General features: G+C 62.7%; 50 protein-coding genes, 6 pseudogenes and 1 riboswitch (1 of these 57 running past the window's edge). Of the genes and pseudogenes, 30 read left to right on the top strand and 26 right to left on the bottom strand.

The genetic code is table 11. The annotated features are described in order from the left end of the window. From CO676_RS15965 to CO676_RS15940, 6 genes and pseudogenes are all read right to left on the bottom strand, one after another. Positions 1-96, bottom strand: the 5' portion of a protein-coding gene (locus CO676_RS15965) for an ABC transporter substrate-binding protein (RefSeq protein WP_014763014.1). Its footprint begins 930 nt before the window's first position; the window shows 96 of its 1026 coding nt (coding positions 1-96); the start codon lies at positions 94-96; the stop codon falls past the left edge of the window. Between the two features lie 275 nt (positions 97-371). Next, complete coding sequence (locus CO676_RS15960) at positions 372-815, bottom strand: pseudoazurin (protein ID WP_097521789.1); 444 nt, start codon at positions 813-815, stop codon at positions 372-374. Further along, entirely contained in the window at positions 812-1615 is an 804-nt protein-coding gene (locus CO676_RS15955) for an ABC transporter ATP-binding protein (protein WP_097521788.1), read from the bottom strand. Before CO676_RS15955 ends, CO676_RS15960 begins: the two co-directional genes overlap by 4 nt. After that, positions 1612-2640, bottom strand: a complete 1029-nt coding sequence (locus CO676_RS15950) for an iron ABC transporter permease (protein WP_179875500.1) — start codon at positions 2638-2640, stop codon at positions 1612-1614. The genes CO676_RS15955 and CO676_RS15950 overlap by 4 nt, the downstream gene beginning before the upstream one ends. Beyond that, positions 2637-3599: an ABC transporter substrate-binding protein gene (locus CO676_RS35235; protein WP_245424332.1), complete on the bottom strand. Its 963-nt coding sequence runs from the start codon at positions 3597-3599 to the stop codon at positions 2637-2639. Before CO676_RS35235 ends, CO676_RS15950 begins: the two co-directional genes overlap by 4 nt. Before the next feature lie 260 nt (positions 3600-3859). Further along, a riboswitch (cobalamin riboswitch) is annotated at positions 3860-4092 on the bottom strand. A 48-nt stretch (positions 4093-4140) separates the two neighbouring features. Next, positions 4141-4439, bottom strand: a pseudogene (locus CO676_RS15940) (ribonucleotide-diphosphate reductase subunit beta); the annotation flags it as partial. A gap of 211 nt (positions 4440-4650) precedes the next feature. Between CO676_RS15940 and CO676_RS15935 the strand changes: the two are divergent. Further along, complete coding sequence (locus CO676_RS15935) at positions 4651-4905, top strand: hypothetical protein (RefSeq protein WP_080605559.1); 255 nt, start codon at positions 4651-4653, stop codon at positions 4903-4905. A gap of 19 nt (positions 4906-4924) precedes the next feature. On the opposite strand, the gene CO676_RS15930 is transcribed toward CO676_RS15935, so the two are convergent. Continuing rightward, a complete protein-coding gene (locus CO676_RS15930; protein WP_097521785.1) occupies positions 4925-5113 on the bottom strand; it encodes a hypothetical protein in 189 nt (62 codons plus the stop codon). 63 nt (positions 5114-5176) lie between these two features. Here CO676_RS15930 and CO676_RS15925 point away from each other — a divergent pair, with 63 nt between their 5' ends. After that, positions 5177-6055, top strand: a complete 879-nt coding sequence (locus tag CO676_RS15925; RefSeq protein ID WP_097521784.1) for an MBL fold metallo-hydrolase — start codon at positions 5177-5179, stop codon at positions 6053-6055. A gap of 112 nt (positions 6056-6167) precedes the next feature. On the opposite strand, the gene CO676_RS15920 is transcribed toward CO676_RS15925, so the two are convergent. Continuing rightward, positions 6168-7277, bottom strand: coding sequence for a flavodoxin family protein (locus tag CO676_RS15920; protein ID WP_097521783.1), 1110 nt, complete (start codon positions 7275-7277; stop codon positions 6168-6170). A 164-nt stretch (positions 7278-7441) separates the two neighbouring features. Then, complete coding sequence (locus tag CO676_RS15915) at positions 7442-8518, bottom strand: methyltransferase domain-containing protein (protein WP_097521782.1); 1077 nt, start codon at positions 8516-8518, stop codon at positions 7442-7444. 155 nt (positions 8519-8673) lie between these two features. Here CO676_RS15915 and CO676_RS15910 point away from each other — a divergent pair, with 155 nt between their 5' ends. The 3 genes from CO676_RS15910 to CO676_RS15895 all read left to right on the top strand — a co-directional run bounded on the left by CO676_RS15910 (position 8674) and on the right by CO676_RS15895 (position 11317). Then, positions 8674-9723, top strand: coding sequence for a helix-turn-helix domain-containing protein (locus CO676_RS15910; protein ID WP_097521889.1), 1050 nt, complete (start codon positions 8674-8676; stop codon positions 9721-9723). 187 nt (positions 9724-9910) lie between these two features. Beyond that, positions 9911-10483, top strand: a complete 573-nt coding sequence (locus CO676_RS15905; RefSeq protein WP_097521781.1) for a DinB family protein — start codon at positions 9911-9913, stop codon at positions 10481-10483. A gap of 255 nt (positions 10484-10738) precedes the next feature. Further along, complete coding sequence (locus CO676_RS15895; RefSeq protein WP_014763002.1) at positions 10739-11317, top strand: isochorismatase family cysteine hydrolase; 579 nt, start codon at positions 10739-10741, stop codon at positions 11315-11317. A gap of 104 nt (positions 11318-11421) precedes the next feature. Here CO676_RS15895 and CO676_RS15890 read toward each other — a convergent pair whose 3' ends face one another. After that, positions 11422-11772 carry a DUF2200 domain-containing protein gene (locus CO676_RS15890; protein ID WP_097521779.1) on the bottom strand — a complete coding sequence of 117 codons (351 nt, stop codon included), beginning with the start codon at positions 11770-11772 and terminating at the stop codon, positions 11422-11424. A gap of 293 nt (positions 11773-12065) precedes the next feature. On the opposite strand from CO676_RS15890, the gene CO676_RS15885 reads away from it, so the two are divergent. The 4 genes from CO676_RS15885 to CO676_RS15870 all read left to right on the top strand — a co-directional run bounded on the left by CO676_RS15885 (position 12066) and on the right by CO676_RS15870 (position 17026). Further along, positions 12066-12950 (top strand): AraC family transcriptional regulator, encoded by an 885-nt coding sequence (locus CO676_RS15885; protein WP_097521778.1) that lies wholly within the window; start codon positions 12066-12068, stop codon positions 12948-12950. 130 nt (positions 12951-13080) lie between these two features. Next, on the top strand, positions 13081-13737 hold the full coding sequence (locus tag CO676_RS15880) for a 2Fe-2S iron-sulfur cluster-binding protein (RefSeq protein ID WP_097521777.1): 657 nt from the start codon (positions 13081-13083) through the stop codon (positions 13735-13737). Between the two features lie 4 nt (positions 13738-13741). Then, positions 13742-14728, top strand: a complete 987-nt coding sequence (locus CO676_RS15875) for a xanthine dehydrogenase family protein subunit M (RefSeq protein ID WP_097521776.1) — start codon at positions 13742-13744, stop codon at positions 14726-14728. A 9-nt stretch (positions 14729-14737) separates the two neighbouring features. Further along, the gene (locus CO676_RS15870; protein WP_097521888.1) at positions 14738-17026 is read left to right on the top strand and encodes a xanthine dehydrogenase family protein molybdopterin-binding subunit; all 2289 of its coding nucleotides are present in this window, start codon (positions 14738-14740) and stop codon (positions 17024-17026) included. A gap of 110 nt (positions 17027-17136) precedes the next feature. Here the strand turns inward: CO676_RS15870 and CO676_RS15865 are convergent, their stop codons facing one another. Beyond that, positions 17137-19050 (bottom strand): adenylate/guanylate cyclase domain-containing protein, encoded by a 1914-nt coding sequence (locus CO676_RS15865; protein WP_097521775.1) that lies wholly within the window; start codon positions 19048-19050, stop codon positions 17137-17139. A gap of 198 nt (positions 19051-19248) precedes the next feature. Here CO676_RS15865 and CO676_RS15860 point away from each other — a divergent pair, with 198 nt between their 5' ends. Continuing rightward, a complete protein-coding gene (locus CO676_RS15860) occupies positions 19249-19650 on the top strand; it encodes a VOC family protein (RefSeq protein WP_097521774.1) in 402 nt (133 codons plus the stop codon). Positions 19651-19792: 142 nt separating this feature from the next. Here the strand turns inward: CO676_RS15860 and CO676_RS15855 are convergent. The 3 pseudogenes from CO676_RS15855 to CO676_RS15845 all read right to left on the bottom strand — a co-directional run bounded on the left by CO676_RS15855 (position 19793) and on the right by CO676_RS15845 (position 24251). Beyond that, positions 19793-20208: pseudogene (locus tag CO676_RS15855) on the bottom strand (type II toxin-antitoxin system VapC family toxin). Beyond that, positions 20205-20434 (bottom strand): annotated as a pseudogene (locus CO676_RS36065) (plasmid stabilization protein). Before CO676_RS36065 ends, CO676_RS15855 begins: the two co-directional pseudogenes overlap by 4 nt. Positions 20435-20635: 201 nt before the next feature. Further along, positions 20636-24251 (bottom strand): annotated as a pseudogene (locus CO676_RS15845) (hydantoinase B/oxoprolinase family protein). Positions 24252-24375: 124 nt separating this feature from the next. Between CO676_RS15845 and CO676_RS15840 the strand changes: the two are divergent. Beyond that, a complete protein-coding gene (locus CO676_RS15840; protein WP_097521773.1) occupies positions 24376-24960 on the top strand; it encodes a winged helix DNA-binding protein in 585 nt (194 codons plus the stop codon). Positions 24961-25008: 48 nt separating this feature from the next. On the opposite strand, the pseudogene CO676_RS15835 reads toward CO676_RS15840, so the two are convergent. Further along, a pseudogene (locus CO676_RS15835) lies at positions 25009-25909 on the bottom strand (DUF3300 domain-containing protein); the annotation flags it as partial. A 229-nt stretch (positions 25910-26138) separates the two neighbouring features. Here CO676_RS15835 and CO676_RS15830 point away from each other — a divergent pair. The 6 genes from CO676_RS15830 (at position 26139) to CO676_RS15805 (ending at position 31124) form a co-directional block, all read left to right on the top strand. Continuing rightward, positions 26139-26930 carry a pseudouridine synthase gene (locus CO676_RS15830; protein ID WP_097521772.1) on the top strand — a complete coding sequence of 264 codons (792 nt, stop codon included), beginning with the start codon at positions 26139-26141 and terminating at the stop codon, positions 26928-26930. A 202-nt stretch (positions 26931-27132) separates the two neighbouring features. Beyond that, positions 27133-28110, top strand: a complete 978-nt coding sequence (locus tag CO676_RS15825) for a tripartite tricarboxylate transporter substrate-binding protein (RefSeq protein WP_041415123.1) — start codon at positions 27133-27135, stop codon at positions 28108-28110. Positions 28111-28350: 240 nt separating this feature from the next. Beyond that, positions 28351-28812, top strand: a complete 462-nt coding sequence (locus CO676_RS15820; RefSeq protein ID WP_097521771.1) for a tripartite tricarboxylate transporter TctB family protein — start codon at positions 28351-28353, stop codon at positions 28810-28812. A gap of 9 nt (positions 28813-28821) precedes the next feature. After that, positions 28822-30327, top strand: a complete 1506-nt coding sequence (locus CO676_RS15815) for a tripartite tricarboxylate transporter permease (protein ID WP_097521770.1) — start codon at positions 28822-28824, stop codon at positions 30325-30327. Between the two features lie 138 nt (positions 30328-30465). Beyond that, positions 30466-30714, top strand: a complete 249-nt coding sequence (locus CO676_RS15810; protein WP_014762985.1) for a type II toxin-antitoxin system VapB family antitoxin — start codon at positions 30466-30468, stop codon at positions 30712-30714. Next, positions 30711-31124, top strand: a complete 414-nt coding sequence (locus CO676_RS15805) for a type II toxin-antitoxin system VapC family toxin (protein WP_097521769.1) — start codon at positions 30711-30713, stop codon at positions 31122-31124. The genes CO676_RS15810 and CO676_RS15805 overlap by 4 nt, the downstream gene beginning before the upstream one ends. Positions 31125-31191: 67 nt before the next feature. On the opposite strand, the gene CO676_RS15800 is transcribed toward CO676_RS15805, so the two are convergent. After that, a complete protein-coding gene (locus CO676_RS15800) occupies positions 31192-31716 on the bottom strand; it encodes an Lrp/AsnC family transcriptional regulator (protein ID WP_097521768.1) in 525 nt (174 codons plus the stop codon). Between the two features lie 48 nt (positions 31717-31764). Here CO676_RS15800 and CO676_RS15795 point away from each other — a divergent pair, with 48 nt between their 5' ends. Continuing rightward, a complete protein-coding gene (locus CO676_RS15795) occupies positions 31765-32964 on the top strand; it encodes an MFS transporter (RefSeq protein ID WP_097521767.1) in 1200 nt (399 codons plus the stop codon). On the opposite strand, the gene CO676_RS15790 is transcribed toward CO676_RS15795, so the two are convergent. After that, positions 32955-33908, bottom strand: a complete 954-nt coding sequence (locus CO676_RS15790) for a C45 family autoproteolytic acyltransferase/hydolase (RefSeq protein WP_097521766.1) — start codon at positions 33906-33908, stop codon at positions 32955-32957. The two genes, CO676_RS15795 and CO676_RS15790, sit on opposite strands and share 10 nt — an antisense overlap. Positions 33909-34189: 281 nt before the next feature. Between CO676_RS15790 and CO676_RS15785 the strand changes: the two genes are divergently transcribed. After that, complete coding sequence (locus CO676_RS15785) at positions 34190-34903, top strand: DNA helicase (protein WP_097521765.1); 714 nt, start codon at positions 34190-34192, stop codon at positions 34901-34903. A gap of 118 nt (positions 34904-35021) precedes the next feature. On the opposite strand, the gene CO676_RS15780 is transcribed toward CO676_RS15785, so the two are convergent. Then, positions 35022-35690: a TetR family transcriptional regulator gene (locus CO676_RS15780; RefSeq protein ID WP_097521764.1), complete on the bottom strand. Its 669-nt coding sequence runs from the start codon at positions 35688-35690 to the stop codon at positions 35022-35024. A 291-nt stretch (positions 35691-35981) separates the two neighbouring features. On the opposite strand from CO676_RS15780, the gene CO676_RS15775 reads away from it, so the two are divergent. From CO676_RS15775 to CO676_RS15755, 5 genes are all read left to right on the top strand, one after another. Then, positions 35982-36545, top strand: coding sequence for a TRAP transporter small permease (locus CO676_RS15775; RefSeq protein WP_097521763.1), 564 nt, complete (start codon positions 35982-35984; stop codon positions 36543-36545). Between the two features lie 10 nt (positions 36546-36555). Next, complete coding sequence (locus tag CO676_RS15770; protein ID WP_097521762.1) at positions 36556-37836, top strand: TRAP transporter large permease subunit; 1281 nt, start codon at positions 36556-36558, stop codon at positions 37834-37836. A 64-nt stretch (positions 37837-37900) separates the two neighbouring features. Beyond that, complete coding sequence (locus tag CO676_RS15765; protein ID WP_097521761.1) at positions 37901-38917, top strand: TRAP transporter substrate-binding protein; 1017 nt, start codon at positions 37901-37903, stop codon at positions 38915-38917. Between the two features lie 80 nt (positions 38918-38997). Then, complete coding sequence (locus tag CO676_RS15760; protein ID WP_097521887.1) at positions 38998-39858, top strand: shikimate dehydrogenase; 861 nt, start codon at positions 38998-39000, stop codon at positions 39856-39858. A 47-nt stretch (positions 39859-39905) separates the two neighbouring features. Continuing rightward, positions 39906-41795: a sugar phosphate isomerase/epimerase and 4-hydroxyphenylpyruvate domain-containing protein gene (locus CO676_RS15755; RefSeq protein ID WP_097521760.1), complete on the top strand. Its 1890-nt coding sequence runs from the start codon at positions 39906-39908 to the stop codon at positions 41793-41795. Positions 41796-41850: 55 nt separating this feature from the next. Here the strand turns inward: CO676_RS15755 and CO676_RS15750 are convergent, their stop codons facing one another. Both CO676_RS15750 and CO676_RS34565 read right to left on the bottom strand, forming a co-directional pair. Beyond that, a complete protein-coding gene (locus CO676_RS15750; RefSeq protein WP_097521886.1) occupies positions 41851-43008 on the bottom strand; it encodes a ceramide glucosyltransferase in 1158 nt (385 codons plus the stop codon). A gap of 361 nt (positions 43009-43369) precedes the next feature. Further along, entirely contained in the window at positions 43370-43510 is a 141-nt protein-coding gene (locus CO676_RS34565) for a hypothetical protein (protein ID WP_245424329.1), read from the bottom strand. Between the two features lie 125 nt (positions 43511-43635). Between CO676_RS34565 and CO676_RS15745 the strand changes: the two genes are divergently transcribed. The 5 genes from CO676_RS15745 to CO676_RS15725 all read left to right on the top strand — a co-directional run bounded on the left by CO676_RS15745 (position 43636) and on the right by CO676_RS15725 (position 48683). Continuing rightward, positions 43636-44166, top strand: coding sequence for a dihydrofolate reductase family protein (locus CO676_RS15745; RefSeq protein ID WP_097521759.1), 531 nt, complete (start codon positions 43636-43638; stop codon positions 44164-44166). A 365-nt stretch (positions 44167-44531) separates the two neighbouring features. Continuing rightward, entirely contained in the window at positions 44532-45830 is a 1299-nt protein-coding gene (ugpB, locus tag CO676_RS15740; protein ID WP_097521758.1) for a sn-glycerol-3-phosphate ABC transporter substrate-binding protein UgpB, read from the top strand. A 65-nt stretch (positions 45831-45895) separates the two neighbouring features. After that, a complete protein-coding gene (gene ugpA, locus CO676_RS15735) occupies positions 45896-46777 on the top strand; it encodes a sn-glycerol-3-phosphate ABC transporter permease UgpA (protein WP_014762970.1) in 882 nt (293 codons plus the stop codon). Positions 46778-46785: 8 nt separating this feature from the next. Beyond that, a complete protein-coding gene (gene ugpE / locus CO676_RS15730) occupies positions 46786-47634 on the top strand; it encodes a sn-glycerol-3-phosphate ABC transporter permease UgpE (protein WP_097521757.1) in 849 nt (282 codons plus the stop codon). Continuing rightward, positions 47634-48683 carry a sn-glycerol-3-phosphate import ATP-binding protein UgpC gene (locus CO676_RS15725; RefSeq protein ID WP_097521756.1) on the top strand — a complete coding sequence of 350 codons (1050 nt, stop codon included), beginning with the start codon at positions 47634-47636 and terminating at the stop codon, positions 48681-48683. Before ugpE ends, CO676_RS15725 begins: the two co-directional genes overlap by 1 nt. Before the next feature lie 75 nt (positions 48684-48758). Here CO676_RS15725 and CO676_RS15720 read toward each other — a convergent pair whose 3' ends face one another. The 5 genes from CO676_RS15720 to CO676_RS15700 form a co-directional block, all read right to left on the bottom strand. Then, entirely contained in the window at positions 48759-49529 is a 771-nt protein-coding gene (locus CO676_RS15720; RefSeq protein ID WP_097521755.1) for a transporter substrate-binding domain-containing protein, read from the bottom strand. Between the two features lie 175 nt (positions 49530-49704). Continuing rightward, complete coding sequence (locus CO676_RS15715; protein ID WP_097521754.1) at positions 49705-50505, bottom strand: inositol monophosphatase family protein; 801 nt, start codon at positions 50503-50505, stop codon at positions 49705-49707. A 66-nt stretch (positions 50506-50571) separates the two neighbouring features. Then, entirely contained in the window at positions 50572-51633 is a 1062-nt protein-coding gene (locus CO676_RS15710; protein ID WP_097521753.1) for an ABC transporter ATP-binding protein, read from the bottom strand. Then, positions 51630-53906: an iron ABC transporter permease gene (locus CO676_RS15705; RefSeq protein ID WP_179875498.1), complete on the bottom strand. Its 2277-nt coding sequence runs from the start codon at positions 53904-53906 to the stop codon at positions 51630-51632. Before CO676_RS15705 ends, CO676_RS15710 begins: the two co-directional genes overlap by 4 nt. 128 nt (positions 53907-54034) lie before the next feature. Further along, a complete protein-coding gene (locus CO676_RS15700) occupies positions 54035-55063 on the bottom strand; it encodes an ABC transporter substrate-binding protein (protein ID WP_097521752.1) in 1029 nt (342 codons plus the stop codon). A gap of 184 nt (positions 55064-55247) precedes the next feature. On the opposite strand from CO676_RS15700, the gene CO676_RS15695 reads away from it, so the two are divergent. Then, complete coding sequence (locus CO676_RS15695) at positions 55248-56258, top strand: substrate-binding domain-containing protein (RefSeq protein WP_097521884.1); 1011 nt, start codon at positions 55248-55250, stop codon at positions 56256-56258. Positions 56259-56362: 104 nt separating this feature from the next. Here CO676_RS15695 and CO676_RS15690 read toward each other — a convergent pair. Then, positions 56363-56681, bottom strand: a pseudogene (locus tag CO676_RS15690) (protein-L-isoaspartate O-methyltransferase); the annotation flags it as partial.

The following is a 56681-nucleotide window of genomic DNA, read 5'->3' as shown; positions in this document are numbered from 1 at the left end:
CGAAAGGCCTATCTTGAATGTTTCCGCGTTGACCGCCGAGGCCGAGATAACGATGGACGCGACCGTGCCAAGCGCAAGAGCAATGAATTTCGTCATTAGATTCCTCCCAAATCTTGCGAGCGCTATGAAGCCAGAAAATGTAATCGATTTCAATGGGAGTTCAGGGTTGTACCGGCAACCTCCAACGCTGGCGAACTTGCCCGCTAAATCGAGAGGCTAGATTTTCCGCCGATTGTGCTCTGCGGGCGGGGGGCAACGGTCCGCCGGGCTTCCGATGATCGGAGCTATCCGGCAGATACGGAGGAGAGGTGCCATTTACCCTGGAGACTTTCTTGGAAGTTTCGGTATGGGCCGCGACCGCTATTTCCCAGCTACTCCGCTTCGGCTCCAGCAAAGAGCGCTTCGAAGCGCGGTTTGGCTCGGGCGGGAACCTCGATCGCGCGATAGCTCTGCTGCAGTTCGACATGCCCGACCTTGATCAGCATGACCATACCCATGGCGTAATGCGGCGAGCATTTGATGCCGTAGAAGCCGGGCTTATCGAAGGTGACGACGATCTCCTCGTTGATCTTGCACTTAAATCCCGGATGCCCGTCCGGAACCATTCCGTCGATCGTCGCGGCGTTGTGGCTCTTGTTGGTGGCGATGAACTTGACGCTGTCGCCCGGCCGGAGCGCAAGGAAATCCGGTTCGAAAACCATCGAACCCTTCTCGCCCCGGTTCAGCATCTTGACCTCGACCGTCTCGGCGCTCACCAAGGCCGGCATCGAAATGGCAATCAGCACGGTCAACAGCAGCCTGACAAGACTGATCATGAAATCCTCTTCAGCATCGGCTTTTCGGCAGGCGGGGAACCGGGGGCGCGGTAACGGATATGGCAGCGGCCGTCGCCCTGGTACTCGACATCAACGTCGACGCCGAAGACGGTGCGGATTCGCTCTTGGGTGAGAACTTCGTGCGGCCGTCCCAATGCAGTGACGCGACCGCCGCTCATCAAGGCGATGCGGTCGCAGAACATGGCGGCATGGTTGAGATCGTGAAGTGCGGCAACCGCCGTCAGCTTCTGCTGGCGCACGAGATGCAGGAGACCGATCTGATGGCCAACATCGAGGTGGTTCGTCGGCTCGTCGAGAAGGAGCATCTGCGGCTGTTGTGCCAGGGCGCGGGCGATGTGCAGGCGCTGCCGCTCCCCGCCCGACAGCGTGTGCCACGTCCGCGCCGCAAGCTGCGCCATGCCGACATTGCGGATCGCCTCGTCGACGATCTCGTCATCCCTCGTCGACCACGGTGTGAGAGGGCCGAGATGCGGCGTGCGGCCGAGTTCCACCGCCTGGCGCGCCGAAATGCGCTCGCCCGTTTCGGCCTGCTGCTCGACCAGCGCAATGCGCTTGGCAATTTCCTTCCGTCCCAGCGTGTCGACGCCCTGTCCGTCCAGCAGCACCCGGCCGGACCGCGGCCGCCGGAGGCCGGCAAGCAGCGACATCAGGCTGGTCTTGCCGGAGCCGTTCGGCCCGACGATGCCGAGAAACTCGCCCGCGACGACGTCGAGCGAGACATCCCGGAGGATGGAAACTCCACCCGTCGACCACGAGACATTGCAAGCGGAGAGTTTCATCGAACTGTCCTGCGCTGGCTGAGGATGACGGCAAAGGCCGGTGCGCCGACGAGCGCCGTGACGACGCCGATCGGCAGCACCTGCCCCGGAATGATGACGCGCGACACGATGTCGGCGGCGATCATGAACACCGCCCCGATCAAGGCGGCGGCGGGAAGCAGCAATCCGTGCCGGACGCCGACGATCATCCGGGACACGTGCGGGATGACGAGGCCGACGAAACCGATCGACCCGACGATGCTGACCATGGCCGCCGTCATCATCGCCGATGCGCCAATCAGGACGACATAGACCCGGCGCACCGGGATGCCGAGCGAGGCGGCGGACTCGGATCCGAAGGTGAAGGCGTCGAGCGCCCGCGCGTGCCACAGGCAGACAATGAGGCCGACCACCGCGACAGGAACGGCGAGCCAGACATCCGGCCAGCGCACGCCGGAAAGATTGCCGAGCAGCCAGAACATGATTGCGCGCGCCTGTTCCGCATTGGCGGCCTTGGTAACGATGAGCGACGTGAGCGCGTTGAAGAGCTGCGAGCCGGCGACGCCGGCCAGAATGATCGCGCCATGGCCCCTGCCGGCACGCATCGCCAGAAGGCTGACGAGCCCGAAGGCGAGAATGGCTCCTGCGAACGCTCCGACCGGCAGCGTCAGCAGGCCGGCGCCGATGCCGAGAACGGCGACGCCGACCGCACCGGTCGATGCACCCGCCGAGATACCGAGAATGTAGGGGTCGGCCAGCGGATTGCGCAGCAGCGACTGCAGCACGACGCCGGAGACCGCCAGCGCCGAACCGCAGCAGGCGGCCACGATGGCGCGGCTCACCCGGTAGTTCCAGATGATGCCCTCGTCGAGCGCATCGAGGCCGTATCCGGCATCCCACAATCGGTTGGCGACAGTCTTGGCGACGACGCCCATGGGAATGGCCGTCTCGCCGATCGCCGCGCCCAGCCAGAGCGCGACCAGTAGCACGACGAGCGCCAGCAGGCTGGCGCTCGTCCGCGACAAGGATGGCGCGATGCCTATCACTTGTTCAGGCCGGATTTCTCGACGGCATCGGCCAGCACCTCGATGCCTTCGATGGTCCGGATCGTCGGGTTCATCGCCTGGGCGTCCATCTCGACGACGTGGCCCTCTTTCACCGCAGGCATCAGGCTGGTTACCGGGTCCGACTCCAGGAACTTGTGCTTGACGGCGACGTCGTCGGCGGGGAAGCGACGGCGCTCCATCTTTCCCGCGACGACGAGCGTCGGGCCGGACTTGGCGATGGTTTCCCAGCCGACGGTCGGCCATTCCTCTTCGCTGTCGATGACATTGTCGATGCCGAGCGCCCGCATGATATAGCCCGGCGCGCCGTTCTTGCCGGCGACGTAGGGATCGATGTCGAGCTCGGCGCTCGAGAACCAGAACACCGCGGAGAGCTTGCCGTTCGCCGACGCGATCTTCTTCTTCGCCGCATCCTCACGCGCCCTCAACTCGGCGACCAGCTTCTCGCCGCGCTCCTGGACGTTGAAGATCTGGGCGAGTTCGGTGATTTCCTGATAGATGAGGTCCATCGTGAAGACCGTGTGGCGAACGCCATCGCCGCCGCCGCTATTGTCCTTGCCGACGCAATCGGCAGGCGACGTGTAGACCGGAATGCCGAGTTCTTCGAACTGCTCGGGCTTGGCGACGATGCCTTCGCGCCCGACATGCCACTGGAACTGCGCCGTCACGACATCCGGCTTCTTGGCGACGACGCCTTCGAAACTCGGGTCGTTGTCGGCCAGCCGCTCGACGTTTGCATTCGCGTCCTCATAACCCTTGATGACCGGACCGATCCAGACGGCGGTACCCACCATCCGATCCTGAAGGCCGAGCAGGTACAGGATCTCCGTGCTGCTTTGGCCGATCGAGACGGCGCGTTCGGGCGCCTTCGGGAAGGTGACCGGGCGGCCGCAATTGGTAAGCGTCAGCGGATAGCTGGTTTCGGCGGCCTGGGCCTCCATGCCGATGGCCGCCAGAAGAACGGCAGCAGCCCACAGGATGCCGCGATTAGATTTCGCAAAGATGCTTTTCATAAGTCTATTCCCCGGATTCGATGAAGCGGCCGCACGGAATGCGGCCGTTCGTGGCGCGGACGGACGGAGTCAGACCGCCTGCCGACAGCGCGACGGCGTCGAGGAACGGGGAAGACCGCAGGCTAAAAGGCGCAGATCGGCGCGAGGAGAGGTCATGCTGTGTCCTGTTCCGGGCATCCCCGCCCGCATTGGAGTGAACGCATGACGGCAGGTCTCCTGGCTCGCGGATATCTGCCGTCCACCTGCCTTCCCACGATCGAGCTCGCAGTGGCATGACGCTTTCGCGTCACTAGGATGGGCGGCAATCCGCTTACAGTTGCGGGGGCAGCCACGGTCTTGGTCCCTCTTGGGTCGTCCGCACCGTGTTCCCTATTAATCCCCTTCGCTTCATCGTAGGGGAACCGTCACTGGCTTCATTAAATAGTTGATCTCAGCTGGTCAAGGCCGGTTCTATCGCCATGCCGGAGCGTCAAAAATCCCAGTCCTCGTCCTCCGTCGCGACCGCCTTGCCTATGACATAGGACGACCAGCCGCGAAGAAGTCATGGTTTTCGTCGGCGGCCGGCGAGAGCGCCGACAGGATCGCGGGGTTTGCAGGCTTCCGGCGGGAACAGCGCCTCGTAGCCAAGCTTCATCAGCGCCTTGTTGGCGTTGTAGTGCAGGAATTTATTGACGTCTCGGTGAGGCCGACGCCGTCGTAGACCGCTTCGGTATATTTCACCTCGTTGTCGTAGAGCCCGAGCAGCAGGTCGAAAGCGAAGTACTTGATGTTGGTAAGCACCGCCTCCTCGTGCGGCGTCACCGGATAGGCCATCAGCTTCACGCGCCGACACCGTTCTGGATCGTGCCGAGCAGCGTCAGGCCGGTGAAGCGAGACGCCGCGATTGCTCCCGACGGCAGCAAGCAAAAACGTCTTCCTGCAACAGACGCCACAATCAAGTATAATCCTTGAGCAATCACGGAGACAGGAGGAGGGACAGATGTCCGTCGACGCAGGACCGCGAACAGTGGGCGCCGAATATGCGATCGAGTATCTGCAGGAGCATCCGGAAGCCGGCCTCTGCTGCGAGGATCGGCGCTGCTGGATCACGCCGAATGCAAACGAGACCGACCGGCAGGCCCTGCTTCTCGAGGCGATCGAGGCCGAGCGGCTCAAGGACGATCCTCGCCTCCGACTCGTGTCCGGAATCGCCCATGCGGGCCGATCGCTCTGGGTCGTTCGAAGAATGACATGACGACATGGATACGAGCGAGTTAATCGCGTTGCGCTGAGCCACGCGCACGAATGCCGTTGACGATCAGGCGGATGCAACTGCGCATGAAGCCCGGCTTATCCGGACCAACCGGCCATTCGGAGCCCTGGCCGGTCTTGAGTGCCGCGGCGGCGCGGATCAGGTCCATGATGCGGGCGGTCGCCAGCGCGTCGCCGCCCCAGGAATGCATGTGAGCGGCGGTCCGGGTGTGATAATGCCTGCTGCAATGCCGGCGATTTTCTTGAGAGACCATATGACAGACATGACCTCGACACTCAGGATCTTTGAACCCCGTCCCGGCGTGTTTGCCTATTACGATGGCCGCGTCGAGGGACGGAGGCTTCATGGCGCCTCGCCAAATTGGCTCGATGACGGTGCCTACGGATTGGGCGTCGCCTCCTATGCCATCTTCGACGCGGGCGAGGCGCTCGTTTACGATACGCATATCTCGCTTGCCCATGCGCAGGCCGTCAGGCGACATCTCGAGGGGCTTGGCGCAACCTCGTTCCGGGTCGTCCTCAGCCATTGGCACAACGATCATGTCGCAGGCAATGCGGTTTTTGCCGATTGCGAAATCATCGCGCTCAAGCTGACAGCCGATCTGCTTCATGCCAATCGCGAGGAGCTCGCCACGCGCGTCCCGCCCATCATCCCGCTCGTCATGCCCAGCCGGCTCTTCGAGACGAGGCTGGACCTGGAAATCGGAAGCCGCCGTGTCGAACTTCACCATTTCGACATCCACAGCGCCGACGGCAATGTCCTGTGGTTGCCGGACGAGAGAATTCTGTTGGCCGGCGATACGCTCGAAGACACTGTCACCTATGTTTCCGAAGCCGAAAATACGGCGAAGCACATTCGCGAATTGGGGCGCCTCGCGACCTGGCCGATCGATCGCATTCTGCCGAACCACGGCGATCCGGATCGGATTGCGACCGGCGGATATGAAGCGAGCCTCATCGACGCCAACCGGCGTTACCTCGAGCAGTTGATCGATGCGGTCAAACAAGACCGAGTCGCTATCGAACCCCTCAAGGATTTCATCGCGCAGGATCTGGCAGCGGGGGCAGTCTCCTATTTCGAGCCCTATGAAGCGGTGCATCGGAAGAATATCGCGGCCCTGGCGGCGATATGAGCCTGTCCACAATGCCGATAGTGGGTGCGGAGCATTCGAGGTTGCGTTATCGAATGACATCGCGACCATCGGTCCTTCTCAGTCGGCAGGAACACGAAACCAGTGGCCCCGGTTACTTCTGCCGTGGTTCCGAGAGGTCGGCTCCTGCTGAAACCATCTTTCCGGCGCGCTTGACGGTCACCGCCTCCACCAATGTTTGTGCCGCATTGCGGACCTCTTCCTGCACCGCCTCGTCGGCATCCAGCTCGGCGTGACTGAGCGCATAGGGTTTCCAGTAGCCGATATAGCGATCCACTTCCGCCAAGGGTCCGGCGGGTTCGAGATGCATGTAGCAAAGCCAGTCCGACAGGCTACGCCGAACGTTCTCCACGCCCGCCACATCACCATGCACGACGACGGAAAAGATCCGCCCGGCGAGATGTCGAGGGTAGCTCCAGCCCTCGAGTTCAAGCGCCTTGGCGAGCTTCGCGTCCTTGCCCTCGGTCGAGGTCGGGTCGGGATTGCCGCCATCGGCGCAAACCAGCCGGTCCATCATCAGCTTGATCGGCGAAGACACCTGATACCAGTTGACCGGCGTGACGATCATGATGCCGGTCGCCTCGACCCACATCGGATAGATCTCGTTCATCCAGTCGTCGACCTGCCCAAGCGAATAGTTGGGATAGCAGGAGCACGGCCAATGACAGAGCGCCGGCGAGGTGGAAAAGCAGGCCTTGCAAGGATGAATCATGCGTCCATATTCGGAAGCAAGACGATGCAACTCGAGAACGGTCGTCTTCACCCCGGCCGTTTGGTCCATCGTTTCCTGTGCGATCCGCACCAGTCGGTAGGACTTCGAGATTTCGCCGGGACAGCTGTGTTCGCTCCGCGACGACCCGCTGATCAGAAGGATACGTGCCGGCCCGTCCGGGTCCCGGTGACGCTCTTGCGCAGCATGAATTGCATCGCGCGCCGCAAGCCAATCGACTGACAGTTCATAGTCGGGATCCTTGAATGCGGTGCCGGCCTTGCGCGTGTGCGGTGCCTTCCGCTGATGCTTGTAAGCGTCCCATGCCGCCGAAGCGATCTTGTCCAATTCCGGGCGAAGGCCGTCGAAGGCTCGATCCTGAAATCGACTGAGGAAGCGGCGGCGAAACTCGGTCTCCGTCAGCCTGGGATTCGGCGTTCCCTTTCGCGGCTCGAGCATTGTCGGCGAATATTTCGTCTCGGCGCTTGTCGACATCTAAATCCACCGGCGATTCCGTTCCCCTGTAATCGAGCACGGCGGCGATTGTTCCGGGCAGCCAAGGCCGCTTGGTGGAAATGACGAGGCATTGACGAGGCTAGACGCAAAGCGCGCCTAGCCATTCGCTTCAGATCGTGCGGACCAAAAGGGGCCGCGGTACTCTAGAGCCGCGCCTCCAGGATCAGGTTGAACGGCGTTTGCAGCGCGCGGCGGAAACGGCTGAAGCCGGCCTTGCGGAAGACGTCCTCAAGGCGAGCTTCGCCGGCTTGGGCGCCGAGCACCAGACGGCCGCCGTCGGAGATCGCATGGGCGCAGCAGATCGTCGCCGAGGCCGCATAATAGATCCGCGCCACCGGCGAGACATTGTCCTCGACCCGGTCATTGGCGAAGGGCTCGACCAGCATCACAGTGCCGCCCGGTGCGATGGCTCTTGCAGCATGTGCGGCCGCGGCGACCGGATCGCCCATGTCGTGCAGGCAGTCGAAGAAGCAGATGAGGTCGTAGCCCGTAGCCGGATAATCGTCGGCCCGGGCGGCCGCAAAGCTTGTCCTGTCGGCAACGCCCGCCAATGCGGCGATCTTCCATGCCTCCGCCACGGATTCCAGGTGGTTGTCGAAGCCGCGGAACTCCGAGGCGGGAAAGGCCTCGGCCATGAGCACGGTCGAGTGGCCGTGACCGCAGCCGACATCCGCCACACGCGCGCCGGAGCGAAGCTTCTCCACGACGCCGTCGAGGGCCGGCAGCCATTCGGAAACCAGGCTTGCCTTATAGGCATTCCGGTAGAAGGCCGCGACGCCACAGAAGAGCTTTCCGTCGTGGTCGCCCCAGGCAATGCCTTTGCCGCTGCGGAACGCCTCCACCGCCTTCTCCTCGTCCAACCACATCGACGCCGGAACGGCCCAGGCGTTGGGAATGAAGAAGGGACTGTCCTCCTCGGCCAGGACGAGGGCCTGTTCCGGCGCGAGCTCATAGGTGTCGCTGATCGCATGATAGCCGACATATCCGCCGGCAACCTGCGAGCCAAGCCACTCGCGCACATAGCGCTCGGAGCAGCCGGCGCGGCTCGCCAGCTCCCGCGAAGTGAGCGGGCCCGCTTCCGCCAAGGCCTTGTAGAGGCCGAGCCGGTGGCCGAGGCTCACCATCACGCCGCCATACCCGGCCGACAAGTCGCCGATCGCGCGCGCCACGAACGCGTCGAGTTTCGCGGCGTCGACGCTCCTGCTTTGAGTCTGTTGCATCTTGGTCTCTCCTGCTGGAGCCGAGGAATTCGGCCATGCGCGCAGGATCGCAGCGATCGCGGTTGAGCGGCAGAGCCGAACAGTCCACAATCGGGCCGTTTGCGCCATGCGACGAGCCCGCTTGCATGCCGATGTCGCCCGCCGGGGAATTCGAAATGCCACATCAAAGAGCCGAGACCGGCCCGGAGCCGATCCATGTCAGCCTCGTCGCCATCCCCGAGGCGGTGGTTTCCACGCTGACCGGCATTTTCGACGTGATGAACGCGTTTGCCGTGATGGCTCCGCTCGGCAACACTCCGCTCGAGGCGCCGCCCTTTCGGGTCGAGATCGTCGGAGTCGAGCAGGGTCCGCTGCAACTCGCCAGCCATGTGCCGATCTCTGTCCAGCGCAGCATCGCATCGATCGAGGCAACCGACATCGTCATCGTTCCCTCGATCCTGCTCGAACCGGAAGGCTGGCGGACGGGCCGACACCCGGAACTGGTCGACTGGCTCCACGCCATGCATCGACGCGGCGCGCTTTTATGCTCGGCCTGCTCGGGCCTTTTTCTGCTTGCCGAAACCGGGCTCTTCGACGGCGTCGAGGCGACGGTGCATTTCGGCTATGCCCGCGCCTTCGCGGCGGCCTTTCCAAAGGTGCCGATCCTGCCCGAACACGTGCTCGTCGTCTCCGGCAAGCGCGACGAACTGATCAGCTCCGGCGCCTCGATGACCTGGCACGATCTGGTCCTTTACCTGATCGCCCGCCATGCGGGCGCTACCGCCGCCCAGGCTGTCGCGCGCCTCTTCGCACTCCAATGGCACCAGGACGGGCTGGCGCCCTACATAACCTTCGAGGGGCGCAGGGACCATGACGATCTCGCCATCCGCGCCGCGCAGGATTGGCTCGCCACACATTTCTCGGTCGCCAATCCGCTCGAAGAGATGATCCGCCGCACCGGACTGACCGAGCGCACCTTCAAGCGCAGGTTCACCGGTGCAACGAGCCTGAGCCCGATCGCCTATGTACAGCGTGTGAGGATCGAGGAAGCCAAGCGGCGGCTCGAGCGGACCGAGGCCTCGGTCGATGAGATCAGCTGGCAGGTCGGCTACGAGGAACCGGCATTCTTTCGCCGTCTTTTCAAACGCCTTACGGGCGTGACACCAGGAGGCTACCGCCGGCGCTTCAAGATACCGGAATTCGCCCAGCCGCGGCGCGAGAGCTAATGCATGTCGCCCAAAAGTGTGCAGCGATTTTGGACCATATGCCAAGACAAGTACCTCAAGCACGTCGCATGAAAACCATGAATGCGACGTGCTTGAGGTGGCCGATGCCGCAACGGCGCGCATCTTCTCGTTGACGACGCCTCCCGCACCCGCCACAAAGTGTCAACGCTAGGACGCGAGGCAAGCCATGGACAGCGTGACATTCCAGCAGGATCCCATCTGCCGGCCATATCGCCAGCTGGCGCGCAATGCGCGCCTTGCCAACGCACGGCTCGATCGCGCCTGCATGGCGCTGAAGCCCGGCGAATGGGCGGCGACCCGGACGTCCTTCTTCCCCTCGCTCAAGGAGACGATGGTCCACCTTCTCGATGCCGATCGATACTATATCGATACGCTGCGGGGCGACCTGGCCGGCCTGGCGAAACCGCCGGGCAGCCGCGCGACCGCCGCCGAATTCGCGGCCGAACGGGCCGAAGTCGACGACTGGCTGGTCGATTTCTGCGAAGCTCTGACGGCAGAGGCGCTACCGCGAAAGATAAGCATCCCCTGGCCGGACCGGACACTGACGGAGACCGTCGCCGATACGCTTCTGCACGTCTTTCTGCATGGCCAGCACCATCGCGGCCAGATCCATTCGATGCTCTCCGGCACCAGCGTTGCGCCGCCGCAGATCGACGAATTCATCCTGACGGACAATAGCGAGGCGCGGGTGGAGGACCTGCAGGCGCTGGAGTGGAGCGAGGCACGGCTCACTCGATAGCCGGAGGAGTGTCTCGCCGGTACGGCGAAAGACTGACAACGACGGAGCCGCTCGAGCGCTTTCTCGCCAAGATTCAGGAGGAGCGGCACGGTTATCGCCTGGAGCCTGCCCTTATCCCGCTGCGCGCGACCGCGGCCGCTAGGAAACGGGTGCTGGCGATCTTGATCTGCGAAGCCTGGAACTCCCTACCTCACTTCGAGTTCTAATAATCATGCTCACATGAGACCCACCTTCGCACGGAGGCGCGGAGTACAAATGAACCCGGAAAAATGGCTTCACCTGTGCATCGATATGCAGCGCATGTTCGCCGAGAGTACCCCGTGGCAAGTCGCCTGGATGCCCAAGGTGTTCGACCAGGTTGTTGAGATTGCTTCGCGCTTTCCGGATCGCACCATATTCACGCGCTTCGTGCCGCCGTCCTCTCCAGAGGAACTGCCGGGCATGTGGCGGGCATACTACGAAAAATGGCCGATGATGACGACCACCCAGCTCGACCCCGTTCTGGTGGATCTGGTTGCTGATCTGAAGAGGTTGGCCCCGCCCGCGCGCATCTTTGACAAAACCACCTATTCGCCATGGACGAACGGGCGGCTGCACAGCGCCTTGACTGCTGAGGATATCGGGACGCTCGTCGTAACGGGAGGCGAGACGGACATCTGCGTGCTGGCCGCGACTCTTGGAGCTATCGATCTCGGTTACAAGGTAATCCTGCTGAAGGACGCGGTGTGTAGTACGACCGATCAAACACACGATGCATCGTTGGAACTTCTGGGCAATCGCTTCTCAGTTCAAATAACGATCTGGAACACCGAAGAATGGTTGTCGTCAATTTAGCGCCTACAGGAAGCGATCAGCGCTGTTCCCCAGGAGCGCGTATGTACCGTGGGCAAGTAAGGGTTGTTACCGCATGAATGGATTCGAACCGGCGATCCGCCTGGCTATTTTCGCAGGATCTTCTCCATTGCTTTCCCCTTGGCGAGTTCGTCGATCAACTTGTCCAAGTAGCGGATTTCCTGCATCGTTGGTTCTTGGATGTCTTCCACGCGAACGCCGCAGATCACACCGGTAATTAGCGCCCGCGAGGGATTCATTTGAGGCGCTTGGGCAAAGAAGTCATCAAATTTTGTATTGTTCGCCAACTGATTATCTAGCGTTTCTTGGCTGTACCCCGTCAACCAACGGATGATCTCATCGACCTCAGCTTTCGTGCGCCCCTTCTTCTCCGCTTTGGCGACATAGTGAGGATAGACGCTCGCGATACTGACTGAATAGATGCGATGCTTCGTCATGCGTCCTCCCTGAATCGTGTCCTGTGAAATGCCGTCTGATACGCCACTTGTGGGACGCGACCCCATTTAGCCCCTGCACGAACGATCGGCGCCCTTCCCGTTGACACATTATACCAGGCTGCAACTCACAGGCGGTCACCGATCCTTGAACATTCTTGAGCACTTCGTGGCTGTTGTGGGCGAACCATTGTTCCTATGACTGTCGCCTGTATCGGTGACGGACCGCGCCGGCGCACCACGCCGCTGTGGCCCTGCCCGCCTCGGCTTCAAAAGCGAACCAACGGGATGCCGCGATGTCATTCAGACCATTGCTTGGCGACGGACGTATCAGGACCCGGGAAGAAGAAACAGCACCGCTGCAGAGTGCGTCCTGGATCGGCACTTCGCTCGTATTCGACAGCCGGCGCTGGGCTTGTCAGGAAGCAGAACTCCGCTGGACGGCACCGCACCACTTGATCGTGCTGACGGATGGAGGAGGCACGTCCCGGACATCGATCCGGGCCGAGGGCAAGGCACTTTATGACGGACAGGACCGGCCAGGCGTACTCACTTTCGTTCCCGCGGGCGCAGAGCGTGTCGGATTTTACCGCGACGTCGACCTGTCTTATTCCGCCTTGTGGATTGATCCCGAACTGGCGCTGCCGGGTTTGCAACGCCTGCGCGATATACCGATTCTGGTGAACAGAAGCGATACGGTCATCGGCACGCTTTTGCGATCGCTTTGCACCGAGATGTCACTCGGCCACTTGCCAGACACTGTCTACGTCGAGCATCTGGTTGCGCTCGTCGGTCTGCGCATGGCTGACCTGAGCGGAAACCAGTTGCCGCCTGCGAGCCGCGGCCGCCTCGGCCGCCGGACGTTCGAGCGCGTCCGCGATTACATCGATGCCCACGTGGCCTCCGATATCTCGCTGAGCGCGGTGGCAGCGATTGCCGGCATGCCGGTCGATACCTTCGCACGTCGCTTCAAGGAGACGACCGGCCGTCCGCCCTATGCCTATATCCTCGAGGAGCGCGTAAGACGAGCGGAACTGCTCCTGCGCGATACCGAGATGGCAATAGGCGCCATTGCATTCCGCCTCGGCTTCTCCAGCCAGAGCCACTTCACAACTACATTCCGTCGCCTCAAGGGCATCACCCCGCGAGCCTACCGGCTGCACATTTCTCCGGAATCCTGATAGCGCCTCCGGTATCCTGAAAGAAAAACATCCCGCGCATTCCCAAGTCCCACTTGTCGAAGAAAGCAAGTCGCAGGCTCGCCGGAGGGTAGCCTTCCGGGCTCGTGCCGTTGCGACCGGGAGATCATTCATGGCCGAAACGGACTACAGGATTACGCGCCGGGCGGTTTTGGAAGGCGGAGCAGCGACCTGCCTGTTTCTGGCGTCCGGCTTGCCCGTCGGTGCTCAGGACGCCGGCGCCACCATGGCGGCCGGGCCCGTCACGACCCCGATAGCGAGAATACCGATGACCTTCAGGATCAACGCGACGGAGCATGCCGTTAAGCTCGACCCGCGCACGACGCTGCTTGATGCCTTGCGAAACCATCTCGGCCTCACCGGCTCGAAGAAAGGCTGTGACCACGGCCAGTGTGGGGCCTGCACGGTTCTCGTGAACGGCCGGCGGATCAATTCCTGCCTCTCGCTCGCAGTCCAGCATGAAGGCGACGAAATCACGACAATCGAAGGGCTCGCCGACGGCGACCAGCTGCACCCGGTTCAGGCGGCCTTCGTCGCCCGGGACGGCTTCCAGTGCGGCTATTGCACACCGGGACAGATCTGTTCGGCAGTGGGAATGCTCGAGGAAGTGAGGGCCGGCTGGCCTAGCCATGCAAGTGCCGACGTGGCGGCAGGAGCCGCGGCACTTGGCGACGAAGAGATCCGCGAGCGCATGAGCGGCAATATCTGCCGTTGTGCTGCCTATCCCAACATCGTCGCCGCGATCCGCGACGCAGCCGAAGAGGTGTGAGCCCATGCAGCCCTTTACCTACGTGCGCGCCAGCACCGTCAAGGAGGCGGCCGCCACCGTTGCGGCCGAGCCGGAAGCGAAGTTCATCAGCGGCGGCACCAATCTTCTCGACTTGATGAAGCTGGAGATCGAGCGGCCGACACACCTCGTCGATGTCAGGCGGCTGGCGCTCGACAGCATCGAGGAGACGCCAGAGGGCGGCCTTCGGGTCGGGGCAGAGGTCCGCAACAGCGATCTCGCCGCCGACCCGCGGGTGCGATCACGCTATCCTGTGCTCTCGCAAGCGCTTCTCGCGGGAGCGTCCGGGCAAATCCGCAACAAGGCCTCGACCGCAGGCAATCTCCTGCAGCGCACACGCTGCTTCTACTTCTACAACCGCGACATGCCCTGCAACAAGCGCGAGCCGGGATCGGGCTGCGCGGCCCTAGAGGGCTTCAACCGAATGCATGCCGTGCTCGGCGCTAGCGAGGCCTGCATCGCCGTCCATCCGTCGGACATGGCGGTGGCCATGGCCGCACTCGACGCTGAGGTCGAAACCGCCATGCCCGACGGCAAGACACGCACGATCGCCATTGGCGACCTCCACCGGCTGCCCGGCTCGACGCCACATGTCGAGACAGCGCTCGGCCACGGCGAGATGATCACGGCCATCACCTTGCCGCCCCCGCCGTCAGGCCGGCAAGTCTATCGCAAGGTGCGCGACCGCGCTTCCTACGCCTTTGCGCTTGTCTCGGTCGCAGCCGTTGTCGAAAGGAGCGGCGATCGCGTACGGAGCGCGCGCATCGCGATGGGTGGCGTTGCACCCAAGCCATGGCGAGCGACGGAAGCGGAGTACGTGCTCACCGGTGCGGCAACTTCCGACCCCGCTTTTTCCGAGGCCGCCGAAAGCGCACTCGCCGGAGCGGTGGGGCATGGCGGCAATGATTTCAAGATCCCGCTGGCAAAACGCACGATATGGCGGACGCTCGCCGCGGCTGTCGAAAGTGCATGAGGTGCGATGATGACAGAAACCATGACCCCGGAAAACCGTTCGTCCGAGACCGGCAATGGCCTTGTCGGCCAGCCGATCGCACGCGTCGATGGGCCGCTCAAAGTGACCGGCCGTGCGACCTACGCCTATGAGCATGCCGCGAACGAGGCAGCCTATGGCTACATCCTTGGCGCTGCCATCGCCAAGGGTCGTATCGTCGAGATTGACACTGCGGACGCCGAACAGGCCCCGGGCGTGCTTCACGTCATGACCTACCGGAACGCACCGGCCCAGCCCGAATTCGGCCCGGCGGTCACGCCCACGGTGCCGGAGGTCTTCACCCGCGCCAGACCCATGCTCAACAGCGACCGCGTTCGCTTCTACGACGAGCCGGTTACGCTGGTCGTCGCGGAGACGTTCGAGGCGGCGCGGGCTGCCGCACGTCTCATCCGGGTGCGCTATGAAGAGGAGCGCGGCGCCTTCGATTTGCAGGCACATCTCGCCGAGGCCTACGCGCCCCGGCGCACCAATGCTGGTTTCGAGACGGACAGCGCGATCGGGGATTTCGATGGCGCCTTCGCCGCTGCTCCGGTCAAAATCGATGCGACCTACCGGACGCCCTACGAGCACCACAACCCCATGGAGCCCCATGCGACGCTCGCCATCTGGTCGGGCGACGAGGTGACGATCTACACCGGTGCGCAAACGCTCGCGAACTTCCGGGCCAGCCTCGCCAGCACGCTCGCCATTCCGCCGGAGCGTGTCCGAATCGTCAGCCCCTTCATCGGCGGCGGTTTCGGCTCCAAGCTGATCGTGCACGCCGACACCGTTCTTGCGGCGCTCGCTGCAAGGGTGCTGCGTCGCCCGGTCAAGGTCGCGCTGACACGGCAGCAGATGTTTGCCAATGCCGGTCATCGGGCGGAGATGGTTCACCAGGTGCGCCTCGGCGCGGATCTCGACGGGCAATTGACTTCGATCGGTCATGATGTTTCGTCCGCGACATCCAGCTTCGAGGAATTCTGCGAGCAGACCGCGGTCTTCACCCGCTCGCTATATGCCGCGCCGAACCGGTTGACCCGCCACCGGCTCGTTCCGGTCGATCTCAATCGCGGCGAATGGATGCGCTCGCCCGGCGAGGCGCCGGGCATGCTCGCCTTTGAAAGTGCCGTGGATGAGCTCGCCGAGCGGCTCGGTCTCGATCCGATCGAGCTCAGGGTTCGTAACGAGCCGACAGAGGACCCGGAGCGCGGCGTGCCGTTCTCGACCCGCAATCTCGTCGCCTGCATGCAGGAAGGCGCGCGCCGGTTCGGCTGGAAACGCCGGAAACCCACCCCGGGCCGCATCCGCGAAGGCCGCAAGCTAATCGGCTACGGTATGGCGGCGGCCATTCGGCCGAACTACATCGGCGCGACGACGGCCCGGGTGGCGATCGATGCAAACGGCCGGGTAACGGCCGAGCTCGATATGACCGATATTGGAACGGGCACCTACACCATCCTGACCCAAATCGCGGCGGAAAGCCTGGGCGTGCCCATCGCGGCAGTCAAGGTCGGGCTTGGCGACAGCCGGTTTCCGCGCACCGCCGGCTCCGGCGGTTCCTGGGGAGCGGCGAGTGCGGGCTCGGCGCTCCATCATGCGTGCAACGCCCTCAAGGAGAAGATTATCGAGGCGGCACGGTCCGACGACCGCTCACCGCTCCGCGGTGCGGACGCCGCCGCGCCGAGCTTCGTCGGCGGAGAGGTGAGAGCCGGCGACAGCTCGGTAAGCTTGGCTGATCTCATCGGCAGCATTGCCCCGGACGGCATCGAGGCAACCGGTTCGGTCGCCGCCGCCCGCGCCACGGAAAGCTATAGCAGCTATTCCCAGCACTCCTATGGAGCGCACTTCGCGGAAGTCGCAGTCGACAGCGACACGGGCGAGGTGCGCATGCGCCGCATGCTGTCGGTGATCGGTGCAGGCCGCATCCTCAACCCCAAGACCGCACGTTCGCAGATTCTCGGCGGCATGATCTGGGGCATCGGTGCTGCTCTGATGGAGGAAACCGTGCTCGATCCACGCTACGGCCATTTCGTCAACGGCGATCTCGCGGAATATCATGTCCCCGTCAATGGCGATGTCCCGGAGATGGAGGTGGTCTTTCTCGAGGAATCCGACGACAAGGCCAATCCGCTCGGCGTCAAGGGGCTCGGCGAGCTCGGCGTCTGCGGCACGGGCGCGGCGATCGCCAACGCGATCTACAACGCCACCGGTATCCGCGTTCGCGAGTTTCCGATCACCCTGGACAAGCTGCTCCCCGGCCTACCGGTGACGGCCATTTGAGTCTGTCAATGCAATAGAGCGGCTCACTGTTTCCACGGAAGCCGTGAACCGCTCTATGTCCTTATACACCCTTCTCGCGGAAAGCCGTTACACGGCGCGTCCCGGAAGGCCTACAGCAATGGCCGTGGAGTCGGCGAAAGGAATCCACTTGTCACGTCCGGAGCTCTGGCCTCGGCAAGCTGCGAGAGGAACCGGTCCATTAGTGGAGAATTGCCGAAACGGCGGTTGGCGCGCTCATCGGCAAGTGAAAACTTAGAATCCACCTCGGTCAGGAGTGTCATTGTGCGCTGCGCTCCTTGCACGTCTCCGCGCTGGGTCAGGACGGCCGTGTGTATCAGCAGGCAATCCGCCTCGCGCGGCGCGCGCAGCAGACATTCCCGCAAGACCCGATCGGCTTCATCGAGACGGCCGGCGGCATAGAGTGCCTGGCCATAGACATAGGTGTAGTACTCCGGAGCCATCGGATGCAGCCGACGCGCCCGCTCGGCATTGCGCACCGCCTCATCATAGCTCCCGAATCGGACCTGCGCCTTTGCCAGCGCCATCAGGCTGTCCGGATCGTTCGGGTTGAGCTCGACCGCCCGCTGCGCGGCCTGCATGGCGCTGGGGTAGTCGCCGGCGACCGAAAGGCCGAAGCTCAAGACCTGAAAGCCGACAGCGAGATTGGGGTCGAGGCGAACGGCCTGACGCGCCTCGCTGAGGCCCGTTTCCACATCGGTTCCGGTCGCCCTGCCGCTGAGGCTCTGGGCGAAGTCGACGATATAGGTCATTCCGAGATTGGCGCGCGCGGCGGCATAGCCAGGATCGAGTTCCAGCGCCCGATGAAGCAGTGCGCGTGCGGCAAGCAGCGCCTCCGCATCCCTCGACCCATGCTTGTAGCGATCACGCGCCTGCAGGACGAGATCGTAGGCCTGAAGATTTTCGGTCGGGCGTTTGGCCGCGTTCGATACTTCCGACTCGCGCACATAGGATACCAGATGCGAAACGATCTCGGCCGTCAGCTCGGTCTGGAGCGCAAAGACGTCCTCGACACGCCGGTCGTAGCTGCGCGACCAGAGATGGGCGCCGCTGCGCGCATCGATCAACTGCGCCACCACGCGAAGCTGATCGCCGGCGCGTCGGGCACTGCCTTCCACCACATAGCCGGCCCCTAATCTTGCCCCGATCCTGCGGATGTCCTCCGCCTGACCGCGGAGTGCGAACGTCGAGTTGCGTGCGATCACCTGAAGTTCGGGATTTCGCGCGAGATTGGCGATGATGTCCTCGGTCAGCCCGTCGGCGAAATAGCCCTGGTCCGCTTCCCCACTCATATTGTCGAAGGGCAGCACTGCGACAGTCGGCCGGGCATCGGCAGGTTCAACGCCCGCCAGACGCAGGAGGCTATCGGTCAGATCCGCGCCGATCGCTCGCAGTGCGGGCATCTGTGTGAAGGCGGCGACAAGGACAAGCGCTGCAGCCCCTGCGGCGTAAGGCAAAACGGCACGCCGGCGGAGGGCCTGCCGCCGGATCCATTCCCGGGCGCCCGCCTGACCGGGCACGAGTCGCACGGCGTAGACGGCAAGCGGCTCGCTTATGTTCTTCGCCTGCCTTCGTCCGATGCTGTAGAAAAGCTCGCTGCGGCTCCGGTCAGCACTGCGGACCACTGCCTCGCTGACGAAAATGCTGGCGGGCTCCGCCATGGCCTCCAGCCGGGAGGCGACGTTCACGCCATCTCCGAACATGTCGCCATTGTCTTCTATGACGTCGCCGAGGTTGATGCCGAGCCGCATCTTGAACGGTCGCTCGACAAATCCGTTCTGGATTTCGATCGCCGCATCCAGCGCCTCGTTGACGCTCGGAAATGTCGCGAGAAAGCCGTCGCCGGTGGTCTTGAACGTTCGACCGCCATGCTTCTCGACGGCCGGGATGATCAGTTCGCCGAAGGTCGCGCGCAGGGCCGCATAGGTCGAGGATTCGTCCTCGGACATCAGGCGCGTGTAGCCGACGATGTCGCCTGCTACAATTGCTGCGAGTTTGCGTTCCATCACCACCCTCGGCAGTCTTCAGACGCATCTATATGGTACCGTCCTCGCCCGTCCACTCAAAACTCTGTGTGTGGTCGAACTGCTCTGCGGACGCAGCCACGATTCCTGCCACCTGACACGAGAATGTAATCCGGCGCTTTACGCCGGGCGGTCATTGCGTGATCTTTGATCTCAAAAGGAATCGCGGGGATAATTTGTATGAAGTTCGTGAACCCTCTACCTTTTGTGGCTGATATCAGCCGCTCGAAAAGCTTCTACTCCGAAGTGCTGCAGCTTCAGATCTTGGAGGATCACGGCAACTTCGTTCAGTTCGACAATGGGTTTGCCCTTCACGATGACGCCTCGCTCTACCAAACGGTGTTTGGAGAGTCCCGGGACGAAAGCGGCCCGTATGGGCGGCGGAATCTCGTCCTCTATTTTGAGGACGAAGATATCGACACGGCGTTCAAGCGTATTGCTGACCGGGTCGATCTTATCCATGAAGTCAGGCAACAGTCTTGGGGTCAACGCGTATTCAGATTCTTCGATCCGGACGGGCACATCGTCGAAATCGGGGAACCGCAAGTGACAACCTCTGTGTCGAAACCCTATGAGCCATAGGGTCTTTCCGGCTTCAGATCGCGCGTCCGTTCCATCCGAATAGCCGCCTCTCAGCGCCCTCGACGATCTCAGGAGGTCGTATGTGGGGGCGTTCTCGCCGTTTCGCTCGCCGCTTCCGCTCGTTGCGGTCAGCCAGCCGTTCTTAAGCTTCCTGCTTCCAGGGATTGATGACAGTGAGCCCTGCCGCTTCAAAGGGACTGGTGTCGCGCGTTGCGATGATAAATCCCTTTGAGGCTGCAATAGCAGCAATATATCCGTCGGGGGTCGGGAACCCCTTGCCGGCCGCTCGGGCCTTGACGGCCAAGTCGGCGTAGTGCCGGGCAGCCTCGATGTCGAACGTCAACACCCGCTCACCGAACAGTTCGAGCACGCCATCCAGCATCTCGGCACACGCCTTCTTGCGTCGGCCGTCCGCCAATGCTGCGAACAGCAGCTCGGCCATGGTGACGCTGGACAGGTACAGCGTTTCGGCGACTTGCTCATTCGACAAGATCGCACGGCCGGATTGGGTTCCGGTTTCATCGCCTCGGAGACGACATTCGTATCCAAAACGATCATTCAAACCTCATCGGCTCGGCTGGCGCCGTGTCGCGCCGCTGGTCAAACACTGCAAAGTCGTCGTTCGTCAGCCCCACCCGCCGACCCAGCTCCGCAAGGGCATCCCCCATGTGGATGCGCTGCCCGGACTTCACCGCACCTCCGTGCTGCGGCCGTGCATAGCGGCCCGCACGCGCAGTGCGCGGTGCACCTCATCAGGCACATTCCGCACGGTCAGAATTGCCATAATCAAAACCTCCTACTTGCATTCACTGACTGCATTATTGAATTGTGCAGTCAGTTTGCAAGCTGACCGATCGAGATCGTTGAAACGCCGAAGTTTCGTATGACTTCCCGGTCGCCAATTTCGGCACTAGGGCTCGCACGATCATGCAGTGGTGAGTGCCTGTCGTCACCACATGGAGCGTTCGGGACGTGATCTCGTGGTCTAGGCCTCCCCGTACCCGCCGCCGGTCGGCGTCACCACCGTGAAGGCCTCGCCGGCCTCAAGAACAGTGTGGGCTGATCCGGGCAGTTCCTCGATGCGGCCGTCATTGCGCCGAACGTGATTGCGGCCGAGTTCGCCAGGCTCGCCGCCGTTCAGCCCGAACGGCCGGATGCGGCGGTGACCGGAAAGGATGGCGAAGTCCAGCCGCTCGCGAGCCCGGATCGTGCGCTCCGTGCCGTCGCCCGCCGACCACTTGCCGCGACCGCCGGAGCCCTTGCGGATGTGGAAGTCCTCGAGCACCACCGGAAACCGCGTCTCGAGGATTTCCGGATCGGTCAGCCGCGAATTGGTCATGTGGGTGTGGACCGCGTCGGCACCGTTGTAACCCGGCCCGGCCGGCGCGCCGGAGCAGATCGTCTCGTAATACTGATAGTGATCGTTGCCGAAGGTGAGGTTGTTCATTGTCCCCTGTGCCGCGGACTGCGCCTCGACAGCGCCAAACAGGCAATTGGTCACCGCCTGGCTGACTTCGACATTACCGGCGACGACGGCGGCCGGATAGCGCGGCGACAGCATCGTGCCTTCGGGAATGACGATTCGGATCGGTCTCAGGCAGCCGGCATTCATTGGGATAAAGGCCTCGACCAGCACCCGGAAGACATAGAGGACCGCGGCGCGTGTCACCGGCTCCGGTGCGTTGAAATTGTCCGCTCGCTGCGCCGACGTACCGGTGAAGTCGACCGTCGCCTCGCGGTTCGCGCGATCGATGGAGATCTTTGCGACGATCCGGCAGCCCTGTTCCATCTCGTAGGAGAATTCGCCGTCGCCGAGCTGGTCGAGGACGCGGCGCACGCTCTCGGCGGCATTGTCCTGAACCTGCCCCATATAGGCTTCGACGACGTCTTCGCCGAATTGGGCGATCATCTTCTTCAGTTCCGCCACCCCCTTCTCGTTGGCGGCGACCTGCGCCTTCAGGTCGTTGACGTTCTGGAGGATGTTGCGCACCGGATAGCGCGCTCCGTTCAAAAGCCTTTCCAGTTCCTCTTCGCAAAAGCGGCCGCGGTCGATCAGCTTGAAATTGTCGATATAGACCCCCTCCTCCTCAATGTTGGTGGCGAGCGGCGACATCGAGCCCGGCGAAATACCGCCGATATCCGCGTGGTGGCCGCGGCTGGCCACCCAGAAGCGGATCTCGCGACCCTCGTCATCGAAGACCGGCGTGCAGACCGTCAGGTCCGGCAGGTGCGTGCCGCCGTTATAGGGCGCGTTGATCAGGAACACATCGCCCGGATGGATGACCGGGTTTTCACGGATCGCGGCTGCGACCGAAGCATCCATCGAGCCGAGATGCACCGGCATATGCGGCGCATTGGCGACGAGATTGCCTTTGTTGTCGAAGACCGCGCAGGAGAAATCGAGACGCTCCTTGATGTTCACCGAATAGGCGGTGTTCTGCAGCGTGACGCCCATCTGTTCGGCGATCGACATGAACAGATTGTTGAAGATCTCCAGCATCACCGGATCGGCCCTGGTGCCGATCGCCCGTGCGCGCCGGCAGCGGTTTGATGCGCGTCAGCACGATATGGTCCCTGGCCGTCAGTTCCGCCTGCCAGCCCTCCTCGACGACGATCGTCTGGTTCGCTTCGATGATGATCGCCGGGCCGGTCAGCCTCTGGCCCGGCTTGATTTCTGCCCACAGCGCCACCGGCGCGTCATGGAACTCGCCTTGCGAATAGAAGCGGGTTTGCCGGCTAACGACCGCCTCGCCGGAGGTGGCCGCGAGCCCGTCCGTCTCCATCTCGGCAGCCCCGCCGCCGACCGTCTCGACCTCGACGGCATCGATCACCAGCGGCTTGCTCTCGGCGATGAAGCCGAAGCGGCGCTTGTGCAGGGTCTCGAACTCGCGGCGGAGGCGCAGTTGATCGTCATGATCGGGGAAGGTGGCTTCGACGGCCAGCACCGTATCCGTACCGGCATAGCGGACATGGGCGCGCAGATGCGTGCGGATACGGTCGCGGCCAATCTCCTGGGCGTCGAGTTCCGCAAGGCATTCGGACTGCAGTTCCGCGCCGAGCTTGGCAAGTGCCAGCGGTGCGGCGTCGTCGAGCGCCACACCGAGCGCCTTCTGCCGCGTCGCGCGGATATCGGCAAGACCCATGCCGTAAGCGGACAAAAGCCCCGACATCGGATGCAGCAATATGCTCGACATGCCGAGCGCATCGGCGACGAGGCAGGCGTGCTGGCCGCCGGCGCCGCCGAAGCAGTTCAACGCATAGCGCGTCACGTCATAACCACGCTGCACGGAAATCTTCTTGATCGCCTCGACCATGTTGGCAACGGCAATCCGGATGAAGCCGTCGGCGACATCCTCCGGGCTGCGGCCGTCGCCGATCTCGGCGGCGAGTGCAGCAAAACGGGCCTGCACCGTCTCGACATCGAGCGGCAGGTCCTGCTCCGGTCCGAACAGCGCCGGGAAAAATTCCGGCATCAACTTGCCGACCATCACATTGGCATCGGTGACGGCGAGCGGCCCGCCATTGCGGTAGCAGGCAGGCCCCGGATTGGCGCCGGCCGAGTCCGGCCCGACGCGGAAGCGCTCGCCGTCGAAATCGAGGATCGAACCGCCGCCGGCGGCAACCGTATGGATCAGCATCATCGGCGCCCGCACCCGCACGCCGGCGACTTCCGTTTCGAGGGCGCGTTCATATTCGCCGTCGAAATGGGCGACGTCGGTCGAGGTACCGCCCATGTCGAAGCCGATGACCCGGTCGAAACCTGTGGCCTCGCCCGTCCTGGCAAGGCCGACGACGCCGCCGGCCGGGCCGGAAAGAATCGCGTCCTTGCCCTGGAACAGGTCGGCAGCCGTCAGCCCGCCGGACGACATCATGAACATCAGCCGGGCGCCGGAGCGCGCGACGTCCAATTCCTCCGATACGCGCGCCACATAGCGGCCGAGCACCGGCGAGAGATAGGCATCGATGACGGTCGTGTCGCCACGGCCGACATATTTGACGAGTGGCGAGACCTCGTGGCTGACCGAGACTTGATCGAAGCCGATGGCGCGGGCGATGCGGGCGACGGCCGCTTCATGCTCGGGATAGCGGTAGGCGTGCATGAAGACGATGGCGACCGCCCGGTAGCCCCCAGCCTTCAGCCCCTCCAACGCACGCCGCGCCGCATCCTCATCCATGGGACGCTCGACCGTGCCGTCGGCGAGCACGCGTTCGTCCAGCTCGACGGTGTCCGAATAGAGTGCCTCCGGCTTGAGGATTTCGGTGGCGAAGATCTTCTTGCGCTCCTGGTAGCCGATCTTGAGTGCATCGCGAAAACCGCGCGTCGTGATCAGCGCCAACCGCTCCCCCTTGCGCTCCAGCAGCGCATTGGTGGCAACCGTCGTGCCCATCCTGACCTCGCCGATCATGCCGGCCGGCACCGGCTCGCCGGTGGCAAGGCCGAGATGCAGCCGGATGCCGTGGACGGCGGCGTCTCGATAGGCGGCGGGATTCTCGGAGAGGACTTTGAGGGCGTGCAACCGGCCTTGCGGGTCGCGGCCGATCACGTCGGTGAAGGTGCCGCCGCGATCCACCCAGAAGTCCCAAGTCCCGCTAGCGCTCATGATCTATTCCCTCACGTCGTGATCTTCGTTGCCGATCTCTGGCAAGCCTCACTATTAAGAGCATTTCGTTGACAATTTGTCGATAAAATGATGACGTCAGTCCACCAGGTTCGGAGGCGCTGTGATGACAAAGAGGCGGCAGCAAGGCCGTGAAACGAGGGAGTGGATCGAAACCGCCCTCCCCGATCATCTGAAACCCGTCTCCCCCATCGGCCCGATCGTTTCGTCGGCTCACCTTGCCGAAGGCGGTTCGCCGGGGCTTTCCGAAGTGGAGTACGGCCTGATCCTCGCCTCGCACGCCTTCCACCGCTGGATGGTGCGCTGCATGGCCGCCGCCGGCGTTCCCGGCCTTTCGCCGATGGAGATCATGGCGCTTCACACGATCCGCCACCGCGACCGGGGAAAGAAGCTCTCCGAGATCTGCCTCGTCCTCGACATCGAAGACACCCACGTCGCGACCTATGCGATCCGCAAGCTCGAAGCGGCGGGCCTGGTGACGACCGGCAAACAGGGCAAGGAGAAGACGATCCGCATCACCGCAAGAGGCGCCGAGGCGTGCGCACGCTACGCCCAGATTCGCGAGCGCCTGCTCGTCGCCTCGACCGCCAAGGCCCGCCCCTCGGAAGAAACCCTCTCGGAAATCGCCGCCGTGCTGCGCTTCCTATCCGGCGCCTACGAACAATCGGCACGCGCCGCCACCACGCTGTGAGCCTGTCCTCGCGTTGCGCTCGGCCCCTCATCCGGCCTCTTGCCGGACGGCCGGTTGACCTGCGACGGCTTTCTTGCCCTTCGCCCGGTTGACGCTCGGCGTGCCGCCGTCGGCTCTTGCTTTCGCCACCGCCTGTCCACCACTAGGCCGCGCGGCCGGCCGCGCCGCGGCTTCCCGTCTCGGTTGGGCCTTCAGTCCTTCGAGCGTGCTCTTGCGAACATCCCTGACCTGGCCAGCGCCACCGCCGCCCGGGCGCGCCTGCGGCCGATCGCGTTTGACCTCGGCGGCGCGGTTGCGCAGGTTGTTGTTGCCATCGGCCTTGATGTTGTTCTTGAGATTCGTTCGGTCGAGCTTGTTGAGCTGGTCACGGTCAAGGCTGATCTTGCTGCGGACGACATTCTTCCAGTCGACGTCGTTCCAGTTGACCTTGCCATCGAAGTCGACGTTGTTGAAGCACTGGTTGCAGTCGACGTCGATGTCGCCACCCCAGCCGCCGCCCCAGACCCCCCAGTCGACAATGGCGCCGAACACCGCGCCGGTGACAGCGCCGGCGAAGAAGGCCGCGCCCGGATACCAATAGGCGGGATAGGGATCATCGTAATAGTCGATCGGCACCGGCGTGTAGTCAGGCTCGTAGAGCATCTCCGGCGGATATTGCGGCACATAGATTGTTTCGGGGTTCGCCGGCTGGATGATGATGTTGTCACCCTCCTCGACTACCTTCAGAGGCGGCCGAGACGAGTGCCACCAACTCGTCCGGATAGAGCGCTATGCGGGCGACGAGGACCTCGAGTTCATCGTCGCTGAGCGGTTCCGGCGCAGCCTCGGCCGGAGCTGGCGGGGCAGGCGTCTGTTGCGCAAAGGCGTCCGACAAAAGCGAAGTGTCCGCGACCTGCAGCAGCGACGACGCTGCCAGAGCGATCAGGCCTGTGAGAATTGACTTGCGCATGATCCGCGTCTCCCCCTCGGCATCGGACAAAGCGCCTTCCGAGACGGCCCTACAACAAGTCTGGAGCAACATTACCACTTGTGGTTTCGTCTCAAAGCGGCGGCAATCGAAAGAATTTCGCTCTGGCCCGTTGACGCCGACTGTGCGAGAGAAACCACAACATCCCCTGCGTTTAGGCGCACACAGGACTCTGTAGTATTTGAAAGCAGCAGTCGCGGAGAATTGACGGGTGAAGCAGCGCCGCCCCTTGCCAGGCAGGAAATCCGCCGGGGCGAAAGCCGGCGACAGCGCCGCCGGCCGGCGCGTCACGCTTGCCCGGGCGCTCTCCAAGCTCGGCTACTGCTCGCGCACCCAGGCGGAGAAACTGATCGCCGAGGGCCGCGTCAGTGTCGGCGGCCGCAGGACGACCGATCTTTCGCATTGGGTCGAAATCGACCGGGACAGGATCGCCGTCGATGGAACCGCGATCGCCGCCGAGGCGAAGACCTATCTGATGCTGAACAAGCCGCGCGGACTCGTGACGACGCGCGACGACCCGGAAGGGCGACCGACGGTGTTCGATTGCCTCGCAGACGTCGATGCCCGCTTCCTCTCGCCGGTCGGGCGGCTCGACAAGGCGAGCGAAGGGCTGCTGCTCTTCACCAACGACACCGTTCTGGCGCAGCGCCTGCTCGATCCGGCGACCCATCTCGGCAAGATCTATCACGTCCAGGTGCGCGGCTTCTTCGATGAGGCCTCGGCTCGGGCGATGATGGATGGAGTGACCGAGGGCGGCGAGGTGCTGAAGGCGACGCATGTTCGAGGCCTGAGAAGCGGCGGCAGGAACTCCTGGATCGAGGTCGAGCTCCAGGAAGGACGCAACCGCCAAATCCGCCGCATGCTGGAGGCGCTCGGTTTCGAATGCCTGCGGCTCATCCGCGTCTCGATCGGCGAGATCAGTCTCGGCGACCTGCCGAAGGGAGCGATCCGGCCGCTCACCGAGGCGGAGATTCAAAATCTTCGGCGGCGCACCGGTTCCTGACCGCGCAATGGGTGGAAATCCACCCATTGCCAGACGCTTTTGTTTCCGAATCCACCCATCGCCCCGCCGCTCGTGCGGGAAATGCGCAAAATGCCCGCGGGCACCGGTTGTCTGTGGTAAAATCCCGTTTGCTAATGGGTGCAACCAGAACCGGCGGGAGGAACCGTGCCGGCTGGTGGACAATGTCATCCGGGAGGAAAAGATGAAAATTTTGAACGCGCTTCTGGGCGCCGTCGCCGCCGTTTCCCTGTTTGCCGCTTCGGCCAGCGCCCAAACCTATCCGGAGCGCACGATCACCATGGTGGTGCCCTTCTCGGCCGGCGGGCCGACCGACACGGTCGCCCGTCTCGTCGCCGAGTCGATGTCGAAGGACCTCGGCCAACAGATCATCGTCGAGAACGTCGGCGGCGCCGGCGGCACGCTCGGTGCCGGCCGCGTCGCCCAGGCCGATCCCGACGGCTACACGATCCTGCTCCACCACATCGGCATGGCGACCAGCGCCACACTCTATCGCAAGCTCGCCTACGACACGCTGAACGCCTTCGAATATGTCGGCCTCGTCACCGAGGTGCCGATGACGATCGTCGCCCGCAAGGATTTCGAGCCGACCGATCTCAAGGGGGTGATCGAATACGCCAAGGCCAACAAGGATACGGTGACGGTCGCCAATGCCGGCATCGGCGCCGCATCTCACCTCTGCGGCATGATGTTCATGGACGCCATCGACACGCCGCTGACGACCGTGCCTTACAAGGGCACCGGCCCGGCCATGACAGATCTGCTCGGCGGCCAGGTCGACATCATGTGCGATCAGACGACCAACACGACGAAGCAGATCCAAGGCGGCACGATCAAGGCCTATGCCGTCACCTCGCCGAAGCGACTGAAGATCTTCCCCGACCTTCCGACGGCTGAAGAAGCCGGTCTTCAGGGCTTCCAAGTCGGCATCTGGCACGGCGTCTATGCTCCGAAGGGCACGCCCGCTGAGGTTACCGAGCGCCTCTCCAAGTCACTGCAAAAGGCCCTCAAGGACGAGAACGTCGCCGCCCGCTTCGGCGAACTCGGCACCGAGCCGTCCAGCGAGGCTGACGCGACGCCGGCGGCCCTGAAGGCCAAGCTCGAAAGCGAGATCGCTCGCTGGAAGCCGGTAATCGAGGCGGCCGGCCAGTACGCCGACTAATTGGCTCCCGCGAGCAGCAGCCAATCTGTTCTCGTACAGGGAGCGGGGCGGCAGCGGCATCGCCTCCGACCGGTCGCGCTGTGGGGCAGCGACCGGTCGGAGAAATCGATCGGCAGCCCCGACGGGAGTTGACAGCCGTCAACTTGCGCAGGACGCTGGGCGTAGCCGGAAAAAAGCGAGGACACCGCCAAGAAGCAGGGCGCAGCGGCAACGTCCGAAACAACAAGAAATGGGGAACCGATGAAATCCATCTCCTTCGATACCACCAACGCGCTGTGCGGCGGCATCCTGACGGCTGTCGGGTTGTTCTTCGCGTGGCAGTCGTTCAATCTTGAGCTCGGCACCGCCTTCCGCATGGGCCCCGGCTATTTCCCGCTCCTTCTCGCGGTGATTTTGACGTTACTCGGCGCAGTCATTCTGGTTCAATCCATGAGGGTTCAGCACGAACCAATGGGGCCGATTGCGCTGCGCGGCATGTTCTTCATCCTACCGGCGCCGATCTTTTTCGGCCTCACCGTTCGTGGACTGGGCTTCGTTCCGTCACTGTTCTTCACGGCGCTCATCGCCTGTTTCGCGTCTCATCGGATGAAGCCGCACTGGGCGCTCGCCATTTCGCTGGCGCTGACGGTCTTCTCCGTCGCCGTCTTCAGTTACGGGCTCAATCTTCCCTTTGAGCGTTTCGGCCCCTGGGTCCGGTTCTAGGAGGCCGCGATGGATCTTTTCAGCAATCTCGCCCTTGGCTTCGCCACGGCCGCTTCGCCGGCTAACCTGCTCTTCTGCCTGATCGGCGTGCTCCTCGGCACACTCATCGGCGTGCTGCCCGGCATCGGCGCCACGGCGACCATCGCCATGCTGTTGCCGATCACCTTCCAACTCGAGCCGGTTTCCTCGCTGATCATGCTCGCCGGCATCTATTACGGCGCCCAATATGGCGGCTCGACCACGGCGATCCTGATCAACATGCCGGGCGAATCCTCCTCCGCCGTCACCGCCATTGATGGCTATCAAATGGCCCGCAACGGCCGCGCCGGCGCCGCGCTCGCGATCGCGGCGCTCGGCTCATTCTTCGCCGGAACCGTCTCGACCTTTCTCGTCGCAATCTTCGCTCCGCCGCTCACCGCGATGGCGCTGGAATTCGGCGCGGCGGAATATTTCTCGCTGATGATCGTCGGTCTGATCTCCGCCGTCGCGTTGGCGCATGGCTCGATCGTCAAGGCGCTCGCCATGGTCGCGCTCGGCCTGTTGCTCGGCCTGGTCGGTACCGACATCTATTCCGGCACGCCGCGCTTCACCCTCGGCATTCGCGAATATGCCGACGGTCTCAATTTCGTCGCGCTCGCCGTCGGCGTTTTCGGCATCGCCGAGATCCTGCGCAATCTCGAAAGCGAAAAGACCCGTGAAGTGTTGATGGCAAAGGTCAGCGAGCTGATGCCGACCCGTGAGGACTTCAAAAGAATGTTTGGGCCGGTGGTGCGCGGCACGGCGATCGGCTCGGCGCTTGGCATCCTGCCCGGAGGTGGGGCGATCCTCGCCGCCTTCGCCTCCTATACCGTCGAAAAGCGCATATCCGACCGGCCGGAGGAATTCGGAAAAGGCGCCATCGCCGGCGTCGCAGGACCGGAAAGCGCCAACAACGCCGGCGCCCAGACCTCGTTCATTCCGCTGCTCACCCTCGGCATCCCGGCGAATCCGGTGATGGCGCTGATGATCGGCGCAATGATCATCCAGGGCATCGTGCCCGGTCCGAATGTGGCGGTGGAACAGCCCGCCCTCTTCTGGGGCATCATCGCCTCGATGTGGATCGGCAACCTGATGCTCGTCGTCCTGAACCTGCCGCTGATCGGGCTCTGGGTGAAGCTGCTGAAGATCCCCTATTTCATCTTGTTTCCGATCATCATGGCCTTCTGTTCGATCGGGGTCTACAGCGTCAATTCCAACGTCTACGACCTCTACGCAGTCGCCTTCTTCGGTTTCGTCGGGTATCTGTTGCTGAAATTGCGCTGCGAGCCGGCGCCGCTGCTGCTCGGATTCGTCCTCGGCCCGTTGATCGAGGAAAACCTTCGCCGCGCCATGATCCTGTCGCGCGGCGACCCGACCACCTTCGTCACCCGACCGATCAGTGCCGTCCTCTTGCTGATCGCAGCCATCGTGCTCGTCGTCGTCTTCCTGCCGAGCGTCAAGGCCAAGCGCGAGGAGGTTTTCGTCGAAGAGGATTGAGCCGGAGCTCCTTGAAAGCCGTGCAGCCCCGTGCCGACAGGTGCGGGGCCGAATCTTATTTTCGGCCATCATAACGGCGCCTGCCATCTTGATGGCAGCCCTTCTCTTACCTGTATTTGTCAGACAAGGGAGTTCAAAATGGCCGAACCTCAGCTTTCAGTCCGCAGTGCCAGGGCGCGTGATCTTGCGCACCGGCTGGCTCGTCGTGAGAACCGCTCAATCGCCGACATCGTTGAACGCGCGCTTGAAGCCTATGAGGTGCGCGAGGCGGGTCGAGAGCCGGCTTCAACATTTTACACGCGCCTGTCGGAAAGCTATGGCACCGACATTGACCTTGACGCCGTGATCAAAGAAGGGCAGCAAATCCACAAGGGTCCCGAGCTTTGATCTTTCTGGATACCAATGTCATCTCTGAGACGCTGCGCAAGTCGCCGTCCGAGGCCGTGATCTCGTGGCTGGTGCGCCACGATGCCGAACTCGCCCTCCCTACTGTTACGATCGCCGAGATCGCTTACGGCATCCAAAAGATCATGCCCGACCAGCGGGCGCTCCGACTGGAACAAGCACTCGCCGCCTGGCGGAGACGTTTTGCCGATCGAATTTTCGGCCTCACGGAGGAGGCAGCCACGGCATACGGCGAAATCATGGGGGCAGCGTCGCGCCAGGGCCGCAGCATGTCCGCTCCAGATGGCATGATCGCCGCAATCGCACGGGTGAACGGCGGGCGTCTGGCGACGCACAACATTGCGGACTTTCAAGCGACCGGGCTCGATCTCATTTCGCCGTGGGAGTTCTAGAGTTGGCCTGGGTGGCGAGGTCTGGCGTTCGATGGCGACAAACCGCTTTCGCCGCGAGGGCACGCCCTCAGCACTTCACCACAGCCGGCCATTCGCTCGTCGTCCCTGGCTGCACCGGCCGTTCCAAATAGGTTGAAAGCACGACATAGCTCCGCGTCGCCTTGACCCCAGGCGTATCATAGAGGCGCGCCAACAAGCCTTCGAGCGCATGTGTGCTCTCGGTGCGGACCTTGAGCAGCATGCAGGTGTCGCCTGCGACCGAGTGAATCTCCTCCACTTCAGGATACTCCTCGATCGCAAGCAGCGCCTGCGTCTTGCCCCAGCCAGTCGTATCGACATGAACAAAGGCAAGCAGCGTTTTCCCGATCGCCTCGGGATCGATCAGCGCCGCCACCCGACGGATCGCCCCCGAGCGCCTGAGGCGCTTCACGCGCTCGTGCGCGGCCGGCGGCGAAAGCCCGACGCGTTCGCCGAGTTCGGCGTAGCTCGTGGTCGCGTCCTCGACCAGGACGCCTAATAGTTTTCGGTCCATCGCGTCTAGGTCACGCTCGAGCAGGCGTTTCCGCCGAACGTCATCTGTATTTTGATCCATTCCGAAATTTCCCATTGCTGCCGAATTAAGTTCTGCAAATATGCAGTAATGACGAACATCAATCAATCCACTTTAACCATTTCCGCCGACAGGGCGCGCATCCCGCCCTTCGCCTTCGTGCTGACCGCCTCGATCGGCGTGATCGGCTCCAATTCGCTGGCGCTCGGGCCGATCGCGCCGGAAGTGGCTCGGAGTCTTAGCACGGACGTTCCTGCGGTGATGACGGCTTCCGCCGCCTTCGGTCTCGGCACCGCAGCGAGTGCCGTCTTCCTTGGGCGCCTCATCGACCGCCACGGTCCGCGTCGCATGCTCACGGCGGCGCTGCTGCTTCTTGCCGTCGGGATCGGCATCAGCGCGGCCGCACCGGCGCTGTGGCTGCTGGTCGCCGCCCAGCTCTTCGTCGGCATCGCCGCAGGCATCGCGCTTCCCGCCATCTATACGCTGGCATCGGTCATCGCGCCGGCGGGGCGCGAGAGCGAGACGATCGGCCTGGTGCTGACCGGCTGGACGCTGAGCATGGTCGCCGGTGTCCCACTGTCGGCGGCGATCGCAGATTTCGCCGGCTGGCGGACAGTCTATGTCGCAGTTGCCGCCGCGACGCTGATCGCCTGCGCCGCCGTCCGGCTCGCCGCGGTGCGGGAGCACTCAGGCGGCAAGGCGACTTCTCCGCTTGCGGCGCTCGGCGTCCGCGGTGTCGTGCCCCTTCTGGCTGCCTGCGCGGCCTTCATGGCGGCCTTCTACGGCGTCTACGCCTATATCGGCGACCATCTCCATGCAGCACTCGGCCTGCCCGTCAGCGCCAACGGCCTCGTTGCGGTCTCCTACGGATTAGGCTTCGGCGGCGCAGCCTTCCTCGACCGCCTGATCGACCGGTTCGACGCCGGCAGGCTGCTGCCGCTCATCTTCCTGGCCGTCGCGGCCGTTTATGTTTCGATGGCGGCGGCGAGCGGCTCCTATCCTGCCATGCTGGCAGTCGTCTTTCTCTGGGGGCTTGCCAACCATTTTGGGCTGAACGTGCTCATCATTCGGCTGACCGCGCTCGATCCCGCCAGACGCGGCGCGATCATGGGGCTCAACAGCGGCGTCACCTATCTCGCCCTCTTCGCCGGCACGCTCGGCTTCGGCGCGGCTTATGCCGAGACTGTTTTTTCCATCCTGCCCTTGGCGGCGGCAGGGTTGATGCTGGCAGCCGCCCTCGCCGCGGCCCTCGCCCCGCGCGACTGCATGTCCCCAGCACATCAGCCATAGCAGTGTGTGTACTCGCCTACTCGGAAGTCATTGAAGGATTGGCACCAGCTTTTCCCCGGCCAGATATAGTCCACCCGGCCTTCAGCAGGCCGGTAGACGGCCGTGTAGAGCGTTCGGTAAGAGCCACGCCCGGAATAAAGCGGCGCCAGAAGAAATCGGTCAGTCAGACTGAAAAGGGACGTTGAAGGATCTTCGATCGCTTCGAGAACCGCGAGCTGCCGCGTCATCGAGGACGATGACGGTCTTACGGCCGGCTGATGGTTCGTACATGCCTTCAGGCGCGAAACGATCGGTTGCTGCCGGGGGCCGAGGAACAGGGTAGCGTAGCGGCCGGAGCGATCAAGCACGGTCACGTTCTGCGGAAGCGCCACGGGTATACGGCACAAGGCTTCCACCGCCTGCTTCACTTGATGACAAGTCTCGAGCACGTAACGGAGCATGAGAATGATCGAGAAACCGACGCCCTGAGCACGGCTTCCTCCTAAGGTCACACTGGCGACCAGACCTTCCTCGTTCATCCCGTCGAGGCAACCGCCCCAAGGTCGCTGCGCCTTCGAAATCACCTTCAAGCCTGACCATTCAGTCATCTCGAAGCGATCAGAGACGATATTAGGCGGATAGTCGAAATTGCGGACCAGTGCGGGGCCTTCCTCTCCGAGCCAGACTGCCTGACTACAGCCAAAGCGTTCCGGCGCAGGGCGATAATGGCTCAGCACCCGATGAGCGACCTCATCCGCTCCGACGAGGGTACAAGCGTGGTCATAATGAGGAAGCAGTTCCGGCATGTGCTGCTGGAGAGCGGCACGACACTCCTTTGCACTTGGGGTCGATGCCACGGCTTGGCCAAAATACCAGCTCTCGGCCTCGGCCCGGCCAGCGACAAAACGCGATAGCCAAGCTTCCCCAGGCCGGTCCTCCCGCGCCGCGACGAACGTCTTGTACATAGTACCGGGACTATAAGGAAGAAGCCGCCCCGGTGGCAATGTAGCTTTGCTGTCCGCTTGGTATCTGCCGCGTATCTGCCGCGAACCTTGCGCTTGTATCGCGCAGGGGCGATTCCCGTCTGCCATGGGCTGCGCTATTATTCGATTCGCGCGCGGCCCACGCCTCCCCCCTCCGCTCGGGAAAGTAGACCTCATACAGGGCAATCGAAGCCATCGAGCCGACTGTCGAGCATCAGGCATAAGGAGGGATTGCGAAAATAGCTCGCACCAGGAGGTTACAGATGAAGCTGTCTGCGCCGATTTACCATTTGAAGCGCAAAGCCAAACGCCTATCGCGCGATGAGAACATCCCGCTCCATGCAGCGCTTGACCGCGTAGCTCTCCAGGAGGGCTACAACGATTGGAGCCTTCTTGCGTCCAAACTGTCAGCGTCCAGTCCGGCCGGCAAGCTGCTTGCTCGATTGAAGCCTGGTGATCTGATGCTCTTGGCCGCGCGCCCCGGTCAAGGCAAGACCCTGATGAGCCTTGAACTTGCCGTGGAAGCAATGAAAGCCGGCAATCGGGCCGCATTCTTCACGCTCGAGTACACAAGAGAGGACGTTCTCGAGCGTTTCCGCGCCATTGGGGTGGAGTACGCCCAATGCGAAGCGCTGTTTGAATTCGACTGCTCGGACGCAATAAGGGCCGATTACATCATGGAGAAACTGGCGTCAGCGCCCCGCGGCACTTTGGTCGTCGTAGACTATCTGCAGCTGCTTGATCAGAGACGTGAAAACCCCGAATTGGCGCAGCAGGTTCGAGCGCTGAAAGCGTTTGCGTCGGATCGCGGGCTGATCTTTGTCTTTATTTCGCAGATCGATCGATCATACGACCCTTTGACGAAGCCGTGCCCGGATGTTCGCGATGTCCGGCTACCGAACCCCTTGGATTTGCAGGTGTTTAACAAGACCTGCTTCCTGAACAAAGGCGAACTGCGATTCGAGGCAGCAGCCTAACCCACGTCCCGTCGCGGGCGAGCGCTGCAGCGGTTGCCCGCGACGGCTTAGAACACCTTGTGTTTTATCAGTTCTGCTCCGCGCATCGACGCCAACCTGTCGAGCAACCGTACCTGTCCTATGGACGCCCCGCCGCGCCCACCGTCTCCCCACCCTTCAAATAGCTCACCACCGCATCGGCAATCATCGTCCGATGGCGCTCCAACGTCGCCGGCTCCGAAAGGTCGCGGCGGAAGATCGTGCCGAAGGTGTAGCGGTTCGAGACGCGGAAGAAGCAGAAGGCACTGATCATCATGTGAATGTCGATCGGATCGGCCTTGCGGCAGAAGGTGCCGTCGGCAAGGCCGCGCTGGACGATCGCGTCGATCGTCTGGATCACCGAGACGTTCAATTCGCGGATCGCCTCCGAGCGCAGCATGTGGGCGGCGTGGTGGATGTTCTCGATGCTAACCAAGCGGACGAAGTCGGGATTGGCCTCGTCATGGTCGAAGGTCGTGGCGATCAGCGTCCGGAGCGCGTTTTCGGGCGGGAGATTGGCAAGGGCCAGATCGGCCTCGAGGGTCCGGATCTTGCGGTAGGAGCGCTCCAGCACGGCGAGATAGAGGGCCTCCTTGCTGCCGAAGTAATAGTAGATCATACGCTTCGAGGTGCGGGTCCGCTCCGCAATGGCATCGACCCGGGCGCCCGCCAGGCCATGGGTGGAGAACTCCTCAGTCGCCACATCGAGAATGTCTTCCTGGGTTCTCTGCGGATCGTTCTTCCTGCCATTCATCTGCCGTTCGGCCATCTGCGCGCGCTGCCCCGCTCTTTCACAAGCCCTTGTTTCGTCGACCCAAATGCCCGCTTTTGCGGGTCGGTCCGGAGGCCTCTCTCCCGGGCGATGCATCAAGACATATTCACCTTCCCTCTTGCTTTCAATAGAAGGCAGCTTGACATCCGAACTAGTTAGTACATTTTAGAGAAATATTGCCGGGCACGCGGAGGAGCGCGCTGTTCCGGCCGCCGGATAGGCCGGCATGGGGAGACAAGCTCGCGCAAGCACGTCCGTCGGGGCTCGCGTGTCGCTTGGGAGGAGCGCATGACCCGCATCATCGATTTCTATTTCTTCGCGCTGAAGGTGACGATCGCCCTGCTGCTGGCCGGCATGGTCGTGCTCGTCTTCGGCAATGTCGTCCTGCGCTACGCCTTCAACCAGGGAATCACGGTTTCCGAGGAGCTGTCGCGCATCTTCTTCGTCTGGCTGACCTTTCTCGGCGCCGTCGTCGCCATGCGCGAACACGGCCATCTCGGCGTCGATACGCTGATCAAGCGGCTGCCGCCGCTCGGCGCAAAAGTCGCCGTGCTCTTAGGGCATGCGCTGATGATCTATGCGACATGGCTGATGATCAGCGGCAGCTGGGCGCAGACGATGATCAACCTTCATGTCGGCGCGCCGGCGACCGGCCTCTCCATGGGCTTCTTCTATGGCGCCGGCCTCGCCTTCGGCATTCCGGCCTTCCTGATCCTGCTTTCCGATGCCTTCGCCATCGCCACCGGCCGCATCGATGTGGCGACCGCCGAACTGGTGCGCGACAGCGAGGACGAGGTCGCCCTCGACGATCTTCCCGAGCCCGCGCTCGGCCCGCTGCCTGCGAAGCACTGAGGAGGCGACGATGACAGTTTCGATCTTTCTTGGCGCGCTTCTCGGTCCCATGGCGCTCGGCGTGCCGATCGCTTTCGCCCTGGTCCTCAGCGGCGTCGCGCTGATGTTCTATCTTGATCTCTTCGACGCGCAGATCGTGGCGCAGAATGTGTTGAACGGCGCCGACAGCTTTCCGCTGATGGCCGTGCCCTTCTTCCTGCTCGCCGGCGAAGTGATGAACACCGGTGGTCTTTCCCGCCGCATCGTCGCTCTGGCGATGGCGATGGTCGGCCACATCCGCGGCGGCCTCGGCTTCGTGGCGATCTTCGCCGCCTGCATTCTCTCCAGCCTCTCCGGCTCGGCCGTCGCCGATGCGGCGGCACTCGGCGCGCTGCTTCTGCCGATGATGCTGAAGAGCGGCCACGACGCGGCCCGCGCCGGCGGCCTGCTGGCGTCTGCCTCGATCATCGGCCCGATCATTCCGCCGTCGATCGGCTTCATTCTCTACGGCGTCGTCGGCGGCGTCTCGATCACCAAGCTGTTCCTCGCCGGCATCTTTCCCGGGCTGATGATCGCCGCGGCGCTGTGCATCACCTGGTTCATCGTCGCCCGCAAGGAGCAGTTCGAACTGCCGCCTAGAGAGAGCGGCGCGGTGCGCCTTAAGGCCTTCACCGACAGCATCTGGGCGCTTCTCCTACCGGTGATCATCATCGTCGGCCTGAAGTTCGGCGTCTTCACGCCGACCGAAGCGGGCGTCGTGGCCGCAGTCTATTCGCTATTCGTCGCGATGGTGGTCTATCGCGAGTTGCCGCCGGCAAAGCTCTTCCACGTCTTTGTCGCCGCCGCCAAGATCACCGCCGTCGTCATGTTCCTGGTCGCCTGCGCCGCGGTCTCGGCCTGGCTGATCACCGTCGCCGACGTGCCAGGCGCGCTCGCCGCCCTCGTCGAACCGCTGATGGACAACCAGACGGCCCTGCTCATCGCCATCATGGCGCTGATCGTCGTCGTCGGCACCGCCATGGACATGACGCCGACCATCCTGGTGATGACGCCGGTATTGATGCCGATCATCAAGCAGGCTGGCATCGACCCGGTCTATTTCGGCGTGCTGTTCATCATCAACAATTCGATCGGTCTCATCACGCCGCCGGTCGGCACGGTCCTGAACGTTATCTGCGGCGTTTCGAAACTATCGATGGAAGACCTGATGAAGGGCGTGATGCCCTTCCTGATCGCCGAACTGATCGTCCTTTTCCTGCTCGTCCTGTTCCCTGAGCTGGTGACCGTTCCGGTCTCCTGGTTCGGGCACTGACGCGCTGACTTTCACGCTTTCAACACGGCCGGTGGGAGTACCGGCCCAACCCGGGAGGAAAAACATGTTGAATAGATTCACCAAACTGGCACTGGGCATTGCCCTGCCCCTCGTTCTGCTGACGGCAGGGCCAGCGGCTGCGGAGATCCGCGAGCATCAGCTGAAATTCGCTTCGGCCAACAACAAGGGTCACCCGCAGGTGACCGGCATGGAAAAATTCGCCGAGCTGGTCAATGAAAAGAGCGGCGGCAAGATCGAAGTCAAGCTCTTCCCGGGCGGCACGCTCGGCGGCGACGTCCAGACCGTTTCGGCGCTGCAGGGCGGCGTCGTCGAGATGACCGTGCTGAACGCCGGCATCCTCGCCAACAACGTCAAGCAGTTCGGCGTGGTCGACCTTCCCTTCCTCTTCAACAGCGGCGAGGAAGCCGACAAGGTGATGGACGGCCCCTTCGGCCAGAGCCTCCTCAAGCTTCTGCCCGATACCGGCCTTGTCGGGCTCGGCTATTGGGAGCTCGGCTTCCGCAACCTCACCAACAATCGCCATCCGGTCACCAAGCTCGATGACATCAAGGGCCTGAAGATACGCACGATCCAGTCGCCGATCCCGCTCGAGCTCTTCAACACGCTCGGCGCCAATGCCGTGCCGCTGCCCTACACCGAACTCTACACCGCGCTCGAGACGGGAACGGTCGATGGGCAGGAGAACCCGGCCGCGAACATCCTCAACGCGAAGTTCTACGAAGTGCAGAAATACATGACGCTGACCCGCCACCAGTACAATCCGCAGATCGTTCTGGTCAGCAAGAAGTTCTGGGATGGGCTGAACGACGAGGAAAAGGCCGTCCTGCAGTCGGCCGCCACCGAGGCGCGCGACTTCCAACGCAAGGTTTCGCGCGAACAGGATGCGAAGGCCATCGAGGAAATCAAGAAAACCGGCATGGAAATCAGCGAGCTGAGCCCGGAAGAAACGCAGAAGCTGCGCGATGCCGTCAAGCCGGTGATCGAGAAGTTCAGCGCCGAAATCGGCACCGAAACGGTGCAGGCGCTCTTCAAGGAGATCGCTGCGGCACGCGGCCAGTAACGGCCAGCCAAGCTTCCGGTCCGCCTCTTCACGGGGCGGACCGGACCAGCGACGGGATGGATAAAGTGGAACCCGAAAACATGACCGAAACGCTTGCAAGACCCTTGAAGGCCGGTCTGATCGGCGCCGGCATCCAGGCCTCGCTGACCCCGGCGATGCACATGGCCGAGGGCGCGGCCCAGGGGCTTAGCTACGACTACGAGCTGATCGACCTGCAGGCGCTGAGCGCAACCGAAGACGACCTGCCGCGTCTCATCGCCGATGCGCAGGGCCGCGGGCTTGCCGGCCTAAACATCACCCATCCCTGCAAGCAGGCGGTCATCGCCCATCTGGACGAGCTTGCCCCCGACGCACGCCGGCTCGGCGCCGTCAACACCGTGGTGCTGAAGGGCGGGCGGCGCTATGGCCACAATACCGATTGGTGGGGCTTCGCCGAAGGATTCCGGCGGGGCCTGCCGGACGCCGACCTCTCTTCTACCGTGCAACTCGGCGCCGGCGGCGCCGGCGTGGCGACCGCCTATGCCGCACTTTCGCTCGGCCTGCGCCAGCTTGTCGTGTTCGACCGCGAGCCGGAACGGGCCGAAGCACTCGCCGAAATGCTGTCGCCGCTCTTCCCCGAAGCCGAAATCGCGTCGGGCAGAGATCTGGCTGCGGCGATGCGAGAGGCGACAGGGCTCATCCATGCCACGCCGACCGGCATGGCGAAATATCCGGGGCTGCCGCTCGACGCCGAGCTGCTTTCCTCGCGCCACTGGATCGCCGAGATCGTCTATTTCCCGCTGGAAACGGCGCTGCTCAAGGAAGCGAGACGACTCGGCTGCCGCACGCTCGACGGCGGTGGCATGGCGGTGTTCCAGGCGGTCGGCGCCTTTCGCCTGTTTTCCGGGCTCGAACCCGATGCGGCTCGCATGCTCGACCATTTCAAGGCGATGACCGGCTGACGAATCTCATGCCGGATCTGCTCAGGCTCACCAGCTAGGATAGGAAGATGAAGACCTCGATAGCGACAGTTTCCTTGAGCGGCGATCTCAGCGACAAGCTCCGCGCCATCGCCAAGGCCGGTTTCGACGGCGTCGAGATTTTCGAGAACGACTTCCTCGCTTTCGACGAGAGCCCGCGCGAGGTCGGCCGGATGGTGCGTGACTTCGGCCTGGAGATCAGCCTGTTCCAGCCCTTCCGGGACTTCGAAGGCATGCCGGAACCGTTGAGGACGCGCACCTTCGACCGGGCCGAGCGCAAGTTCGACCTGATGCAAGAGCTCGGCACCGACCTCGTTCTCGTCTGCTCGAATGTCTCGCCGGCAGCACTCGGCGGCATCGACCGGGCCGCCGCGGATTTTCGCGAGCTCGGCGAACGCGCTGCAAAAAGGGGCCTGCGCGTCGGCTACGAGGCGCTCGCCTGGGGCCGCCACATCTCGGATCACCGCGACGCCTGGGAGATCGTCCGGCGCGCCGATCATCCGAATATCGGCCTGATCCTCGACAGCTTCCACACGCTGTCACGCAAGATCGAAGTGAATTCGATCCGTTCGATCCCCAAGGAGAAGATCTTCATCGTCCAGCTCGCCGATGCGCCGCTGATCGACATGGACCTGCTCTATTGGAGCCGGCACTTCCGCAACATGCCGGGCGAAGGCGACCTTCCGGTGACCGATTTCACCAGCGCGGTGGCGGCCACTGGCTATGATGGCTATCTGTCGCTCGAAATCTTCAACGACCAGTTTCGCGGCGGCAACGCCAATGCGATCGCCGTCGACGGCTATCGCTCGCTGATCTATCTCGGCGACCAGGTCAAGCGCGCCGAACCGGATATCCGTCTGCCGGTCCCGGCGATGCCCCCGCGCGTCGATGTGAAGGGCGTGGCCTTCGTGGAGTTCACCGCCTCGGAAGAGGAAGCGAGCGAGCTCGAAGCGCTGATCCGAACGATTGGCTTCCGCAAGGCGGCGCGGCACCGGACGAAACAGGTGCTGGTCTACCGCCAGGGCTCGATCAACCTGGTGATCAACACCGAGCGCGAAGGTTTCGCCAACGCTTCCTATCTGGTGCACGGTGCTTCCGCCTATGCCTTTGGCCTTCTGGTCGACGATGCGGCCGCGACTACGGAAAGAGCGCGGGCGCTTGGCGCCGAACCTTTCGAGCAGGCCGTCGGCCCGGGGGAACTGATGGTACCGGCGATCCGCGGCGTCGGCGGCGGCCTCATCTATTTTCTCGACGAAAAAACCGAGCTTACCAGGATCTGGGAGCTCGAATTCGAACCGGTGAACGACGACGACTCGGCGGTGGCGGCGGGCCTCACCTGCATCGATCACATCGCCCAGACGGTGAAATACGAAGAGTTGCTGACTTGGCTACTCTTCTACACGTCGTTGCTCGACGCGCGGAAGACGCCGATGGTCGACATCATCGATCCGGCCGGCATCGTCCGCAGCCAGGTCGTCGAAAACGACGCCGGCACGCTGCGCCTGACGCTGAACGGCGCGGAAAACCGCAACACGCTCGCCGGCCGCTTCATCGCCGAAACATTCGGCTCCGGCGTGCAGCATCTCGCCTTTGCGACGGACGACATCTTCGCGACAGCGCAAGCGCTGCGGGCGGACGGTTTTCGGGTGCTGCCGATCTCGCCGAACTACTATGACGACGTCGAGGCCCGTTTCGGCCTCGAGACCGAACTGGTCGAGCGGCTGAAGGCCGAAAACATCCTCTATGACCGCGACAACAGCGGCGAATATTTCCAGCTCTACAGCCCCACCTATGGCGAAGGGTTCTTTTTCGAGATCATCGAACGGCGCGGCTATCGCGGCTACGGTGCCGCCAACGCCATCTTCCGCATTGCTGCGCTGAAGAAGCACTTAAGGCCGGAGGGCATGCCGAAAGCCTGAGAGCGATAAGGGGCGGGCGTTCTCAAGCGGCTTTCTATCCACCAGTGCCGGTTTGCTACGAAGGACTCGCCAGCGGCAGGAGCGCGCCTGTTTCAAGCCGGGATTCCTGCGAGCCGATCGACATTCTGTTGCCGCGCCAATCGGCGCTGCCTGCAAGCCAGCTGCGGACCCAGATGATCGGGAGCAACAGGTCGCGCGTGAACATGGCGATGAGTGACCATCGGGAAAGATACCAGTTCTTCCGATGGACGAGGACGAGTTCCGGCAGGTAGGCGGCGATTGCGACAAGGGCGGCGATGGCCAGCACGCTGTGACCTGCAACAATGGCAGCGATCACAGACAGCAGAAGGGGCGGCACCACGCCAAGCAGGATTTCTGGCGAGAAGAACTGAGGAAAGGTGACGCGGCGCAACCGCGCCCAACGGCACTGCCGACCCCAGACATCACGAAATGTCCTGGTACCCAGCGGCTGTTCGAACGGCGCGGAAACCAGATGCACTTTCAAGCCGAGGCTTCTCACGAGTTTCGTCGCGGCCGCATCCTCGGCGATCTGCGACGCCAGTGCCTGAATGCCGCCATGGGCGTCCAGCATGCTTTTGCGCCAGAGCATGCTTTTGCCCTGAGCAAACCCGAACCCAAGGGCTTCGCCGGCATATTGCCAGCGCGCCTGGTGGGCGTTGAGGAATGCACATTCGACCTCCGCCCAAAAGCCGTACGGCCGTGAACCAAGCGGGGTCGAGCATACCAGCCCCGTATCCGACTGCCACGCCGCCATCAGACGAATGAGATAATCGCGCGGCATGAGAACGTTCGAGTCGGCGAGAACCAACCATTCATGCGAAGCCGCATTCCAGCCCTTCACGCAGTTGTTCAGCTTGGGATTGGCGCTGATCCGGTCGTCCCCGACAAGAATTGTGGCGGCAATGGCTGGGTGGCGCTGACGCACTTCCTCGATCAATGGGATGACCGCATCCTTTGCGTCAGCGACGCAGAAGATGACTTCGTAGTCCGGCCAATCCAAGCCGAACGCGCTCTCGAGCGTTTCCCGGGAAAACTCCTCGAGGCCGCAGAGCGGGATCACGACAGAGACAGGTGGCCGATACGGTGTCCTGGGCTGAGGGCCAAGACAAGGCCAGATACGCCAGCCCGCAATCATCAGGCTGAACACATTGATGGCCAGGAATGCACCGGCGGCGACGAACAAGTTCAGCATCATTTACCCAGCGACGAGCCGCCATTCTGACGAACTTAGGCACCTTGATAAACATCACCGGAACATGACATGGCTATGACACCGGACGTGTAAGACTCAGGCAGGGGAAGTTACCCAGAAGGGCATTCACCCTGAACTCCACCTATTCCGGTTGCGTGCGTCTCGTCGAGGTAACTGCCTTGGTCCGTGACCCTGAAGGAACTCGGCCTGCTCCCCTCGACGTCCGAGAAGGTCGAGAGCCCCCGTGCCTCTATGAGCCTCTGAAGCCCGGCGCGCCACGAAGGAGTTTTCGTTCTGCGTCTCGAAAATCGCATCATGCATCAACGGGAACTGCAGTCGGTTGGGTAGCTCTTACCCGTCGCTAGGCGCTCGATACGACTTCCAGCGCGATCGCCACGATGTTGTCGGCAAAGCTCGCGTCGAGCGGGCGATGTCCGAGCAACAGGGCGCGACCCGCCTCGCGGCTCGAGAGAATGACCTGCCGGAAGCTTGGGATCGGCATGCTCGGCATTTCCGATGCCGGCGACGTCAACGTTATTGTCGGCTCGCGCAGTTTATTCCCAATCTCACTTTTGCGTAGTGTCGCCTCAAGCTACTCTGAATACCCTGGAGTGGAGATTTTGCAGCATGGCGAAGATCGTCTTCGGAATGAACCAGTCCCTGGACGGCTATGTCGACCACCAGGAATTTGCGCCAAGTCCCGCGCTCTTTCGTCACTGGATAGAGCACGTGCGCGACCTGACGGGCAGTGTGTACGGTCGCCGCATGTACGAGATCATGCGCTATTGGGACGAAGACCGTCCTGAGTGGAGTGCGGAGCAACGCGAGTTCGCGGCGGCGTGGCGGCGCCAACCGAAGTGGGTCGTGTCGCGCTCGTTGAAGTCGGTCGGCCCCAACGCCACACTGGTCGAGAATGACATCGAGGCGTTGATACGCGGCCTGAGGGCTCGGCTCGTTGGGGAGATTGCAGTTTCCGGACCAGATCTAGCACGAAGCCTAACCGACCTTGGTCTTATTGATGAGTATCGACTGTACTTCCACCCCGTCGTGCTTGGTCGCGGCAAGCCATTCTTCGCCGGCCCGCGGCCACCGCTCCGCCTTGTTTCCACCGATAACGTTGGCGAGGACGTGATTAGGTTGACGTACGTTCCTGCTTAATCGCGCGTCTCGCCAGGCGGACTGCGCCGACGCGTCACGTCCGCTTTGGGTGTCCGAATTTCTCCTTTGGTCGCCGGTCGAAGATCGGACATCCGATGCGACGCTAGGGCCGCACTGACATGGCCCCAGGTGAACGCGCATTTTGGCCAGTCCCGACTCTGTCTTCTCACGTCATGCGCGTAAGATCGGGTCGCGGAGCGCCCCCTCGACATAAGTCGACCGCACCCTATTTGCACCCACGGTGGGTGTGGATGGATGTGTCCGATCGCGACCACTGTTTTGGAGGAATGCGGACTGTTCGCTCGAAGGCGGGGGAGCGTTGGCGAGCAGTGGGGGTGTGGCTGAGCACAAGGGAGGAGAAGTTTATGCGATTGATTGCAATTTCCACGACAATGGCCGTCTTTGGCGGATTCGCGTTTCAGGCCCAGGCTGCCACCGAATTGCAGTGGTGGCACGCAATGACCGGCGCTAATAACGAAATGATCGAGCAGATCGCCAAGGAGTTCAACGAGAGCCAAAGCACCTACAAGGTGGTGCCCGTGTTCAAGGGCACCTATCCCGAAACATTGAACGCCGGAATCGCGGCCTTCCGATCGAAGCAGCCGCCGACAATCATCCAGGTCTTCGACGCCGGCAGCGGCACGATGATGGCTGCCGAGGGCGCTATCGTGCCGGCGATGGAGGTGCTGCAAAAAGGCGGCTTCACCTTCGATAAATCGCAATACATGCCTGGCATCGTCTCCTATTACTCGAAGCCGGACGGGACGATGCTGTCCTTCCCATACAACTCCTCTTCGCCGATCCTCTATTACAACAAGGATGCCTTCCAGAAGGCAGGGCTCGACGCCGGCAGCCCGCCCAAGACCTGGCCGGAGGTCTTCGAGGCCGCGAAGAAGATCAAGACGAGCGGTGCCGCCGCCTGCGGCCTGACCTCCACCTGGCTGACCTGGATCCAGACGGAGAACTTCGCCGCATGGAATAACGTCTCGTATGGCACCAATGAAAACGGCCTCGGCGGCACTGACGTGAAGCTTGCGATCAATGCGCCGCTCTATGTCGAGCATTTCCAGCAGATCGCCGATCTCGCCAAGGATGGCGTCTTCCGCTACGGCGGGCGCACGTCCGAGGCCAAGCAACTCTTCACGTCCGGTGAATGCGCCATCATGACGGAATCGTCCGGTGGTCTCGGCGACATCATCAAGAGCGGGGTGAATTACGGCATCGGCCAATTGCCCTATTACGAAGGTCACGGGCCGCAGAATACGATCCCGGGCGGCGCCAGCCTCTGGGTCTTCGCCGGCAAAACGGACGAGGAATACAAGGGGGTCGCCGAGTTCTTCAATTTTCTGTCACAGACGAAAGTCCAGGCCAAGCTGCATCAGGTCTCCGGCTACGTGCCGGTGACGATGGCCGCCTACGAGGAAACGAAGAAGTCCGGCTTCTACGAGAAAAACCCCGGCCGCGAAACGCCGATCCTGCAGATGACGGGCAAGGCGCCGACCGAGAACTCAAAGGGGGTTCGGCTCGTCAACCTGCCGCAGGTGCGCGACATCCTCAATGAGGAATTCGAGGCGATGCTCGCCGGGCAACAGGATGCAAAAACGACGCTCGACAAGGCAGTCGAGCGCGGCAATGCGGCAATTGCAGCAGCAATCAGCAACTGATCGATCAGAAGTTGCCTGCGGTCCGAGGACCGCGGGCGGCTTCGGTTGGTTAAAGGAGATTGCCTGTGCAGCGCGTCGTTTTTCCGAACAAGATCCTGCCTTACATCTTGGTTGCTCCACAGATCGTGCTGACGATCGTCTTCTTCTTCTGGCCGGCAAGCCAGGCGCTTTACCAGTCCGTTATGCGCGAAGATCCCTTCGGATTGAAGAGCGGTTTCGTCGGGCTCGCTAACTTCAGTGCCGTACTCTCGGACGACAGCTATCTGAACTCGCTGCAGGTAACGGTGATCTTCAGCGTCCTGACCGCGCTCCTGTCGATGGGCCTCGCTTTGCTTCTGGCAACGGCTGCCGACCGCGTCGTGCGTGGCCAGACCTTCTATCGAACCTTGCTGATCTGGCCCTATGCGGTCGCGCCGGCGGTCGCGGGCATGTTGTGGCTCTTCATGTTCAATCCGGCGATGGGCACATTTGCCTATATCCTGCGCCGCAACGGCTTCTACTGGGATCCCTTGCTGAATGGCAATCACGCCATGATCCTCATCGTCGTTGCAGCCGCCTGGAAACAGATCAGCTACAATTTCCTTTTCTTCGTCGCCGGGCTCCAGGCCATACCGAAATCACTGATCGAAGCGGCCGCGATCGACGGGGCGCGCGGCACCCGGCGCTTCTGGACGATCGTCTTCCCGCTGCTCGCGCCGACGACATTCTTCCTCCTCGTCGTCAACACCGTCTACGCCTTCTTCGATACTTTCGGCATCATTCACTCCGTCACTGGCGGAGGGCCGGCAAAGGCCACCGAAACGCTGGTCTACAAGGTCTACAACGACGGCTTCGTCAATCTGAACCTCGGAACTTCGGCTGCGCAATCCGTCATCCTGATGGCGATCGTCGTCGCCCTCACTGCCTTCCAGTTCCGCTTCGTCGAAAGGCGGGTCCACTATGGATAGGATCGCCGATGATTGAAAAGCGCCCGATTTCCAATCTCATCGGTCACCTGATGCTCATTCTGGGCATCATCATCGTCGTCTTTCCGATCTACTACACCTTCGTCGCCTCGAGCCTGACATCGACGGAGATCGTCCGTCCGCCAATGCCGCTGGAACTGGGCGGACGGCTCGCCGAAAACTACGGCGAGGCACTTTCAGGCGGTGTCGAGCGTGTCGTCGGTGTCAGCCTGGAACGGCTCTTGTTCAATACATTCGTCGTGGCCATCGCCATCGCGCTCGGCAAGATCGTGATCTCTTTCCTGTCGGCCTTCGCGATCGTGTTCTTCCGCTTCCCGCTGCGCATGACCTTTTTCTGGATGATCTTCATCACCCTCATGCTGCCGGTGGAGGTCCGCATCCTGCCGACCTACAAGGTGATCGTCGACCTCGGCCTGATCGATACCTATGCCGGCCTGACCCTGCCCTTGATGGCATCGGCAACGGCGACCTTTCTGTTCCGGCAGTTCTTCCTGACGATCCCGGCCGAGCTCGTGGAGGCGGCGCGCATCGACAATGCAGGTCCGCTCCGCTTCATGCGAGACATCCTGTTGCCGCTGTCCAAGACCAATATCGCAGCCCTCTTCGTGATCCTCTTCATCTATGGATGGACGCAGTATCTCTGGCCGCTTCTGGTAACGAACGACAGCCGAATGAACACGATCATCATAGGTCTCAGGAAAATGGTCGATTTTGCCGACGCCTCGACACCCTGGAACTATGTCATGGTCACGGCCATCCTGGCGATCATTCCACCGGTCGTGGTCGTTGTCCTGATGCAGCGTTGGTTCGTCAAAGGCCTGGTTGAAACGGAGAAATAATGGCGACGATCACTCTCAAGGACGTGCAAAAGACCTATGGCGGCAATGTCGATGCCATCCGGGGCGTCTCGCTCGCAATAGCCGACGGCGAGTTCATCGTGCTGGTCGGGCCGTCGGGCTGCGGAAAGTCGACCTTGCTGAGGATGATCGCCGGGCTCGAAAGCATCACATCCGGCGACATCGCGATCGGCGATCGCGTCGTCAATACGCTCGAACCGTCCGAGCGCGACATTGCCATGGTCTTCCAGAACTATGCGCTCTATCCGCATATGACGGTCCGTCAAAACCTCGCCTACGGACTGAAAAACCGCAACACGCCCAGGGACGAGATCGAGCGGCGGATCGCCAAGGCGGCAAAATCGCTGGAGATAGAGGCCTTCCTGGAGCGGAAACCGCGTCAGCTCTCGGGCGGACAGCGCCAACGGGTGGCCATGGGACGGGCGATCGTACGTGAACCCGTCGCATTCCTGTTCGACGAACCTCTGTCGAACCTCGACGCGAAATTGCGGGTCCAGATGCGCGTCGAGATCAAGCAATTGCAGCGCGCTCTTGGCACCACGAGCGTATATGTAACCCATGATCAACTGGAAGCCATGACGCTCGCCGACCGCCTTGTTGTTCTGAACGGCGGCAGGATCGAACAGGTCGGCACACCGATCGAGCTCTACGAAAGACCAGCGACGTCATTCGTCGCGACCTTCATAGGCTCCCCTTCAATGAATCTTCTGGAGATCAAAGGCGGCTCCTCCGATTGGTCGGCTCCCTCCGCCATCACGGAGCAGCCGGGGATCGCGGCACTCGGCATCCGGCCGGAGGACATCGGTCTGGCGGACGGCGCAACGGACGACAATCACTTCAGAGCGCGCGTGCGCGTCGGCGCCGTTGAGCTCGTTGGCGCCGAAAGCTATGTCCATGGCAGCTTGCCGAGCGGCGCTCCGCTTGTTTTCAGGGTCGCCGGCCGCTCCCGGATCGGCCTCGGCGACGAGGTCGAGGTCTTTGCCCGTCGCGAAAGCCTGCACGGGTTCGATACGGCCGGCCGGCGTCTGTAGAAGCCCAAGATGCCCCGGCAGACGCGAATGGCTCAAAGCGTATTGACGGCATGCGAGGTGGTCACGGAATGTCACTCATTGCATCGCGGCGTCGAGCTTCTTCTTCCAGCCGCCGCTGTCCAGTTCCTTGCGCATGAAGGCATCGACAGCCGCCTTTAAAGCCGCGTCCTTGCGAAGCAGATAGGCGTTCTGGAAACGCGTGAACGGCTCCTTGACCGCAACCGGGCACAACACGCCGGCATGCAGCTTCGATTGCAGATCCACCTCCACGCCATCGGTTACCATCACGTCGGCCTTGCCGGATGCGATCTCGTCGAAAATGAGCTTGTTGTCCGGGAAGACCTCGATCGACGCCTCATCGAAGTGCTGATGGGCAAATTTGTCGTTGGTGCCGCCTGGATTGACGATTACCCGCACGGAGGGCCGGTCGATCGCCTCCAGCGTCGCGTATTTGTTCTTGTCTTCGCAACGGGCGATCGGCCGTTTGCCGTCGGTGACGTTCGGAACCGAGAAATCGCCAACCTCGGCGCGCGCTGCGTTCACGGTGATGCCGCCGAGGGCGATGTCGAACTTGCCTGCCTTGAAGTCGTCCAGCATGGTTTTCCAGGTGGTAGTCACGAATTCCGGCTTAACGCCGAGATCCGCCGCCAGCGCCGTCGCCATGGTGATGTCCGCGCCCGTCAGGCTGCCATCCGGGCCCTTGTAGCTGAAGGGCTTGTAATCGCCGGTCGTGCCGATCTTGATCACGCCCGCTTGCTTGATATCGGCGAGAGCGCCGTCCCCGGCGAAAGCGACGCTGGACGTCAGGCTCCAAGCCACCAGGGCTGCAGTGAAGTAGGCTTTCATTGTTGCGTCCTCACATTAATCAAATCGGATAAAAGCTAGGAATGCTGCGAAAGCGGATCGTGGCACAGTATTGGATGGCCGGCTTCAGGTGCAAGACCCAAAGTGACATTCCATCTGCAGTCGTGGCGGGGTGCCGATGATGGCCTTTGTCTGCATTGCCTTGCGTGAGCCTACTTCAGACGCCCGCAAGCTTCCGCAGGTCTGCGACCGCGCCGGGCGCGGCGGCGAGAACGGGCGCGCCTTTCGTCAGCCGCTCGCCCTCCACTGGGAAGGGCAGGTACCACCCGCCAGCCTCCTGGACGAGACAATAGCCGGCAAGGCAGTCCCAGGCGTGCATATATGGCTCGTAATAGCCAACGAGGCGGCCGGCCGCGACATAGGCAAGCATCAGCGCACCGGAGCCGTTGCGAATGAACGTGCCGCCGGCCTCCAGCAGGTCTTCCACCATCTTCGCGACGAAGGCCGGCGTCACGTAGTTGTTGGCGCCAAGGCCGGTCACCGCGTTGCGGATTGTATGGGAAGCATCGAGTGACAGCACCTTGCCGTTCAACCGGGCGCCGAGACCGAGCGCGGCTGTGTAGAGCTCGCCGTGGCAGGGCGCGGCAATGACACCCACCACCGGCACGCTGTCATGGAGAACGGCGATCGAGATGCACCAGTTGGGCATGCCGTGGACGAACGGGCTCGTGCCGTCAATTGGATCGATAACCCAGGTGAAACCGGAGCGGCCCGTCAATAGACCATATTCCTCGCCGAGCACGCCATCGTCCGGATAGATCTCGCCGATACGCTCGCGGATCAGGTTTTCCACCTCGCGGTCGGCAATGGAAACGACATCCTGCGGGTCGCGCTTCGTTTCGACGATCAGCGTCTCGCGGCGGTTGAAATAGTCGAGCGCCACTGCGCCGGCCTCGCGCCCAACCGTTTCGGCCAGTGCGAGCCGGGCTTCGAGTCCGGGAACGACGTGTGATGTCATGAAGATGTCCTTGATTTCGAGGTTGGGGCCCGAAGATCGGGCGTTTGCTTGCGTCCGGTTCCTGAGCTAACCGCTGATGATGGCGATGCCGCGCTCCTTGAAGCCGATCGCCACTTCCGTTGCCGGACGGATGGCGCGCTCCACGGCCGGATCGACGACGAAAAGCGTGCCGGCGGCGGTCTTCACCTCATATTCGACATGATCGCCGAGATAGGCCGCATGCGTCACCCGCCCGGCAAAGGCGCCGTGTGTGGCCGGCTTCAGGGTGATCGCGTTCGGCCGGACCGCGAGTTTGGCCGGGCCAGGTCGAATGTCGCGTCCGGGAACCCTATGCGTCAGCTGTTCGACTCGGATCGTCGCGTCGTGACCTTCGACGGCGATGATGTCGCAGGCAACGACATTTGCCTCGCCTATGAAGTCGGCGATGAAGGCCGAGGCCGGCGCCTCGTAAAGGTCGCGCGGCGCGCCTTCCTGGGCGATGCCTCCATCCTTCATGACGACGATGCGATCGGAAACCGCAAGCGCCTCGTCCTGATCGTGGGTGACGTAGACGGCGGTGAAGCCCAGCCGCTGCTGCAACTCGCGGATCTCTGTCCTGACACGCCGCCTTAGCCGCGCATCGAGGTTCGAGAGCGGCTCATCAAGGAGCAGCACCTGTGGTTCGAGGACCAGCGCGCGGGCAACCGCGACGCGCTGCTGCTGACCGCCGGAGAGCTCGGCCGGCAGCCGCTGGCCCATGCCGGCGAGGCCGACCAGCGCCAGCCCGGCCTCCGCCCGCTCGCGCGCCTCTCTGCGCTTCATCCCGGAGGACTCAAGCCCATAGGCAATGTTGTCGAGGGCCGTCATGTGCGGGAACAGCGCGTAGGACTGGAACACCATCGAAACGTCACGTTCGTTGGCCGGCAGCATCGTTACGTCCTTTCCGCCGATCAGGATGCGGCCGGAGGTCGGATGCTCGAGCCCGGCCAGCATACGCAGTGTCGTCGTCTTGCCGCAGCCGGAGGGGCCGAGTAGCGTCACCAGCGTGCCGGGTTCGATGGTGAGCGACAGATCAGGGATCGCGGTGAAGGCTCCGAACTCTTTGCGCACGTTGCGGAAGACGACGGAACCGGGAGCTTCGATGGTCATGCGGTCTTTTCCTGGTGGATGGATGCGGGTACGGCTGCGACGGACTGGATGCGGTTCTCGCGGCGAAGCCGCCGCTCACCGACGAGAAGCTGGAAGCCGCCGATGACGGCGACCATCACAAGGATCAGCATCGAGGAATAGGCGACCGCCACGCCGTATTCGCCATTCTCGACAAGCCCGACGATATAGGAGGTCGCCATGTTGTATTCGGCGCTGACGAGGAAGATCACGGCGCTGATCGACGTGATGGCACGAACGAAGGAATAGACGAGCGCCGCGGTGATCGCCGGACGCAAGAGCGGCAGGATGATCTTGCGTATGGTGCGGAAACTGTCGGCGCGGAGCGTGAGCGAGGCTTCGTCGAGACTCTGGTCGAGTTGGCTCATCGCCGCCACCCCGCCGCGGACGCCGACCGGCATGTTGCGGAAGACGAAGCAGGCGATCAGGATCAGGGCGCTGCCGGTCATTTCTATCGGCGGCAGGTTGAAGGCCATGATGTAGCTGATGCCGATGATCGTGCCGGGAATCGCAAAACTCATCATCAGCGCGAATTCGAAGAATTCACGGCCGGCAAATCTCTGGCGCACGATCAGGTAGGCGGTGAGGAGGCCGACCGCCGCGGTGAGCGGCGCCGAGATGAGGGCGATCTCCATCGTCGTCCAGAAGGAGTTCCAGGCCACCCCGGTCCAGGCGAGGCTGCCGTCGCGGAACTCAACGGAGAAGGCCTGCACGTAGTGCTCGAGCGTCAGCGAATTGTCGAGGCCCCAGGTCTTCACGAAGCCCCCGACGAGGATCATGCCATAGACGACGAGCGTGAACAGTGCCCAGGGGATGACCAGGGCATGGACGCCGAACGAGACCGAGTGGGGGAGAGCGGCATGGACGCCGCTGTCGCCCTTGCCGGTGACCGTCGCGTAGTTCTTACCTGAAAGCCAGAGACGTTGCGCAAGGAAAGCCGTCAGCGTGAAGCCCAACAGCACGATGGCAAGCACCGCCGCACGGGATGGATCGTTCTGCGAGCCGACCACGGCGAAGAAGATCTCGGTCGAAAGCACGCCATGGCTGCCACCAAGCACGAGCGGGTTGCCGAAATCGGCCATACTCTCGATGAAGCCGATGAGGAAGGCATTGGCGAGCCCCGGTTTCATCAGCGGCAGCGAAATTCGCCAGAAGGTGCGCCGGCGATCGGCCTTCAGCGTTTGGGAGGCCTCCTCCATCGACGGGCTGACGCCCTCGACGACCCCGATCAGCACCAGGAACGAGATTGGCGTGAACGAGAGAACCTGAGCGATCCAGATGCCGGTGAGACCGTAGAGCCAGCGGCCCGGCTCAATTCCGAGCACTGCCGAGACCGCCTCGGTGACAACGCCGGAGCGGCCGAAGAGCAGGATCAGCACCAGACCTATAACGAAGGGCGGTGTGATGATCGGGAGGACGGTCAGCAGCCGGAGACTCTTCTTGAAGCGAAAGCCGGTGCGGGTCGCGACCAGAGCGAAGGCAAGCCCCAGTAGGGTCGAACCGCTCGCGGTCATGAGCGCAAGCCAGAACGTGCGCCAGGCGACGCCGCAGCGTCCAGCGCCGATCACGCAATCAAGGCTCCAAATCGACGGATCGACGATGTTGCGGCCGAAACCATTCGGATTGAATGACCCATCGAAGTCCTGGAAGGCACCGACCATCATGCTGCCGATCGGATAGAAGACGAAAACCGCGACAAGGAAAACGAGGATCGAAATGGCGCCGACGATGAAGGCGTCACCTTTCATCGCGCCGCGTTCGGCAAGGCCGAAGGCGAAGATCAGGACGAAGATCAGCGAAGCGAGCACCGCGCCCGCACCCATGGAGGGTTGGCCGTCCGCAAGAGGACCGAAGAGCACTTCACTGATCGCCCAGGTCCAGCCGGAAAAGCCGATTGCCAGGCCCTGCAGGGCGAGGAAACCTATGCCGGCGGCGCCGGCAAAAGCGAGCAGGCTGCCGCGCCGCATCGGATCTTCGGTGAACCGTGCAGCCGCCGCAAGGCCCATTAGCAGCACAGGAACGATGAGCCACCACCGACCGTAGGTCGCGATCTGAAGGAAGCCGGGTGCCGCGGCCGGATCGGCCGGAAAGCTCGCGAGCCAGCCGAGACCGAAGAAGCCGCCGTCGATCCTGTACCAGGGGAGCGCGACAAAGGCTGCGATCCCCAACACCAGGGCGATATCTAATCTGCGATTGGGATGTTTCCTCAATGGTGCTTTCCTGGTGCGGCTGACTTTGACGATCGATGCATGCATTGCTCCAGCGCATCGCGATCGATCGGCGGTTGCAAGCCCGATACGGGAGACCAGCCTCCCGTATCTAAAGGTAATCGCGAGGGCCGCCGGCGAAAATCGCCGTCACACCAGGCCGGCGCGGCGTGTCGTCAATTGGCGCTTGCACCGATCTCCCGGTCCCAGCGCTCGAGCAGTGCCTTGCGCTTGGCCGGATCGCCATAGGTCTTGAAGTCGTAGTCGATCAGCTTGATGTCCTCGAGCTTCGGCGCCTCCTTTGGCACCTCCGCTGATTTGTTCGACGGAATCTGGAAGGATTTCGCCTCCTTCATGCTGGATTGCACCTTGGCCGACAGGACCCAGTCGTACCATTTCTTGGCGTTGTCGAGGTTCTTGGCGCCCTTGATGATCGACATGGAGCCGATCTCGTAGCCGGTGCCCTCACAGGGCGCGACCGCCTTGACCGGGAAGCCCTCGACCGCCTGCGCCACGGCATCATGCATGAACACGATGCCGATCGCGGTTTCACCGCGCGCCGCGGCTTTCACCGGCGCCGATCCGGACTTCGTATATTGCGAGACGTTGGCGTTCAGCTTCTTCAAGTAGTCGAAAGCCTCGTCCTCGCCCATGATCTGGACGAGTGTCGCAAGTGCGGTATAGGCCGTGCCGGACGAGTTCGGATTGGCGATTTGGATTTCTCCCTTGAAGGAGGCATCGAGGAGGTCCGCCCAGCACTTCGGCTCCTTGAGATTCTTCTGCTTGAAAAGCTCGGTATTGTAGCCCCAACCGAGGGCGCCGGCATAGACGCCGACCGTGCGGTAGTTGGCGCTTTCGGCCTGCTTGACCGCCCAGTCATTCAATTCACCGAGCATCGGCGACTTGTATTCAAGCGTCAGCCCCTCGGAGGCCGCCTGGAGATGCGGGTCGCCTGTGCCGGCCCACCAGATGTCGGTCTTGGGATTTCGCGCTTCGGCGCGGACTTTTGCATAGGTCTCGCCCGAAGAGAGGCGGACCATGTTCACCGAAATGCCCGTTTCCTTTTCGAAGGCGCCTTCCAGCTGCTCGCAGATCACGACGTCTGCCGAACAGATCAGGTTGAGCGTCCCGTTCGCCTGTGCGGAATAGGCAAAGAAAGTCGCACCCGCGGCGACAGCGGCCGCAGTCATTCTAACCGAACCCATGGTTTCCTCCCGGATTGTGCCGGCGCCTCCAGCCGGGCGCCTTGCAAGCGCGTGCAAATGCTGCATGACATGATCAGGGGTGTCAACAGGATTGTGCGTTATTTCAACGCTCGCTACGGCGCTGGCGCTTGCACGCAGTTGCAAAACTGTGCAAAGCTCCATGCACATTTGAAAGCAGGTGGACGTGTTGCAGAAGCCTTTCGTCAGCGCCCAGGAGGTTGCCGAACGGGCCGGTGTCTCCCGCTCGGCCGTTTCGCGCACCTTCACGCCTGGTGCCAGCGTTTCGGTTGAGACCCGCCGCAAGGTGCTAGAAGCGGCCGAGGCGCTTGGCTATCACGTCAATCACCTGGCGCGTGGCCTCATGCGCAACGAGAGCGGCATCGTCTGCCTCATCGTCTCAGATATGGGAACACCCTATCGGTCCAGCCTGATCCGCGCTTTGACGCAGCACCTGCAGGGTGCCGGCAAGATCGCCATGCTCATCAATACGGACCGGTCCGACGGCAGTGTCGATCTGGCGCTCCGCCAGGCAATCCGTTATCGGGCCGACGCGTCAATCATCCTGTCGGGCATGCCGGACAAGTCGATCACGGAGCTCTGCCTGAAGAACGGTCAGCGCCTCGTGCTCATCAATCGCGACGACGCGCAGCCGGGGCCGTTCAGGATCAACCTGGACGATGCGGAGGCAGCGGGCCGCATCGTAACCGCCTTCGTCCGTGCCGGCTGCCGCCGGCTCGCCTTTGCCAATTCGGCGGCCGGAACACCAAGCCTGATGGCACGTGAGCGCGGCTTCGTTGCAGCCGCAAAGGCGTTGGGCCTTGAGGTTATGGTGGAGCGGTACGGACCAACCAACTACGACAGTGGCCGTGTTCTGGCTCAGCGGCTCATGACGCGCCGGGAGCGCCCGGATGCGGTGTTCTGTGCGACGGACCTGGTCGCCTGCGGCTTCCTGGATGCTGCGCGCCACGATTTCTCGATCTCGATTCCGGATCAGCTCTGCATATCGGGCTTCGACGATATCGAGCAGGCCGCCTGGTCTTCTTATCAGCTAACGACCTTCGCGCAGCCGGTCGAGGCGATCGCGCGCGAAGCGGTCACCTGGCTCGGGAGCGATAGAGCGGCCGATCCGGCGAGCACCCAGTCGGTTCGCCTCCATGCCGATTTCGTCTGGCGAACGTCCATTCGCGGCGGTTAACACCCGGTGGCCGCTTTCGATGCGACAAGTGCGTCGACAGTTCGCTTTTCCGGATCTACAGTGCAAGTTCGCGACAGGTGGTTTGCGCTCAGTTTTTCCCTAGATTAGACCGCCTCGAGCCGGCTGAACCGAACCGGGATGAGTTGTCGCGCCTCGAGTTGTCCTGCCGAATTCTTGTCGATGACAGTCAGAAACTGTTCTTCAGAGCCCAAAGGAAGAACCAGACGGCCCATTGGTTTGAGCTGCTCAAGCAAAGCCGGCGGCGCCTCCTCGGCCGCCGCCGTGACGAGGATCTTGTCGAATGGGGCGCGCTCGGGCCGACCGCGAGACCCGTCTCCGACACGGATGCCGACATTTGACACGCCGAGGCGCTGTAGGAGAGCCTCGGCGTGGGTTGCGAATTCCTCGATGATTTCGACGCTC

The organism is Sinorhizobium sp. BJ1, assembly GCF_002531555.1.
GTDB lineage: Bacteria > Pseudomonadota > Alphaproteobacteria > Rhizobiales > Rhizobiaceae > Sinorhizobium > Sinorhizobium fredii_B.
Note: the sequence above shows the minus strand (reverse complement) of the source record. Positions and strands in the feature narration are given on the sequence as shown.

What these genes read in the sequence shown, in the direction of transcription:
- CO676_RS15960 (WP_097521789.1), bottom strand. Translation starts at nt 815, where the DNA reads ATGATCAGTCTTGTCAGGCTGCTGTTGACCGTGCTGATTGCCATTTCG.
- CO676_RS15955 (WP_097521788.1), bottom strand. Translation starts at nt 1,615, where the DNA reads ATGAAACTCTCCGCTTGCAATGTCTCGTGGTCGACGGGTGGAGTTTCC.
- CO676_RS35235 (WP_245424332.1), bottom strand. Translation starts at nt 3,599, where the DNA reads ATGGAGGCCCAGGCCGCCGAAACCAGCTATCCGCTGACGCTTACCAAT.
- CO676_RS15935 (WP_080605559.1), top strand. Translation starts at nt 4,651, where the DNA reads ATGTCCGTCGACGCAGGACCGCGAACAGTGGGCGCCGAATATGCGATC.
- CO676_RS15930 (WP_097521785.1), bottom strand. Translation starts at nt 5,113, where the DNA reads ATGCATTCCTGGGGCGGCGACGCGCTGGCGACCGCCCGCATCATGGAC.
- CO676_RS15925 (WP_097521784.1), top strand. Translation starts at nt 5,177, where the DNA reads ATGACAGACATGACCTCGACACTCAGGATCTTTGAACCCCGTCCCGGC.
- CO676_RS15920 (WP_097521783.1), bottom strand. Translation starts at nt 7,277, where the DNA reads ATGTCGACAAGCGCCGAGACGAAATATTCGCCGACAATGCTCGAGCCG.
- CO676_RS15915 (WP_097521782.1), bottom strand. Translation starts at nt 8,518, where the DNA reads ATGCAACAGACTCAAAGCAGGAGCGTCGACGCCGCGAAACTCGACGCG.
- CO676_RS15910 (WP_097521889.1), top strand. Translation starts at nt 8,674, where the DNA reads ATGCCACATCAAAGAGCCGAGACCGGCCCGGAGCCGATCCATGTCAGC.
- CO676_RS15905 (WP_097521781.1), top strand. Translation starts at nt 9,911, where the DNA reads ATGGACAGCGTGACATTCCAGCAGGATCCCATCTGCCGGCCATATCGC.
- CO676_RS15895 (WP_014763002.1), top strand. Translation starts at nt 10,739, where the DNA reads ATGAACCCGGAAAAATGGCTTCACCTGTGCATCGATATGCAGCGCATG.
- CO676_RS15890 (WP_097521779.1), bottom strand. Translation starts at nt 11,772, where the DNA reads ATGACGAAGCATCGCATCTATTCAGTCAGTATCGCGAGCGTCTATCCT.
- CO676_RS15885 (WP_097521778.1), top strand. Translation starts at nt 12,066, where the DNA reads ATGTCATTCAGACCATTGCTTGGCGACGGACGTATCAGGACCCGGGAA.
- CO676_RS15880 (WP_097521777.1), top strand. Translation starts at nt 13,081, where the DNA reads ATGGCCGAAACGGACTACAGGATTACGCGCCGGGCGGTTTTGGAAGGC.
- CO676_RS15875 (WP_097521776.1), top strand. Translation starts at nt 13,742, where the DNA reads ATGCAGCCCTTTACCTACGTGCGCGCCAGCACCGTCAAGGAGGCGGCC.
- CO676_RS15870 (WP_097521888.1), top strand. Translation starts at nt 14,738, where the DNA reads ATGACAGAAACCATGACCCCGGAAAACCGTTCGTCCGAGACCGGCAAT.
- CO676_RS15865 (WP_097521775.1), bottom strand. Translation starts at nt 19,050, where the DNA reads ATGGAACGCAAACTCGCAGCAATTGTAGCAGGCGACATCGTCGGCTAC.
- CO676_RS15860 (WP_097521774.1), top strand. Translation starts at nt 19,249, where the DNA reads ATGAAGTTCGTGAACCCTCTACCTTTTGTGGCTGATATCAGCCGCTCG.
- CO676_RS15840 (WP_097521773.1), top strand. Translation starts at nt 24,376, where the DNA reads ATGACAAAGAGGCGGCAGCAAGGCCGTGAAACGAGGGAGTGGATCGAA.
- CO676_RS15825 (WP_041415123.1), top strand. Translation starts at nt 27,133, where the DNA reads ATGAAAATTTTGAACGCGCTTCTGGGCGCCGTCGCCGCCGTTTCCCTG.
- CO676_RS15820 (WP_097521771.1), top strand. Translation starts at nt 28,351, where the DNA reads ATGAAATCCATCTCCTTCGATACCACCAACGCGCTGTGCGGCGGCATC.
- CO676_RS15815 (WP_097521770.1), top strand. Translation starts at nt 28,822, where the DNA reads ATGGATCTTTTCAGCAATCTCGCCCTTGGCTTCGCCACGGCCGCTTCG.
- CO676_RS15810 (WP_014762985.1), top strand. Translation starts at nt 30,466, where the DNA reads ATGGCCGAACCTCAGCTTTCAGTCCGCAGTGCCAGGGCGCGTGATCTT.
- CO676_RS15800 (WP_097521768.1), bottom strand. Translation starts at nt 31,716, where the DNA reads ATGGATCAAAATACAGATGACGTTCGGCGGAAACGCCTGCTCGAGCGT.
- CO676_RS15795 (WP_097521767.1), top strand. Translation starts at nt 31,765, where the DNA reads ATGACGAACATCAATCAATCCACTTTAACCATTTCCGCCGACAGGGCG.
- CO676_RS15790 (WP_097521766.1), bottom strand. Translation starts at nt 33,908, where the DNA reads ATGTACAAGACGTTCGTCGCGGCGCGGGAGGACCGGCCTGGGGAAGCT.
- CO676_RS15785 (WP_097521765.1), top strand. Translation starts at nt 34,190, where the DNA reads ATGAAGCTGTCTGCGCCGATTTACCATTTGAAGCGCAAAGCCAAACGC.
- CO676_RS15780 (WP_097521764.1), bottom strand. Translation starts at nt 35,690, where the DNA reads ATGGCCGAACGGCAGATGAATGGCAGGAAGAACGATCCGCAGAGAACC.
- CO676_RS15775 (WP_097521763.1), top strand. Translation starts at nt 35,982, where the DNA reads ATGACCCGCATCATCGATTTCTATTTCTTCGCGCTGAAGGTGACGATC.
- CO676_RS15770 (WP_097521762.1), top strand. Translation starts at nt 36,556, where the DNA reads ATGACAGTTTCGATCTTTCTTGGCGCGCTTCTCGGTCCCATGGCGCTC.
- CO676_RS15765 (WP_097521761.1), top strand. Translation starts at nt 37,901, where the DNA reads ATGTTGAATAGATTCACCAAACTGGCACTGGGCATTGCCCTGCCCCTC.
- CO676_RS15760 (WP_097521887.1), top strand. Translation starts at nt 38,998, where the DNA reads ATGACCGAAACGCTTGCAAGACCCTTGAAGGCCGGTCTGATCGGCGCC.
- CO676_RS15755 (WP_097521760.1), top strand. Translation starts at nt 39,906, where the DNA reads ATGAAGACCTCGATAGCGACAGTTTCCTTGAGCGGCGATCTCAGCGAC.
- CO676_RS15750 (WP_097521886.1), bottom strand. Translation starts at nt 43,008, where the DNA reads ATGCTGAACTTGTTCGTCGCCGCCGGTGCATTCCTGGCCATCAATGTG.
- CO676_RS34565 (WP_245424329.1), bottom strand. Translation starts at nt 43,510, where the DNA reads ATGCCGATCCCAAGCTTCCGGCAGGTCATTCTCTCGAGCCGCGAGGCG.
- CO676_RS15745 (WP_097521759.1), top strand. Translation starts at nt 43,636, where the DNA reads ATGGCGAAGATCGTCTTCGGAATGAACCAGTCCCTGGACGGCTATGTC.
- ugpB (WP_097521758.1), top strand. Translation starts at nt 44,532, where the DNA reads ATGCGATTGATTGCAATTTCCACGACAATGGCCGTCTTTGGCGGATTC.
- ugpE (WP_097521757.1), top strand. Translation starts at nt 46,786, where the DNA reads ATGATTGAAAAGCGCCCGATTTCCAATCTCATCGGTCACCTGATGCTC.
- CO676_RS15725 (WP_097521756.1), top strand. Translation starts at nt 47,634, where the DNA reads ATGGCGACGATCACTCTCAAGGACGTGCAAAAGACCTATGGCGGCAAT.
- CO676_RS15720 (WP_097521755.1), bottom strand. Translation starts at nt 49,529, where the DNA reads ATGAAAGCCTACTTCACTGCAGCCCTGGTGGCTTGGAGCCTGACGTCC.
- CO676_RS15715 (WP_097521754.1), bottom strand. Translation starts at nt 50,505, where the DNA reads ATGACATCACACGTCGTTCCCGGACTCGAAGCCCGGCTCGCACTGGCC.
- CO676_RS15710 (WP_097521753.1), bottom strand. Translation starts at nt 51,633, where the DNA reads ATGACCATCGAAGCTCCCGGTTCCGTCGTCTTCCGCAACGTGCGCAAA.
- CO676_RS15705 (WP_179875498.1), bottom strand. Translation starts at nt 53,906, where the DNA reads ATGCATGCATCGATCGTCAAAGTCAGCCGCACCAGGAAAGCACCATTG.
- CO676_RS15700 (WP_097521752.1), bottom strand. Translation starts at nt 55,063, where the DNA reads ATGGGTTCGGTTAGAATGACTGCGGCCGCTGTCGCCGCGGGTGCGACT.